General features: G+C 38.7%; 41 protein-coding genes and 5 pseudogenes (2 of these 46 only partly in view). 13 read left to right on the plus strand and 33 right to left on the minus strand.

Features of this window, described 5'->3' with window-relative positions; all coding sequences use genetic code 11:
* The 18 genes from E4O01_RS09985 to eno form a co-directional block, all read right to left on the minus strand.
* On the minus strand, positions 1-2,812 hold the 5' portion of the coding sequence (locus E4O01_RS09985) for a toxin TcdB middle/N-terminal domain-containing protein (protein WP_253719256.1). It extends 1,616 nt beyond the left edge of the window; the window shows 2,812 of its 4,428 coding nt (coding positions 1-2,812); it begins with the start codon at positions 2,810-2,812; its stop codon lies beyond the left edge, outside the window.
* Positions 2,813-2,910: 98 nt separating this feature from the next.
* Positions 2,911-3,480 (minus strand): hypothetical protein, encoded by a 570-nt coding sequence (locus tag E4O01_RS09990; protein WP_253687448.1) that lies wholly within the window; start codon positions 3,478-3,480, stop codon positions 2,911-2,913.
* Positions 3,461-5,416 (minus strand): RHS repeat-associated core domain-containing protein, encoded by a 1,956-nt coding sequence (locus tag E4O01_RS09995; protein ID WP_253719258.1) that lies wholly within the window; start codon positions 5,414-5,416, stop codon positions 3,461-3,463. The genes E4O01_RS09990 and E4O01_RS09995 overlap by 20 nt, the downstream gene beginning before the upstream one ends.
* Positions 5,417-5,492: 76 nt before the next feature.
* Positions 5,493-5,837, minus strand: coding sequence for a hypothetical protein (locus tag E4O01_RS10000; protein WP_253719259.1), 345 nt, complete (start codon positions 5,835-5,837; stop codon positions 5,493-5,495).
* 137 nt (positions 5,838-5,974) lie between these two features.
* Entirely contained in the window at positions 5,975-7,852 is a 1,878-nt protein-coding gene (locus tag E4O01_RS10005; RefSeq protein WP_253730147.1) for an RHS repeat domain-containing protein, read from the minus strand.
* A gap of 313 nt (positions 7,853-8,165) precedes the next feature.
* Positions 8,166-8,753: a hypothetical protein gene (locus tag E4O01_RS10010; protein WP_253719260.1), complete on the minus strand. Its 588-nt coding sequence runs from the start codon at positions 8,751-8,753 to the stop codon at positions 8,166-8,168.
* Positions 8,753-13,705, minus strand: a complete 4,953-nt coding sequence (locus E4O01_RS10015) for a toxin TcdB middle/N-terminal domain-containing protein (RefSeq protein ID WP_253730148.1) — start codon at positions 13,703-13,705, stop codon at positions 8,753-8,755. Before E4O01_RS10015 ends, E4O01_RS10010 begins: the two co-directional genes overlap by 1 nt.
* Before the next feature lie 34 nt (positions 13,706-13,739).
* Entirely contained in the window at positions 13,740-14,474 is a 735-nt protein-coding gene (locus E4O01_RS10020; RefSeq protein WP_253730149.1) for a hypothetical protein, read from the minus strand.
* Positions 14,475-14,489: 15 nt separating this feature from the next.
* Entirely contained in the window at positions 14,490-15,383 is an 894-nt protein-coding gene (locus tag E4O01_RS10025) for a hypothetical protein (RefSeq protein WP_253730150.1), read from the minus strand.
* Between the two features lie 402 nt (positions 15,384-15,785).
* Complete coding sequence (locus E4O01_RS10030; protein ID WP_253730151.1) at positions 15,786-16,487, minus strand: hypothetical protein; 702 nt, start codon at positions 16,485-16,487, stop codon at positions 15,786-15,788.
* 1,009 nt (positions 16,488-17,496) lie between these two features.
* Positions 17,497-18,495, minus strand: a complete 999-nt coding sequence (locus tag E4O01_RS10035) for a SpvB/TcaC N-terminal domain-containing protein (RefSeq protein ID WP_253730152.1) — start codon at positions 18,493-18,495, stop codon at positions 17,497-17,499.
* A gap of 113 nt (positions 18,496-18,608) precedes the next feature.
* Positions 18,609-19,244: a hypothetical protein gene (locus E4O01_RS10040; protein ID WP_253730153.1), complete on the minus strand. Its 636-nt coding sequence runs from the start codon at positions 19,242-19,244 to the stop codon at positions 18,609-18,611.
* Entirely contained in the window at positions 19,241-20,443 is a 1,203-nt protein-coding gene (locus E4O01_RS10045; RefSeq protein ID WP_253730154.1) for a type II secretion system protein GspD, read from the minus strand. Before E4O01_RS10045 ends, E4O01_RS10040 begins: the two co-directional genes overlap by 4 nt.
* 10 nt (positions 20,444-20,453) lie before the next feature.
* Positions 20,454-21,212 (minus strand): hypothetical protein, encoded by a 759-nt coding sequence (locus tag E4O01_RS10050; RefSeq protein ID WP_253719262.1) that lies wholly within the window; start codon positions 21,210-21,212, stop codon positions 20,454-20,456.
* 310 nt (positions 21,213-21,522) lie between these two features.
* The gene (locus tag E4O01_RS10055; RefSeq protein ID WP_253730155.1) at positions 21,523-22,221 is read right to left on the minus strand and encodes a hypothetical protein; all 699 of its coding nucleotides are present in this window, start codon (positions 22,219-22,221) and stop codon (positions 21,523-21,525) included.
* A complete protein-coding gene (locus E4O01_RS10060; RefSeq protein WP_253730156.1) occupies positions 22,208-22,732 on the minus strand; it encodes a hypothetical protein in 525 nt (174 codons plus the stop codon). Before E4O01_RS10060 ends, E4O01_RS10055 begins: the two co-directional genes overlap by 14 nt.
* Before the next feature lie 155 nt (positions 22,733-22,887).
* Positions 22,888-23,478, minus strand: a complete 591-nt coding sequence (locus E4O01_RS10065; RefSeq protein ID WP_253692064.1) for a tetratricopeptide repeat protein — start codon at positions 23,476-23,478, stop codon at positions 22,888-22,890.
* Between the two features lie 322 nt (positions 23,479-23,800).
* Positions 23,801-25,102 (minus strand): phosphopyruvate hydratase, encoded by a 1,302-nt coding sequence (gene eno / locus E4O01_RS10070; RefSeq protein WP_253692065.1) that lies wholly within the window; start codon positions 25,100-25,102, stop codon positions 23,801-23,803.
* A 144-nt stretch (positions 25,103-25,246) separates the two neighbouring features.
* On the opposite strand from eno, the gene E4O01_RS10075 reads away from it, so the two are divergent.
* From E4O01_RS10075 to fusA, 3 genes are all read left to right on the plus strand, one after another.
* The gene (locus E4O01_RS10075; protein ID WP_253692066.1) at positions 25,247-26,551 is read left to right on the plus strand and encodes a Na+/H+ antiporter NhaC family protein; all 1,305 of its coding nucleotides are present in this window, start codon (positions 25,247-25,249) and stop codon (positions 26,549-26,551) included.
* Between the two features lie 114 nt (positions 26,552-26,665).
* Positions 26,666-27,547 carry an Rpn family recombination-promoting nuclease/putative transposase gene (locus E4O01_RS10080; protein WP_253692067.1) on the plus strand — a complete coding sequence of 294 codons (882 nt, stop codon included), beginning with the start codon at positions 26,666-26,668 and terminating at the stop codon, positions 27,545-27,547.
* 243 nt (positions 27,548-27,790) lie between these two features.
* Positions 27,791-29,869 (plus strand): elongation factor G, encoded by a 2,079-nt coding sequence (gene fusA / locus E4O01_RS10085; protein WP_253692068.1) that lies wholly within the window; start codon positions 27,791-27,793, stop codon positions 29,867-29,869.
* 218 nt (positions 29,870-30,087) lie between these two features.
* On the opposite strand, the gene E4O01_RS10090 is transcribed toward fusA, so the two are convergent.
* The 7 genes and pseudogenes from E4O01_RS10090 to E4O01_RS10125 all read right to left on the minus strand — a co-directional run bounded on the left by E4O01_RS10090 (position 30,088) and on the right by E4O01_RS10125 (position 37,669).
* Positions 30,088-31,074, minus strand: coding sequence for an RNA-directed DNA polymerase (locus E4O01_RS10090; protein ID WP_253692069.1), 987 nt, complete (start codon positions 31,072-31,074; stop codon positions 30,088-30,090).
* A pseudogene (locus E4O01_RS10100) lies at positions 31,037-31,512 on the minus strand (HRDC domain-containing protein). Before E4O01_RS10100 ends, E4O01_RS10090 begins: the two are co-directional and overlap by 38 nt.
* A 239-nt stretch (positions 31,513-31,751) precedes the next feature.
* Positions 31,752-31,871 (minus strand): hypothetical protein, encoded by a 120-nt coding sequence (locus tag E4O01_RS14875; RefSeq protein ID WP_371819564.1) that lies wholly within the window; start codon positions 31,869-31,871, stop codon positions 31,752-31,754.
* A gap of 213 nt (positions 31,872-32,084) precedes the next feature.
* Entirely contained in the window at positions 32,085-33,218 is a 1,134-nt protein-coding gene (locus E4O01_RS10105) for a formylglycine-generating enzyme family protein (protein WP_253692072.1), read from the minus strand.
* Between the two features lie 254 nt (positions 33,219-33,472).
* Positions 33,473-34,429, minus strand: a pseudogene (locus E4O01_RS14880) (formylglycine-generating enzyme family protein).
* Between the two features lie 325 nt (positions 34,430-34,754).
* Positions 34,755-35,462 (minus strand): annotated as a pseudogene (locus E4O01_RS10120) (DNA-binding domain-containing protein).
* 479 nt (positions 35,463-35,941) lie between these two features.
* Complete coding sequence (locus E4O01_RS10125) at positions 35,942-37,669, minus strand: AMP-dependent synthetase/ligase (protein WP_253692074.1); 1,728 nt, start codon at positions 37,667-37,669, stop codon at positions 35,942-35,944.
* A gap of 79 nt (positions 37,670-37,748) precedes the next feature.
* Here E4O01_RS10125 and E4O01_RS10130 point away from each other — a divergent pair, with 79 nt between their 5' ends.
* Complete coding sequence (locus tag E4O01_RS10130; protein WP_253692075.1) at positions 37,749-38,222, plus strand: C40 family peptidase; 474 nt, start codon at positions 37,749-37,751, stop codon at positions 38,220-38,222.
* Here E4O01_RS10130 and E4O01_RS10135 read toward each other — a convergent pair.
* Together E4O01_RS10135 and E4O01_RS10140 are read right to left on the minus strand one after the other, a co-directional pair.
* Entirely contained in the window at positions 38,219-38,629 is a 411-nt protein-coding gene (locus tag E4O01_RS10135) for a hypothetical protein (protein WP_253692076.1), read from the minus strand. The genes E4O01_RS10130 and E4O01_RS10135 overlap by 4 nt on opposite strands.
* 1 nt (position 38,630) lies before the next feature.
* A complete protein-coding gene (locus tag E4O01_RS10140; RefSeq protein ID WP_253692077.1) occupies positions 38,631-39,560 on the minus strand; it encodes a TraB/GumN family protein in 930 nt (309 codons plus the stop codon).
* A 79-nt stretch (positions 39,561-39,639) separates the two neighbouring features.
* Here E4O01_RS10140 and E4O01_RS10145 point away from each other — a divergent pair, with 79 nt between their 5' ends.
* On the plus strand, positions 39,640-40,830 hold the full coding sequence (locus E4O01_RS10145) for a THUMP domain-containing class I SAM-dependent RNA methyltransferase (RefSeq protein WP_253692078.1): 1,191 nt from the start codon (positions 39,640-39,642) through the stop codon (positions 40,828-40,830).
* A 90-nt stretch (positions 40,831-40,920) separates the two neighbouring features.
* On the opposite strand, the gene E4O01_RS10150 is transcribed toward E4O01_RS10145, so the two are convergent.
* Positions 40,921-41,781, minus strand: coding sequence for a sigma-70 family RNA polymerase sigma factor (locus E4O01_RS10150; protein ID WP_253692079.1), 861 nt, complete (start codon positions 41,779-41,781; stop codon positions 40,921-40,923).
* Positions 41,782-42,121: 340 nt separating this feature from the next.
* Here E4O01_RS10150 and E4O01_RS10155 point away from each other — a divergent pair, with 340 nt between their 5' ends.
* Positions 42,122-42,388, plus strand: a complete 267-nt coding sequence (locus E4O01_RS10155) for a co-chaperone GroES (protein ID WP_253692080.1) — start codon at positions 42,122-42,124, stop codon at positions 42,386-42,388.
* Positions 42,389-42,482: 94 nt separating this feature from the next.
* Here E4O01_RS10155 and E4O01_RS10160 read toward each other — a convergent pair whose 3' ends face one another.
* Genes E4O01_RS10160 through E4O01_RS10175 form a run of 4 tightly spaced genes read right to left on the minus strand, consistent with a single transcriptional unit; the run spans position 42,483 to position 46,729 of the window.
* Complete coding sequence (locus E4O01_RS10160) at positions 42,483-43,100, minus strand: hypothetical protein (RefSeq protein WP_253692081.1); 618 nt, start codon at positions 43,098-43,100, stop codon at positions 42,483-42,485.
* Complete coding sequence (locus tag E4O01_RS10165) at positions 43,087-43,701, minus strand: hypothetical protein (protein ID WP_253692082.1); 615 nt, start codon at positions 43,699-43,701, stop codon at positions 43,087-43,089. The genes E4O01_RS10160 and E4O01_RS10165 overlap by 14 nt, the downstream gene beginning before the upstream one ends.
* 29 nt (positions 43,702-43,730) lie before the next feature.
* The gene (locus E4O01_RS10170) at positions 43,731-45,476 is read right to left on the minus strand and encodes a S1C family serine protease (protein WP_253692083.1); all 1,746 of its coding nucleotides are present in this window, start codon (positions 45,474-45,476) and stop codon (positions 43,731-43,733) included.
* 59 nt (positions 45,477-45,535) lie between these two features.
* Positions 45,536-46,729: an acetate/propionate family kinase gene (locus E4O01_RS10175; protein WP_253692084.1), complete on the minus strand. Its 1,194-nt coding sequence runs from the start codon at positions 46,727-46,729 to the stop codon at positions 45,536-45,538.
* A 127-nt stretch (positions 46,730-46,856) separates the two neighbouring features.
* Between E4O01_RS10175 and E4O01_RS10180 the strand changes: the two genes are divergently transcribed.
* The 5 genes and pseudogenes from E4O01_RS10180 to E4O01_RS10205 form a co-directional block, all read left to right on the plus strand.
* Positions 46,857-49,667 carry a CHASE2 domain-containing protein gene (locus E4O01_RS10180; protein WP_253692085.1) on the plus strand — a complete coding sequence of 937 codons (2,811 nt, stop codon included), beginning with the start codon at positions 46,857-46,859 and terminating at the stop codon, positions 49,665-49,667.
* Between the two features lie 28 nt (positions 49,668-49,695).
* Complete coding sequence (locus E4O01_RS10185) at positions 49,696-51,042, plus strand: MATE family efflux transporter (RefSeq protein WP_253692086.1); 1,347 nt, start codon at positions 49,696-49,698, stop codon at positions 51,040-51,042.
* 76 nt (positions 51,043-51,118) lie between these two features.
* A complete protein-coding gene (locus E4O01_RS10190) occupies positions 51,119-51,964 on the plus strand; it encodes a YitT family protein (RefSeq protein ID WP_253692087.1) in 846 nt (281 codons plus the stop codon).
* 63 nt (positions 51,965-52,027) lie between these two features.
* Positions 52,028-53,085 (plus strand): annotated as a pseudogene (locus E4O01_RS14885) (hypothetical protein).
* Positions 53,085-53,321: pseudogene (locus E4O01_RS10205) on the plus strand (hypothetical protein); the annotation flags it as partial. The pseudogenes E4O01_RS14885 and E4O01_RS10205, both read left to right, overlap by 1 nt.
* A gap of 186 nt (positions 53,322-53,507) precedes the next feature.
* On the opposite strand, the gene E4O01_RS10210 reads toward E4O01_RS10205, so the two are convergent.
* Positions 53,508-55,469, minus strand: coding sequence for a leucine-rich repeat protein (locus E4O01_RS10210; protein ID WP_253692089.1), 1,962 nt, complete (start codon positions 55,467-55,469; stop codon positions 53,508-53,510).
* Between the two features lie 917 nt (positions 55,470-56,386).
* On the opposite strand from E4O01_RS10210, the gene E4O01_RS10215 reads away from it, so the two are divergent.
* Positions 56,387-57,169 carry a hypothetical protein gene (locus E4O01_RS10215; protein ID WP_253692090.1) on the plus strand — a complete coding sequence of 261 codons (783 nt, stop codon included), beginning with the start codon at positions 56,387-56,389 and terminating at the stop codon, positions 57,167-57,169.
* A 152-nt stretch (positions 57,170-57,321) separates the two neighbouring features.
* On the plus strand, positions 57,322-57,671 hold the beginning of the coding sequence (gene argF, locus E4O01_RS10220) for an ornithine carbamoyltransferase (RefSeq protein WP_253686958.1). Its footprint extends 667 nt past the window's final position; only the first 350 of its 1,017 coding nucleotides appear in the window; it begins with the start codon at positions 57,322-57,324; its stop codon lies off the right edge, out of view.

A 57,671-nucleotide genomic window follows, 5' to 3' on the forward strand; every position in this document is an offset into this window, starting at 1 on the left:
TTCCTTCTACGCTTATAAGCTGGTAAAGATTATCGTAAGAGTATGTTTGTTTTGTTTCATAAGTACTTGCATCATTATTATAGCCTAGGACGTTTCCGACAGGGTCGAATGAGTACTTTATTTTTTGAAAGACGTCTTGAGTTTGGTTATTCTTTGTTTCTATCGAGTCAAGCCATCTTCTTTTCTCGTCATATTTGTATCTTGTTTCTACGCCGTTTCCGTACTTTATATACACTCTTTGTGCGTGTTCATCATAAATGATTTTATCTACGTAAGAGTATTCGGCCGTTCCTTTTGACGAGGTCTTTACTCCGCTAACTCCCCTTAGCTGTCCGCCTTTGTCATAGGTGTAAGTTATTGTTTCTCCGTCGGGGTACTTCATGCTTTGCATTCTGCCGAGGTAATCGGAGCGGTATTCAAAGCTTGCAGTTTCAGGATTAGTTCCCGCTCCGTAGCGGTTTATGGTTCTTGTTTCGCTTACTACCTCGTTTAAGTTTCCGTAACTATAATGTGTTTCTCCCGTTTCATCTTTTTTGTAGACTATTTGCCCGGCTCCATTTTGTTCCGGCGCTCCGTATTTATATTCTATGTCATGGCTAAAAGGATAGTCTGTTTTTAGTATGCGGTCAAAGCCGTCATACTCGTATCTTATTTCGGCAGCCTTGTTTTTTAATACCGAATCCGTTTCTGCTTGCAGCCTTCCTTTCTCATCGTAAATCCATTCTTTTTTGCCGGTGTCTTTGCTTTCTAATGCGGTTCTTCTTCCAAGCAAGTCATAACTTACCGATAAAAGATTATTCTTTGCGTCATATGCTCTAAGCATTTCTCCGAGGACGGAGTATTCGTATCGTGCTTTGGTTAATATAGTATTGTTTTTATCTAAGCGTTCTACTTCCCGTATGTTTCCTCTTGCATCTTTTTTACTTATGCTTACGTTTTCCAATGGGTCGGTTGTTTTTGTTATTTGTAAAGAGCTTTCTATCGAATACTCCGTTTTTTGTTTGTGTCCGTCAGGAAGTGTAGTTAAGATGTTCCTGTCTATATCGTCATACTCGTATTTTGTGCCGTTTCTTATCTTTGTAAAATCGTTTAGTTCATAAAACTGTTCTACACCTTGATATGATGAGATGGTTTTTAAATTGTTTTCTAAATCCCCTCCGTAAAAGAAGGGCATTCCTTCTTCTATCTTTCGTCCTGCTTCATCATAGTTTATTGCACTTGAAATATTCCAGCCTGTTTGGGTTGTGTTCTCTGTTCCGTCGACGTACACTTCTCCTTCTTTTGCTGTGTAGCTTATTCTTCCTAAGCCGTCGTGAAGGACTATTGTTTTCATGACATTGCTATCTTCTGCTTCGGTGCTTATTTTGTTTTCGGTTACGGTGTACCAATAGGAATCTTTTGGAGTAATGTATGTGTATTTTGCATAAGGAGTTTTTCCTGGTCCGATGATTTTTTCGGTGTCTTTGTCTCTTTCAAAGTCGTAGGGGCTTCTCACCTCTGTTACCCGTCCAAAGTTGTCGTACTTATAGCTCATTGTATTGTTTGCAGCATCCGTTTCTTTTAGTTTTACTCCTAAAATACGATCCCATTCTATTTTACTTGTGTAAGATTTATCTCCTTTAGAACTTATCTCTTTTATTTCGATAGGATATATGCCGTCAAGGTATTTGTATTCGGCTCTTTTACCTGTCGGGCTTGTTACTGCTTTTATGTTCCCTTCATCAGTCCATTCTATGCGGTTTACAAGATATGCTCCATGCGACGTGTATTGTTTTAATTCCGTTAAGGCGCCTGTTTTACTGTCGTATGCACCCTCCCGTTTACGTAAAAGAGTTCCCGTCTTTCCGTGTAAGACCTGTATTTTTTCGGGGTGTGCTTTAAAGTACGCTTCTTCTCTTCCCCCTTTCCAATATGTTATTTCTGCTATGATGTCATCGTTTGTGTTTGTGACGTCTCCCTTATCGTAAAGTTTTGTAACGTTTCCGTATTTGTCGTACTCGTATTCGCTTTCGGTTTTTATTTCGTTGTAGTTTTCTCGTATTGTGTTAGTTTCTTTTTTTATTCTCGCATGGGGTGCTGTGTCTATCTCGTATTCTTTTATTGAGTATACTATGTTTCCATTTTTTACCATCTCGCGTTTTACCATGCCTTTGCGGTAGTAAGAGTCGATATAATATTCCGTTTCGGTTACCGTGCCTACGGCGTTTTTACTTCTTACCGTTTTAAAGCCGTAGAATTCTTTTTCTATTCTGTTATAATAGCCGTCGTGGTAACTATAATAGGTTGTATACTCTTGTTCTTTTGAAAATATGCGGGCATCTCCTGCGTCGCACGGCAAAAAAGTGTCCTCGACGTATACCCGATACGCCTGCGGTACTTTTTTGCCTGACTCCTTGTATCTGCTCCGCCTATTTCCAAAAGTCCTGTCAGTGGGATTATTTAACAAATCTAAAAGCTTAGCCTCCGATGTTTTGCCGAATGGCAAAACTCGCCGCTCAAAGGGGCGTAAGCACCTTTGAGCGGCGGACTGCCTGCACTTGTGTACTATCATAATTATGTAAAAGTACACAAGTGCAGGCATCGCGCTTTTCGCTCCAATCTTTTTGCTGCTCTTGTCTTCACGGACAAGGCTCTTCCCTCCGGTCAGAGCTTGCTTTTTGCTTAAACAAACCGCAAAAAGGATTTCCGCTTCAATCGCTGTCCGAGAGATAAAATGGCCAAGTTGTAGATACAAATAAAAAGGGGCTTTCATCATTTTCTTTTCTTTTACATCCAAGTCTTCTATTTTTTTCTTCTGTCTGTGATGCAACATATTACTTTAATTGTCTACATTTTTTTATGACATGATCATAAACCTTCATTTTTTCATCCAAATTTTCCTATTTTATAATAATATTTGTTATTCCAATTCTAATTTAAAAAAATATTATACTCTTTTTTAACATATTCATAACTATTGGGTAAATATAATGTTATTGTTGTAGAATACCCGTGTTCAATTAAAATTAAAAAGTCATAATTGTATTGGGCAGCAAAAAATATAGGAGATAAAAATTCATCTTTAGGTGTAAATATATCATAATTTTTATAAGATATACTATAGCTGTTATCATCATTTTTTATTAAATATTTATTAATAAAATCATCAAGGCTCATATTTTTATCGGCTATATCTGTAGATAACTTGTTGATATTTTTATCAACTTTATAATCAAAAAAATATCTTTTAGTATCTATTACCTCATATTTCATCTTTGTTTCATATAAAAAATAATAACCATCATAACAATAAACAATAATAACAGGAATAGTTGCATTATCTTTTTTTGAAATATTTTCCAAAAAATAGTTTTCAATTGTTATTCTATCAATGTTCTTTTCAAGACGTTTTTCAGTATTTTCTTCTGCAAAACAAAAAATAGATAATAAAAATAAACAATTTAGCATAAATATTTTATTATTAATGTGTAAGCCTTTCATTATACTTCAATTGCCTCCTTAATGCATTTTCTGTTATTGGATCATTAGAAAATTCTCCAACACCTATCGTTCTAGCTTCTTCTCGCGGATATTTATCATGGAATAAACCACCCTTAAATACGACCTCTCCAGACTTATATTTACCATCTTGAAATCCTGAAGTAATAAATGTATAGTCATCGGTGCTATTATCTCCAGTTCCATCCGCATAATGTAATCCATGAATAAGTTCATGTCCAAGTACAATTTCTGCTGGAGTATGTTTAGCTTTTTCTATATTTCCATTTTCGTCTCTTATAAAATAATCATTACTCAATTTTACATTAATTGAAAAATAAACAATTGAATCTGAACCTATACCTGGAGTCTCAGCTTTTTTTCTAGATTTTGGCGCTGTACCTATTGAACTATCATTCATTATTGTGACTGTATTTTTACTGACCTGCAAATTTCGTATCAATTTTGCTCCAGCAGAATTATTAGTACTGCTAGTCGTTACTATTCCTGTTCTCATATTTATCTTTACATTAGGATCAAGCTTTTTTAATACACTTATCACTTGATTTTTATAACTGTTCCTTCCAGCAATTCTTAATATTTTTCCATCCGGATCGGTATACTTAACCGGATTATTCCCTGCATAGTGATAAACATGTAAATTTATCGTATTGTAGACGCCGCCCATACCGGCAAGCTTACTAGGTTCTGTTCCGGGAGAAGGTATATACTCACCTAATGCAGGATCCCCACTCAACCACCTCGAATATTTCGGGTCAAGGTACCGCGCTCCGTAATAATACAACCCCGTCTCCTCATCAAGCTCTTTTCCCGTAAACCTGAACGGCAGTTTGTCTAATCCTGCGGCAACTTCCTCGATCCAGAGTTCGCCATACGGTGTGTATTCAATGTGTTCGTACTGTCTGCCTTTCCAGTCCGTAACAAACTGTGCGCTTCCTAAGTGGTCACTGTGATAATAGTAACGCTTTGCTCTTTGTTCATCGTTATCTCCGTGGTTGTCTGTGTGGGTCATTGCGGTTACAAGTCGTGAGTTTCCTACGAATATATGCTTATGCACTCTTAAGCCTTGCGGGTTGTTTTGGTCTTGCGTCGGGATATGTATCGTAAAGAAATTATTAAAGTAAAGCGTTTCACTTCTTCCTTCGTCTGTGTATTTAAGTGCTCTTTGTCCGTCTTCACCATAGCGGTAGTGGACGGTAAAGTTTCGGTCGCTTGATTTTGTTAAGAGGTTCCGCTCGTTCCAAGTGTAGTTACGCCTGTAGGCAAATAGGTCTTGAGGGTTTGTTTGCTCGGTTTCTTTAGGTGCGTCAAGACCGAAGCCGTAGTCTGTGCCGTATACGTCCGTTTCAGGGTCATAGCTGTAGGTAAATGTAAACTCTTCTTCGTCGGTAAAAGGTCCGTCTTTTTCCGCCGTTATGTTGCCGTTGGCGTCATAGCGGTAGTATCTAGTTCCGGCTCTTATTAAACGGTGTGCATAAGCCGGATCATATTCGTAATCTAAGCTATAATCAAGCTCAGCTTTGGGATAGGAGTTCCCTTGTGCACCGGGTATGTTTGTGGTGCTTAGCTTATTGGTCATGTTGCCTTCTTTTGAAAATATGCGGGCATCTCCTGCGTCGCTACGCAAAAATAAATGCTCGACGTATACCCGATACGCCTCCGCTTTATTTTTACTAGGCTCCTTGTATCTGCTCCACCTATTTTCAAAAGCAATTGTTTTTCCGCTTCCTATCGTAAGCGGAAAAACCTCTAGTAAGCTGTTTTTGTTTAATAATAACTTTATTTTGGCGGCCTGTTGACAGTTGTGTACTATTATAACTATGTAAAAGTACACAACTGTCAACACCGCGCTTTTCAGGGCTATGCTGTCCCTTTCAATCGCTATCCGAAAGAGGTAAAAAGTGGATAAATTTTTCATTTAATCTCTCCTTTTAATCTTAAAAAAATATTCATAACAAAATCATGAGCGATAGTTCGGGGGTATACCACATTGTCTAGAAAAAAGTTTTATTTCTACATACATACACTGTTTCTTTTTCCTTTATTTTATTATATACCAATAATTTATTATCTTTGAGCCTTATTACATAAAATTTATTTTCTATATTTCCTTGTTCATTTAGCTCATAAGAGTATTCTCCAAACAGTCCGCTTAAACTATGATCAAATATATATTCATTTATTGTTTCTAAATATGATGCAGTCCACATAGTTTCAATCACAAGAAATTTAGAATCGGAAAGAAAGATAAATTCCTCATTAAACTCAATATACGATTCGGAATAATCCAAATTCGGAAAAGGATTTTCTTTTATCCAATAACTTATAGCTAAAGACATAATATTATCAAATTTAAAATTTCTATCAGCGTATTTATATTTATTTATGGGAAAGCTGGATGAAACTGTTGATTCATTATCTGAAAATACAGATGTTAAGAGAAACAACATAAATAATAAACAAATATATCTTTTTATCATAATTCATTATCCTCTAAAGTTTTATTTAGATACTCATTTGCGACACTGTCCGCATGTTTCATGGCTTCAATATCTGATAAGCCTTCCGAAATGCATTCTTGGTATTTATTATTGTATAGATTCAAAGCCGTATTTAATATCTTATCTACAAGTCCATTTTTATAAGTACCATCAGTATATTTTTGCTTTCTAAGTTCTTGAAGTTTTGAATATAATTTTGTTTCTTGTTTTACATAATTATTATATTCTTCAGAATTCTTTTCATATCCCATCTGCTCTGCATTTATTCCGGCTGTAGTAAGAATATAATCGTAAGCTTGTTCTTTATCAAATACGATGGCATCTTCCAAAGCTGTGTTTTTGGGTATATCATATATTTGCTGATAAAGTTGACTGGCTCTATTTATTGTATCTAATTTTTTTTGATATTTCTCAATAAAAAAATTAAAAGCATCATTGAATTTAGTGTTTGCAAAATAAGATGCAATAAAATTCCCATCCGGATCGGTATACTTCACCGGATTATTGCCCGCGTAGTGGTACAGGTGCAAGTTTACAACATTAAACACGCCTCCCATTCCAGGTAAGTTCTCGTTGTGTTTTTTAGCTTCGTCATTTATCGGAGCTTTGGGTATGTAATCACCCAATGCCGGATCGCCTGACAGCCACCTACTGTATTTAGGGTCTAAGTACCTCGCCCCGTAATAATACAGCCCGGTCTCTTCGTCAAGCTCCTTACCCGTAAAGCGGAAAGGTAACTTGTCCAACCCCGCAGCGACTTCTTCAATCCAGAGTTTGCCATACGGCGTGTACTCTATGTGTTCATATTGTTTACCTCGCCAGTCGGTTACGAATTGTGCGCTTCCCAAATGGTCACTGTGGTAGTAATACCGCTTTGCTTTTTGCTCTTCGTTGTCACCACTGTTATCTGTATGTGTCATCGCGGTTACTAATCTTGAATTTCCCACAAAGATGTGTTTGTGTACACGTAAGCCTTGCGGGTTATTCTGGTCTTGTGTGGGAATATGTATCGTGAAAAAGTTATTAAAGTATAAGGTTTCACTTCGCCCCTCGTCGGTGTATTTAAGTGCTCTTTGCCCATCGTCTCCGTAGCGGTAGTGGACTGTGTAGTTTTTGTCGCTCGATTTGGTTAAGAGGTTGCGCTCGTTCCAAGTGTAGTTACGCCTGTAGGCAAATAGGTCTTGCGGGTTTGATTGTTCCGTTTCTTTAGGTGCGTCAAGACCAAATCCGTAGTCGGCACCGTATACGTCTTCATTTTCAAAGTATGAGTATGTAAATACAAACTCTTCTTCGTCAGTAAAAGGTCCGTCTTTTTCTGCTGTGATATTGCCGTTTGCGTCATAGCGGTAATAACGGTTACCTGCTCTTATTAGGCGGTGTGCATAGGCAGGGTCATACTCGTAATCTAAGCTATAATCAAGTTCAGCCTTGGGATAGGAGTTTCCTTGTGCACCGGGTATGTTTGTGGTGCTTAATTTTTCTTTCATGTTTCCTATGCCATCAAAGGCAAAGGTTTGTCTGTATTTTGCAATGCTTACAGGTGTTGTTCCAGAGCTTTTTTTAGCCTTGTATTGGTTACTTGTACCCTCTACGCTTATAAGCTGGTAAAGATTATCGTAAGAGTATGTTTGTTTTGTTTCATAAGTACTTGCATCATTATTATAGCCTAGGACGTTTCCTACAGGGTCGAATGAGTACTTTATTTTTTGAAAGACGTCTTGAGTTTGGTTATTTTTAGTTTCTATTGTATCGATTTTATAAATTTTTCTTTCCCCTTTTTGTATTCCTATCGGCTGCATAAGGAAAGAAACAAAAGTATCATAACAGGTTGTTGTTGAAATAATTTTTTTCATTATGACATAACCGTATTTTTTGCAATTCAAAACTTCCATTTCTTTCACTTACATTGTCAATGATAATTATAGCATATATAAAAAAAGCTTTTTCTTCTTCTATTTCTATTAATTTCAATTTAGCTCTCATATCATCAACATAAATATTTAAAGCAATATTATCAGTATAAATTTTTTACTCTATAGTTTGATGTATTTTTGTGTAACAAGAAACTAATAAAAAAGATAATAGTATACAGAATAACAATTTATGAATTTTATTTATCAACATCGATCTCCTTTTCTTTATTTATTGTGTTGTATACCTTTTATACTATCCAACCATTCCAAAATAATACCAATTTTCATATGATGTTTTCTCTATAATTCCAAATCCAAAAAAATAAAGCTCATCTTCGGTCAAAACACTTAAATCCAAATCTCTACAATATACAAGTCCACGTGAAAACATCGTATATCCTAAAAATAAAACATCTGCACATTCGAAAAAACGGATCAAGGTTATTTTTTTTTCAACTACATTAAAACGATTTAAAATCAAGCCCTCCCCCCGAAACTGTCTAAAAGAACCTTCAGAAAATACATTTTTTTGCTTTAACTTTTCTAAATCATTGTAGTGTAAATTAAATTCATCTTTTCTAATTCGAAAAATATGTTTATTATTTATAAAAAAAAGTTTATAATATTCAAAAGATATTACATATTCATTAGTTTCGGCATAATAGTCTATTTCAAAATTTTCATCACGCTCTACTTCAATGATTTTATCATTATTTAAAATTCTATTTTTGACATCGGTAAGTTGCTCTATGTTTTCAGAGTTTAATACTAAAGAGCCATTTAAAACACATGAACTTATAGACGTTAGGACTATGCAATAACATAAAATTTTTCGAATCATTATTTCCTCCTTTTTAGTTTATTTTCAAATATAAAAGCTGTAAATGTAAACATTCTAAACGATGTAAAACAAAATGATAAATAAAAATGATCTCCGATAGTTCTTGTTATCTTATTGCCTAAAGAACCATCATACGCATATATACCTCGCAATATATTTTGGGTATCTCTAGGATCATCAAAGTTAGTAAGCCAAAACCCAGCCATTGCAGTACCAGCTTTCACCTGTGCAATGCCTGGTGCTTCAATAAGCAATAGCGTTGAAAATCCTCCTGCAGCTCCCACATAGCCATAATGCAAATTTCCAAATTCTTCTGCTGTAACCAGTTTACCATTAAACCAATACCAGCCTCTCTTTCCATCTTCTTCTTTAAAGTTTTTAAAATCCCAGTCACCATGTGATTTAACTTTTTTATAAAAATAGCTTATGTTCAAAGCATGCTTTTTCATCTCTTTTGCATTCTCTTCTAGCAGTTCACGGTCAGATGCGGGAGTATGGATTTCATTCCTAGAACTAGATTCTATTTTTTCTATATTCCCATCATCATCTTTATAAATAATATCTCTCCCATCCGGATCAATATACTTCACCGGATTATTGCCCGCATAATGGTACACATGCAAATTAACGGTATTAAACACCCCGCCCATGCCAGGCAGGTTTTCATTATGCTTTTTTGCCTCATCATCTATCGGAGCCTTTGGTATATAATCATTAAGTGCCGGATCTCCTGATAACCACCTACTGTATTTAGGATCTAAATACCTCGCTCCGTAGTAGTATAAACCAGTCTCTTCATCCAGCTCTTTGCCTGTAAATCTGAACGGTAACTTATCCAATCCAGCAGCAACTTCCTCGACCCAGAGTTCGCCATACGGTGTGTATTCAATATGCTCGTATTGCCTGCCTTTCCAGTCGGTTACAAATTGTGCACTGCCTAAGTGATCACTGTGGTAATAGTAACGCTTTGCCTTTTGTTCATCGTTATCGCCTTGGTTATCCGTATGTGTCATGGCGGTTACAAGCCGTGAGTTTCCTACGAATATGTGTTTGTGTACGCGTAGTCCTTGAGGGTTGTTCTGGTCTTGTGTGGGTATGTGTATCGTAAAGAAGTTATTAAAGTATAAGGTTTCGCTTCGCCCCTCATCTGTGTATTTAAGAGCTCTCTGTCCGTCTTCTCCGTAGCGGTAGTGCACGGTAAAGTTGCGGTCACTTGATTTTGTTAAGAGGTTACGCTCGTTCCAAGTGTAGTTACGCCTGTAGGCAAATAGGTCTTGCGGGTTTGATTGTTCCGTTTCTTTTGGAGCGTCAAGCCCGAAGCCGTAGTCGGCACCGTATACATCTTGTTCTTCAAAGTATGAGTATGTAAATACAAACTCTTCTTCGTCTGTGAATGGACCGTCTTTTTCGGCTGTTATGTTGCCGTTTGCGTCATAGCGGTAATAACGGTTGCCTGCCCTTATTAGGCGGTGTGCATAGGCAGGGTCATACTCGTAATCTAAGCTATAATCAAGTTCAGCCTTGGGATAGGAGTTTCCTTGTGCACCGGGTATGTTTGTGGTGCTTAATTTTTCTTTCATGTTTCCTATGCCATCAAAGGCAAAAGTTTGTCTGTATTTTGCAATGCTTACAGGTGTTGTTCCAGAGCTTTTTTTAGCCTTGTATTGGTTACTTGTACCCTCTACGCTTATAAGCTGGTAAAGATTATCGTAAGAGTATGTTTGTTTTGTTTCATAAGTACTTGCATCATTATTATAGCCTAGGACGTTTCCTACAGGGTCGAATGAGTACTTTATTTTTTGAAAGATGTCTTGAGTTTGGTTATTCTTTGTTTCTATTGTATCTAACCAACGCCGCTTCTCATCGTATTTGTATCTTGTTTCTACTCCGTTTCCGTAGCGTATGTAAACTCTTTGTGCGTGTTCGTCATAAATGATTTTATCTACGTAAGAGTATTCAGCCGTTCCCTTTGACGAGGTTTTTACGCCGCTCACTCCCTTTAACTGTCCGCCTTTATCATAGGTGTAGGTTATGGTTTCTCCGTCAGGGTATTTCATACTCTGCATTCGCCCAAGATAGTCCGAGCGGTATTCAAAGCTTGCAGTTTCAGGACTGCTTCCTGCTCCGTAGCGGTTGATGGTTCTTGTTTCGCTTACTACCTCATTGAGATAGCCGTACCTGTATCTTGTTTCTCCTGTTTCGTCTTTTTTGTAAATTACCCGGCCTGCACCTTTTTGTCCGGGCTCTCCATATTTGTATTCTATATCAATGCTAAAAGGATAGTCGGTCTTTACTATACGGTCAAAGCCGTCGTATTCGTATCTTATTTCGGCTGCCTTGTTTTTTAATACCGAATCGGTTTCCGCCTGTAATCTTCCTTTCTCATCGTAAATCCATTCTTTTTTGCCGGTGTCCTTGCTTTCAAGCGCCGTTCTTCTTCCAAGTAGGTCATACGTTACCGATAAAAGATTATTCTTTGCGTCATATGCTCTAAGCATTTCTCCGAGGACAGAGTATTCGTATCGTGCTTTGGTTAATACGGTGTTGTTTTTATCTTGCCGTTCTACTTCCCTTATGTTTCCTCTTGCATCTTTTTTGCTTATGCTTACGTTTTCTTTAGGGTCTGTTGTTTTTGTTATTTGTAAAGAGCTTTCTATCGAATACTCCGTTTTTTGTTTGTGTCCATCGGGCAGTATTGTTAAGATGTTCCTGTCTATATCGTCATATTCGTATTTTGTGCCGTTTCTTATCTTTGTAAAATCGTTTAGTTCATAAAACTGTTCTATTGCTTGATAAGAGTTTTTACTTGATAGTTCTTGTTCTAAATCCCCTCCGTAAAAGAATGGCATTCCTTCTTCTATCTTTCGTCCTGCTTCATCATAGTTTATTGCACTTGAAATATTCCAGCCCGTTTGTGTTTGCTCATCGGTTCCGTCTACGTACACTTCTCCTTCTTTTGCTGTATAGCTTATTCTTCCCAGACCGTCATGGAGTACTATTGTTTTCATAACCGCCGTATCGTCGGCTTCGGTGCTTATTTTGTTTTCGGTTACGGTGTACCAAAAGGAATCGGCTGGCGTGTGATATTCGTATCGTGCATAAGGCGTTTCTCCGGCTTTGATTATTTTTCCGTTGTTTTTATCTCTTTCATAATCGTAGGGACTTCTCACCTCGGTTACTCGCCCAAAGTTGTCATATTTATAACTCATGGTGTTGTTTGCGGCATCTGTTTCTTTTAGCTTTAAGCCTAAGACGCTGTCCCATTCTATAGTGCTTGTGTAAGGCGCTTCCCCTTTTGCGCTTATCTCTTTTATTTCAATCGGGTATATACCGTCAAGGTATTTGTATTCACTTCGCTTTCCGGTCGGGCCTGTTAGCGCTTTTATGTTTCCCTCAGCCGTCCATTCTATGCGGTGTAATAGATACGCCGACTGCGTTGTGTATTGTTTTAGTTCGGTTAAGGCGCCGGTTCTTGCATCATAGCTTCCTTCTCTTTTTCGTAAGAGCGTTCCGGTCTTTCCGTGCAAGACTTGTATTTTTTCAGGGTGTGCTTTAAAGTATTTCTCTTCACTCGCCCCCTTCCAATATGTTATTTCCGCTATGATATCATCATTTGTGTTTGTTAGGTCTCCCTTATCGTAAAGTTTTGTTACGTTCCCGTATTTATCATACTCGTATTCGCTTTCCGTTTTTATTTCACTGTACCCTTCCCGTACGGTGTTTACTTCTTTTTTTATTCTCGCATGGGGAGCTGTGTCTACCTCGTATTCTTTTATTGAGTATATTCTGTTTCCGTTTCTTACCGTCTCGCGCTTTACCATGCCTTTGCGGTAGTAAGAGTCAATATAATATTCGGTTTCCGTTTCCGTGCCTACAGCGTTTTTACTTCTTACCGTTTTAAAGCCGTAGAATTCTTTTTCTATTCTGTTATAATAACCGTCCTCGTAAGTGTAATAGGTGGTGTATGCTTGTTCATTGCCTGTTTTAGTTTTTAGGCCCGACCTTGCCGTTACCTCGCTTAATACGTATTTACATTGGGGAAGCTCTACGGTGTTGCCTGCCCGCTCATATTTTAATTCATAGCTTCCGCCTTGGGGTAGTTTTATTTTTTTAAGTAAGCCTACCTTTCCTAGAAGGTTGCGTTGGACGTACACGGCTCCGTTACTTCCCGGTATTCTCAATACTCGGTCAGCTAAACCGTCACCGTCTATGTCAAGCATTGAAACGTTTACACCTGAAACTCTTCCTGATGCATTAAGACCGGCACCTGCCGAAAAGGATAGGTTAAGACTATAACCTGTAAGAGGTATCAATACATTACCTGAAACTCCTCCGTTTGTTGCAGCTGCAAAATTTACGGTTGAAGACATGTTTAAACAATTAATTTTTTTTATAAGAAATGCAGACAATGGGTTTATAGCCAATCCGTCACTTAAAACAGCCGAATCAAAACCGCTGTTTAGATATTTTCCCAATCCCGGGATATTTCTTAAAAATGCAACACCCAAATTAGCGTCAGTTACAAAAAACAATTTCGCCTTATCTCCGGATGATAAATTCCATTCAGGAAGTTTCACTTCCATCTCTTTTTCTATTTTTCCGCCGGTATTTACAGTAATTACAGCCGTATTTTTTTTATTACCCAACCTAATCATATAGGGTAAATAACCGCATAAATTTACAAACTGTCTTTTCGTATTAGTAAAACTTCCCGAATATGAAAGTGAGCCCGATAAATTACCCGATACCGTATCGGTTTTTACTCCTTCATTGGCATAAGTATTGCTCAATGATGTTGAAAGATTTAAAGTTCCTGATACGGTATGTGTTTCAGTCTCGCCAAGGTTTATTTTTAAAATATTATTCCCTGCAAAACATACCTTATTCCCGCAGTTTAAATAAGAACCTTTTTTTGTCACGCTATCAGGTAAACCGTCTCCATTTATATCCATAAAGGAAATTTCATCTACTCCGGACCCTTTAGATTTACTTAAATTGGCCCCTGTACTTATAGGATTTATGGTCGTAGAATAAAGCAGTTTTCCTTTGAGTTGTATGCTTTTTATTTACTCCTCCTCCGCTTACTCCTCCTCCGGTTGATGTTATAGTATCGGAGTTTTCTATAATTTCATTCAAACCTTGAATATAATATTCTTTTTCAAAACCTTTTCCGCTTCCCAAAGAAACTTTTATACTTTCCCCTTCTTTTTGTATTACATCCGCTTTTCCGTCTCCGTTTACATCACTCAATAAAATATCGACATAGGACCATCCTCGACTTTCACTACGGCTGATATCGGCATTGATAGACAGCCCATCCAGTTTCTCCATTTCATCGGCAATTCCATTCATTAATTTTTCTATATCTTGAACCTTAATTGAATCAAAAAACTTGGTATAATTAAGAGAAGGAGAAAAAGAGTTTTCTTTGCTTTTATTTATTGAACGTCTAATTGATATACCCGACAAATTAGAAGGTTTTATGCCGGGAATAGTATAATATATAGCGCCCCCGCTTCTATTTATAAATATAAGATCCTCTTTAATATACGGACAATATCTTTGTAAACTATCTCCGTTTTCAGATAAAGATTCCGAAATATTTCCTATATAGGATTTTTCATCTATATCCGTTTTAGACTCTGCTTCCTTTTTTATAGGTGTTATTTTTTGCCCGTCTGAAAGTATAATCTCCTCATTCTTTCTGATAGGATAGTACAAAGGATTCTTTTCCTTTTAGATTTTTGAAGCATCGCCTTTGTTGGATTTCATATCATTGATATCTTTATCTATCGTATCAGAAGTTTCATATGCTATTTTTTTTAATTTTTTCTCACTAAATGTATTTTCTTCATAGTTTTGATCTTTTATCCATACACCGTAATACCATTGTTTATTTCCCCCTGATAAAAATTCTTTTACTCCGCATTTATTATCAATGGTTATTACTTTTTTTACTTCTACTTCCTTTGTAATGCTTTTTCCGTCCTCTTCTACTTCTTTTAACTCTTTATATGTATATTCTTTTTCTTCACTGTATTTTATAACTTCTTGCGACAATTGGTTGTTTGAAAAATCTTTTGCACTATCCCAAGTTTCTATAAATATATTTTTTAATTTCAAAATTCCATTTTCAAACAAAGGAAGTTTTATATACGGATTTTCTCCTTTGTAATCCATAACAGGGTACTTATTATTCTTATCATATTCAAGATAAGTCTTTATTACATCATATCGGCCTAACCCTATATTTTTTTCATCCGTTTTAAGCTTATTGTACTTTAATAAAGCTTCTGTGTAATCACTGCCGCTTAAAGCATCTAACTGTTCTTTTGTTAAAAGTTTTAAAGCTTCTTCATCTTTTAAATTATATCTTTCTCTTTTATCATCATATTCATACTTATGTTTCTTAATAAATACCGATAATCCATATTCAAGAAGTATTTTATTTACTTTTTCTTTTTCTTCTTCACTTATATCCTTTTTTATCCTATAATAAACATCTCCTTCGGCAATTTTATAAACACTACCTATAAATAATTTTCCTTCTTCTCCATACATCTTTTCTGCTATTTTTTCTATTTTCAAATAAAGTTCTTTATCTATCGCTTTCCATTTTTCATTATCCAATAAATATGAATTATATTCTTTATGCTCTTTCCACAGTTTTACAATTCTTTATACAGATTAAATGCTTTAGGCTGATAATTATCTAATTCATAGGTTGAATTTAGATTTTTTGCTTTGTAGGTTCTTATTGTTCTATAATATTTTTAGTTATTATCTTGCAATATTTTGAAATCCTTTGATTTATTTATCTAATCATATCTCCTTTTCCGCTTATACTTTAATAAATCACTTTTCTAACCCTTTACTTATGGAGTCTCCTTCGGCAATTTTATAAACACTACCTTAAATATCTTTCTTCCGTTTCTATTTTAATGTTGGTATCTATAGGTCTTCTTCCTGCCAACTTTCAACATTATATGACAACACATCCTTATCATGTAAAACATATTTTCACTTGTAATTTCATATGTATACATGCTCATAAGCAATTTCTTTAGTTCTTTTGGTTGTTTTCGCTTTCATACCCTTAGCCTGTAAAATTAACTCTATATCTTCTTTATATATATTTTTTGGTACAAAATAACCGTTCCTTATTAAGTAATATGCCGCTTTTGATTTTTCTGCATCATATTTGTTTATCCCTTCATTTAATATTCTCTGCCAATCATCTTTGACTACATAAGACCAGCCTCCATGAAGATGATATTCTTTTCTTTTCAGTATTTCTAATTCAGGTTCCTTTAAAATACTTTCTTTATCTACTCTCCATAATACCACATTCTCCTTATCGGCAAACGGTTCTATGCTCTTATACCTTACCTTTATATTCCATCTTATTCTCTGACCGCTTCTTTTACATTCTCCATATGGTACAAAATATAAACTCTCATTATTTTTTATAACCTCTTCATTGACACTATTAATATGTCTATTCACTTCATTAATTGTCTTATTTGATATTTTTTCATTTCCTTTATATATTCGGAACCTTATCTCGTCGTAATTATTTTCATCATCATCAAATCTTCCTTCACTTTCTATTTCTATATTTCCATTGTAGCGTCCTACCCAACTTCGAAACGGATTTTGTTGATAAAACCTATCATTGTATTCTTTAACTTCTGATTTATCGAGTTTCAGTTCGACTATCTTTAATCTATCCATATTTTCGATTCACTGCGAATAAAGTTTTGCCGGTATTCTGTAAATAATATCCGGCTCCTTCTATTACTATGTCTATAAAACCGTCTCCGTTTATATCGCTAAATGAAGTTTTTAAGTTTGTTATCGTATCTTGTTTCGCATGTGAATATGTTAATCCAACTGACGGTATCCCCTCAGGAAGACCTAAACCGCCATATACATTTAGACTTGTTCCTGTAGTATCACTGACTTCTTTTCTATTCCTTCAATATCCGCATCCCATTTTTCGGCAGGCCGAATCCTCCCCCCGTATTAAGACTTACTAAAAACCCGCCCTTACATTGTGAAACAGCATCCGCTAGGCCGTCTCCATTTATATCTAAATACAGCTGCTCACTTACACTGCTTCCGCGGCTTTTACTTCCGCCCCCTCCTATCGTAATTCTTCCGTCAGTCCTTCCTGTCTGATCACCAACTCCTATGCCTCCTGATCCCGAAATATTGGCACCTTTCGAATTACCGCTTGTTACACGTATACCGCCTATATTTTTATCAAGAGTTCCGCCGCCCTTATACCATCTTTCACTTTCTCCAAACGCCTTTATGCTTCCATCTCTTTCTTTTTCCGCTTGTTCATATTCAAAATTATATGCGTACCGCCCTTCTTCTTTGCCTTGACCCTTTACCTCTATGCTCTCTAATAAGCTTTCTAAAAAGGTATTCGCTTTATATTTAAACTCATATCTTTTTACTTCCTTCCCTCTAACTTCACTTTTTATTTCTCTTATTCTTTTACTTTCTTTCTTTAAATATCTTCCCTTCCCTCTACTCTTACATCCTCTCTTCCCTCATACTCTATCTTTATTCGCCTCTCTCTTTCTTTCCCATACACTATTTCCTTTAATACTACCTCTTCCCCTTCTACGCTTTTTCCATTTTCATATTTATATTCTATTACGTTTCCAAACTATCCCTTATCTCATCCAAGTAATATATATATTTTTACCTTCACTTATTCCGCTCCAATTCCTTAACCCATATATTTTAACACTTCCGTCTTTTCTCTTATCTCAAAATAGTTTTCGCTTCCTCTTCCTTCTGCCCACTCATTTTTTATTGCTGCATACCTTTGTTTTCTCTCTTCCTTCCATCCTCCTCCCTCATATCTTACTCTTATCCCGTTTATTATATACGTGTCTTTGCCGTCATATTCAGGTAAGCCCAATCTTGTATCTATACTTATGCTTTCTATTCCGCTTAAACTAAAGCCTTTGCCCAATACTCCATACCCGCTTCCGCTTGAATAGCTTACCGCCAACTCAGGGCTTAAACCCCGAACTCCTGAAGGCACCTGCAGTTTCATGTTAAACGAGGCACTTCCTTCACTTGCCCCCTTTAATCCTTCTATGCTTTCTATCCCTCCTACCGCATCGGCAGCTTTCAGTTCTTTTATGCTGTTTAAGTTTATGTTTACAGGACCGGGCGATTCAGGTAAGCTTAACGTCCCATTTATCATATCCGTAAAATGATTTGTGTAAGACTCTATTACCTTTTTTTCTACATCTACGCCCTTCCTTTTTAACGCTTCCCATGCTTTCTTTCTTTTATTATAATAATACGTATATATCTCTTGCGCATATTCTTCTTCTATACGCTCATCATATGCCATTTTTATCAAGCATTCTTTTTTAAATTTTATACCTGCAGGTTCAAACCTGTACCCGCCCAGTCCTGCCGTTACGTTTTTTACTTCCCCTTCTTCTACTCTTATTAACCTGCTTATCTTTATTTCAACTTCCTTTTCCAAGGCTCCTATTGGCACTTCAAACCTTACTCCTTCCCCTTCAATTACTCCCCCTTCTTTGCCTATTACCTTGCTTGCCAATAAAATACTGTTCTTTATTTTTATCTGTCCTTCTCCTGCTCCTGCCGCATACAGGTTTACAGGCAATACTCCTACACTCATGTATACTATAAATAATACTATCGAAATGCCTTTTTCTTTTATTGCTTTTATTATCTTTTTCATTTACTTTTATCTCCACTCTTTTTATAAGACTTTATTTAAAATCCTTTACTTTACCTTGTATTCTATCCAAACAAAATCATCAGGAAACTTATCCTTTGCCGAAACTACTCCTATTAACCCGGCTTCCCTTCTCCAAGTAAATATTCACTTGAATCGTTTATCGTATATGACGGATTTCCTGAATACTTTTCATCGTTAAAATATATTTCTATTTTTTTTCCTTCTTTCTTTACGCTTATTATGTTTTCTACTCCATAGCCTTTATTTAACTTTTCACTTTGTTTTTTCCACTCTATGTGTTTGTATAAGCCGTTTACTACGTATCCTATAGAATACTTCCCGTCTACATGTATTAAAATCACGAGCATTCTATATTTTTTCTGCCCTGCCTCCGTCTTTGTGCTGTAGCATACTAATCCGTATCCTGCTTCGCTTGCTCCTTCTTTTTTTACTACTTTTATACTCGGCTCTTTTTTATTTATTTCTTTTCCTAAAAATTTCCATAGCGTATAACCGCGTACTCCCCAGTATTTTAAGTTGTTTGTTTTTAATATTATTTTTTCTCCTTCTTTTATAAACAGTTTATCTTCAAACGGATTTGTCCCTCCCTGTTCTTCTTCATTTCCTTCAAGCTCACTGCCTTCTTCAAAAGCTCCGCTTTCTCCATCCCTTATCCGGTTATAAGGATTAACGCAGCCTGTTATCACAAATATTATAATTAAGATTATCACCTTCTTTATTTTTTTCATTCTTTATCTTCTCCTTCTATGTATTTTTTATAGAGCCTTATAAGCCTTTCTCCGCGTCTTTCTTTCTGCCCTTTTTCTCGGTGTAAATACGGCACTATGTAGATGACCATTTCAGTTACAGTTTCAGAGCCGTTTATATCTTTAAAAGCTAAGCCTGCTATCGGTATGTCTCCTAAACCGGGAATCTTTTTTTCGCTTGAGTTTTGTTCAACCTGTAATAAGCCGCCTATGATAATCGGTTTACCGGAAGGAGTACGCACTTTTGTTTTTACTATTTTTTCCGATGTGGGAGGTAAAACTCCGCTTGTCACTCCTCCTGAACCCTGTTTTGACACTTGTGCATTTACTTCCATGGTTATCATTTCGTCTCCGGATACATTACCTTTTATGTTAAGTAATAAACCCGACGTTATCTCTCTCATCGAACCGTACACAGGCTTACCGTTTGAATCAAGGGTTTTATCTATATATCTGAATGTATTGGTATTTTGGAATCTTACTTCTTCTCCCGTTATTCCGTTTAATGTCGTATCCGCTAAAACCCTTGCCTTGTTTTCAGCCAGTTCAAAATTAAGTTTTGCTATAAATTGATAGCCGAATTTACTGACTATATCAAAGTTTATATTAAATATATTACTCATTACGCCTGAAAACTCGTTAATAGGCTTTCCCTTAGCTTTTTTGACTTCAAGACTTTTTGCCCAATTTATGTTTTCACTTTTTTCGTATTGTACTACCAAAAGCTGATATCTTATCTGTGCTTTAGGCCTATCTATAAGTTCCAATTCCTTTAAAAACTTTTCCTTTTTTATATCGTTTCCTCTAAAAAATATAAGATTAGGATTTCCGGTCAAGACTATACTTTCTTTACTTACCGCAGGCGGAAGATGCTTTAATAATTCTTCCGAAGATATATACTTTAATAATACTTCTTTTTCTTTTCTTTCCGTATCCAATATTTTGATATATTCATTTACTATTTTTTGATCTTCTTTGTTTCCTTTTATTACAAATCCGTTTATATCCGGCAATATATTTATCTTATTTTTTTTCAGTTCTTCAGGCAATGCATCTATAAATCTTTTTACTTCAATATACTTTAATTCATATTTTTCACTTTTTGTATCTTTAACTCCTTCTTGCCCATATAGCATACATACCGAGAAAAATAATATAAATAAAACTGCCTTCTTTTTCATTATTTCTTTCCTATTCTATTGATAAAAGCCTTAACGTATACGGATAGCATTCTCCACCTGCACTACCGCTTACCACTATATTTCTATCCAGCGATATTTTAAAGCTTAATTCTTTTTCTCCATCCGTATCATTTTTTATTATGATAACCGCATTAGTTGCAGGCTTTTCACTGCTGCCGTTATACGGTTTTGTTATTATAAAAGGTAAATTAGCTGCATCGTATACTATTGCTATCTTGGCCTGTCTTTTTGCAGGGATTCTTACCTTGTACCAATCCTCATCCTCTAAAACGGTTCCTTCATGCGATCTATAATAGTATACATTTCCTTGTTTATCGTTTTGCAATAATACGGCCTTTTCTTTTCTGTCGTTGGGTTCATATACATCTTTTACCTGTTTACTGTATATACCCATGTAATGCACTTTCCCTGAAAATCTTTTTTTTCCTCTAATCTTATCAAGCCTATAGATATATCTTGTATCTTCCTTTAGTACCCTATCTTCATATTCTTTATCTTCTCCATTGTATACTTCTTTAAACTTTAATACGCTTTTATCTTCACTTCTCATCAAGACATATTTATCACACCTTTCATCTTCTTCCCAAACGCATCTTATTACATTCTCTTCACTAAAAGAATCTACATTTACATAAAAATTATCAGGGTCTCTTTGATCCCGCGATACTATCTCATATACGCCTGTACCGCATGCACCATTAAAAATTACAATAATTATTATAAGAGATTTTAATATTTTACCTCTCATCTTCTTTTATACTCCTTTTTAAAAACTTCCACTTCAACACCTATCTTGCCTATATACTTACTCATGACTTTTTATAGAATACAAACTCAAATTGTTTGCAAACATTATTTTTATCTTATCATTTACCGAGTACTTATAACCAATTCCCGTAATTATCCCAACGGCTCCCGATGTATTAACTTTACCGTCCGAATATTTGTCTTGATATGACACTATATCCAGCCTGTATAGAACCCCGGCCTTGCCGTAATTCTATGAATATCATAAAAGTTCATATATATGTTGGTATACCCTATGGCATTAAGATTATTTAAATAACTTTTAACGCTTCTTTACGGTTTACTCCTAATCTATAATCCAATGATAGCCCTACGGAAAAATAAACCGGATATGTTTTTATAAAAAACACGCTGTCATCAGGTATTATTTCAAAACTGCCTCCTATCCCGATAGTCCCGCTCATGTACTTTACCCATGCCTTATTCATAAATGTCCAATACCCGATATATGCCTCTACATTTATTTTGCTGTATTTTTCTACTTCCTCCTGCTGCGGAATATAAAAAATTTCATGTAAACTGTCCAAAACTTTTTTACTTATGTTTTTTATAAATCTTTCATAATTCTGTATCCCGTCTTTTTCATACACGGTAAATATATTTTTCCTTCCCTCGCCGTCAAAAATTCTTAATTCACCTTCGTATGTGTATTCGGTTTTCTTTATCCAGCCGTATATCAAATATGTTATTTTTTCTTCTTTACATAACTTTAACGCATCATAGGAAGATCTTATCTGTTTTACTTTTTTTGAAGTTTTTATTATTTCTACACCTAAAAATTCTTTTTGTTCTTCTATGCTTTCATGTATATCATCACGGAATTTATCATCTGTTTCATAACTTTCTTCTCCCTCTTCAACGCTCAATAAAGGCGCTATATATACTTGTTCAGCTTCCAATCTTATAAAAATTATTATTATAGCTAATATTAAACTCTTACATTTGTTCATTGTTTATCGCCTTTTCTCTTTTTATAAAATTTTCAATTATTTTAAATGCATCTTCTTCCATTCCTTTTTCTCTCAAAAAACTTATTTCTTTTAATATATAGTCATAATTCTCTTTATTCATTTCATTAGAATAAAATAATGAATAAACACCGTAATATCTTGCACTCAATCTTTCAGGATCGCTTTCTTTTATTTCGTTGTATATCTTATATGCTGCTGCATATTTTCTTTCTTTTAATAAATTATACGCTTCCGCTTCTTTTTTTTCCAATACACCGTCTGCATATATCAATCTCATTTCGTTTTTTCTGTCACTTTCATTTATTCTTTTTTGACGTAATAATATATTTTTTAGTTTTACTTGTATTTCACTATCTTGAACTGTTAATAGTTTTTTAACTTCTTTTATTTCTTTTAATATGCTTTCAGTGTTTATATCGATTTTTGTATTTAGTTCGTCCCGATTATGTTCTATCTGATCGATTATATTTTTTTCCGTATGTTCAAGCAATGTAATGATATGTTTTAATTTTTCTTCTTGTTCTTTCTTTATTTGAAAACTACATAAAGATTAAAACAAAAACACTATAATTATAGCAGATATAACAGAAAATTTTATAATCGTTTTTGATAAGCTTTTACAGTTTTCTTTTCCATGTATTAAACTTATCCTTCTGACTTTAATTTTCTTAAAAATTCTTTTACGCTTTTATCATCTTTTTCTTTTATTTTTTCCAATAACTCGCCTGCTTCTTTTTTCTTACCTTCTTTATATCTAATCACTGCTTTTAAAAAAAGGCTTCCATCCCGAAGATCTTCTATATTTATAGATCTTTCAAGCAATTCTTCTGCTCTCAAATAATCTTTTTCATCTAAGGCTGTTTCAGCTTTTTTTATTATCTCTTCTCCGCTTTCCATCTTTATATGCAATAGGCTCATCGGTTCATAATAAAATACTTCCTCCAATTTCTCATAACCTTCTTTTTCAAATTCTATTTTTTGTTCTTTTTTATCCTGTATGTCTGCATATAAAAATTTCAAGATAAACCGCCCCTGCCCGTCTGAAACAGCCTTTAACCGCCCGTTCACTTTTACACTTACTCCTGAAACCCCTTCTTCATTCTCATCATATATCATTCCGTACATTACGCCCGCATCGTCTTTGTACTTTTTGCTCCACACACTTGAACAGCCGCTTGCAAGTACCAAAGTTAAGAGAAACAAACAGAATAGAGGTCTATATTTTTTATCTTTCATCAAAACAATTTTCCTAAAAATAAAAGTATTAACCGTTATGCTGCAGGGGAAAAATGATATGTACACAAAAACGGCTGATTTGTAAACTTTATCATACATATATTAATTTGTCAAGACTTAAATTCTTAAAAAATTATTTTTTTCACTTTTTTGAGATATTAGGTAAATATTATAAACTTGAGTACACCATAAGCTTAATTTCAATTTTCTAGAATTTATTTATAGATTAAGGAATTGATTTTCCTTTCCCCATATAGCAAAAATCCGGCAAGCCTCAGTGGACCTGCCGGTAAGTCCTAATAAATTTTTGATGGTAAAAAGTTTATTTTTTTATCAGGTTTGCAAATGTTGCCATGCCTGCATAGCGGGCGTTATAGCCCAGCTCATCTTCGATCCTCATTAGCTGATTGTATTTTGCTATGCGGTCGCTTCGGCTCATTGAACCGGTTTTAATCTGTCCGGTTTCGAGGGCTACGGCCAGGTCGGCAATAAAGGCATCCTCGGTCTCGCCTGAGCGGTGCGAAATTACGGCAGTGTAGCCGGCCTTTTGAGCCATTCTTACCGCATCGATTGTTTCGGTAACCGTTCCGATTTGGTTGAGCTTTATCAAAATAGAATTGCAAGCTCCTTCTTCAATACCGCGGGCAAGCCTCTTTGTGTTTGTTACAAAAAAGTCGTCTCCTACAATCTGAATTTGGTTTCCCAATTCCTTTGTCATCTTCGCATAGCCTTCCCAATCGTTTTGATCGAGAGGGTCTTCAATAGAAACAATCGGATACTTACTTATCCAATCCTTAAACAAATCGATCATTTGCTCTGCATTTAAAATTTTGGAAGGCTCAGACTTCCAAAACTTGTAGCCCTTTCTGTCGCCTGCATCAAAGAGCTCCGAAGAAGCGCAGTCCAAAGCTATAACTATATCCTTACCGGGCTTGTAACCGGCCTTTTCGATAGCCTTCATTATGTAGTCCAGAGCTTGAACATTTTCGATGTTGGGAGCAAAACCGCCCTCATCGCCTACAGCCGTAACATGTCCGTCTTTTTTTAGAATATCTTTTAAAGCATGGAAAACCTCAGCAGTCATCCTTATGCCTTCACGGATTGATGGAGCTCCCACAGGCATAATCATATACTCCTGAAAATCTATCTTGTTGTCGGAGTGGCGTCCTCCGTTTATTATATTTGCCATGGGAACAGGCATCTGCATTGCATGAACGCCTCCCAAATAGCGGTAAAGCGGCAGGCCTAAGCTGTCGGCAGCGGCGCGTGCTACGGCCATCGAAACACCGAGCATAGCATTTGCGCCGAGCTTGGATTTATTTTCGGTGCCGTCAAGATTGAGAAGCATATTGTCTATCTCGGCCTGATCCAAGGCATCAGCCCCGTCAAGCTCCTCGGCAATAACCGTATTAACTTGGTCAACAGCTTTCAAAACACCCTTTCCCATGTAGCGGCTCTTATCGCCGTCCCTCATTTCCAAAGCCTCATATTCTCCGGTAGAAGCCCCTGAAGGAACACAGGCCCGTCCGTAGCTAAAATCGCTTAACTGAACCTCAACTTCTACAGTAGGATTTCCCCGCGAATCCAAAATCTCGCGGCCTTCAATATAAATAATATCAGACATATTAACCTCCTTAAGATAAAGCCGATATTTAATTTTACCCTTATTCCAAAATAAAATCAAGCCGAAAAGAAAATCGCATGGCAGAAAATAAACAGTTTCAATCTCCAATTGTAAATTCACACAAATATTGATATAATGTCGACTATGGCAGGTATAATAGCCTTATCGGCTTTTGCAGTATTTTTAATTTTTTGCCTTATATTCAACATCCAAATCCTGTATTCTCTTTTGGCAGGGTATTTTATATTTTTAACTTACGGAATCTATGAGGGGCATTCGATTCCTAAGCTGCTTAAAATGTCTGCTAAAGGAATCTTAAAGATTAAAAACATAGTTATGGTTTTTATGCTCCTAGGAATAATCACCGCAATCTGGAGAGCAGCCGGCACAATTCCTGCAATCATTGTAATAGGGTCAAAGCTGATTGTTCCTCAAATCTTTTTACTTTTAAGTTTTTTACTTTGCAGTTTTTTGTCGGTGATGATAGGCTCTGCCTTCGGAACAGCCGCAACCATGGGCGTAATCTGCATTTCGATAGCAAGGGTTATGGGAATAAACGAGCTCCATGCAGGCGGGGCTATTTTAAGCGGCATTTTTTTTGGAGACAGATGTTCCCCCATGTCCACAAGTGCAATCCTCGTAAGCGAAATTACCGAAACCGATCTTTTTGAAAACATAAGGGGAATGATTAAAACTTCGATAGTTCCCTTTATTTTAAGCTGTCTTTTTTACTCGGCAATGGGCCTCAGCTCCAAGCCTCAAAATATTGAAATAGATGTAGCGGCCCTCTTTTACCGCCATTATAATCTCAATATTATAACAATAGTTCCCGCAGCCCTCATAATAGTTCTTTCTGCCTTTAAGGTAAGGGTAAAAAAAACAATGATCATAAGCATAATTGCAAGCCTTGCCGTCGCATTCTTTATTCAAAAAGAAAGTATAGCAAACCTTTTACGCTTTGCAGTCCTCGGCTACAAAACTTCAAGTGAAGAATTAAATGCAATGATGAGCGGAGGAGGAGCTACTTCTATGGTAAAGGTTTGTTTTATCGTTGCAATTTCTTCTGCCTACGCAGGCATCTTTGAAGAAACCGAAATCCTAAGCCTCTTAAAAAAGTGTACAAAGGTAATAGCCGAAAAAATCAGCAGCTTCGGAGCAGTACTGGTTACTTCAATTGTCGCAGGCGCCGTTACCTGTAACCAAACACTAGGCTCAATCTTAACCTATCAGCTTTGCCGAGACCTGATGCCTAAAGAAAAAATGGCCATCAGCCTCGAAAATTCATCCATAATCATAGTTGCCCTTATACCATGGACTATTGCAATGAGCGTTCCTCTCGAAATACTGAGCATACCCGCCAAATCCGGCCTTTTTGCATTCTACCTTTATTCAATTCCTATATGGAATTTAATCAGCTCGTTTAAATCTAATATATCTGCACAGAATTAATAATATCCGCACCGAAAAATATCGGTATCTATATCTTTTAAAGTCCTATAATATATGATATTATATATAAAACCACCGGCATCCTTGCCGGAATATAAAAGTAAGGGGGTAGTCATGAGTGCTTCAAACAGAAAATACAAGGACTCGGTCTTTGTCGATTTATTCAGTGAAGACGAAAAAGCAAAAGAGAATTTTTTGTCTCTTTATAATGCATTGCATGGTACTTCTCTTACAGCTACAGAAAATTTGAAGAACATCCGCTTGAATCAAGTCTTGTACATGACTTTTTATAATGACGTGTCTTATCTTGTTGAGAATAAAATCATAGTACTAGTGGAGCATCAATCAACAATTAACCCCAACATGCCTTTGCGATGTCTTGAATATGTAAGCCGTCTTTACGAAACTCTCTTTGAATCAACAAGAGAAAAATATAGCCGTAAACTTCTTAATATTCCGACACCCGAGTTTTATGTTTTTTATAATGGCGAGGAAGCCCACCCTTCAAACAGAACACTAAAACTCTCAGAAGCTTTTATAGAAAACAAAAAAGAACCCAACCTTGAATTGACTGTTAAGGTAATAAATATAAACCAACAAAAGCATCACCCGGTACTGGAAAACTGCAAAACGATGTATGAATACACCTTATTTGTGGAAACGGTACGCAGATGGAAAAAAACTGATTCTCAAAATGCTTTTCAAAAAGCCATTGAAGAATGTATATCAAACAATATTTTACGTGAATATCTAAAACGTAAAACTAAGGAGGTAATAGATATGTTATTAGCTGAATATGATTATGAAACAGATATAGCCGTACAACGCGCAGAAGAGCGTGAAATAGCCTTCGCAGAAGGAATCGAACAAGGCTTTTCTGACGGGACATACCACAACAAACTTGAAACAGCAAAGCTGATGAAAGGAATGAATTATCCGATTAGTGATATTTGCACAATATCAGGTCTTTCCAAAGAAGAAATAGAGGCTTTATAAAATCGATCAGGTTTAAGCATTGAAAGTCTTTCTATCAAGGTAGGCAAGTTCAAAGTGTAAATTCTAAAAAGCTCCGATTTTCTACATTCTTAACCTTGCAATTTTTGAAAATATATTGTATCCTTATTTAGTGCAGTCACTGCACTTGTCTTTTGTGTATCTTTTTTTTAAGAGCTGAGGCGATTGTAGATGGACTTGCAAGACCAAAATTAAGCTTTTAAGCTTTATATAAAAGGAGTTTTTATGGGATTTACAACGGATAAAATCAGAACCATCGCCGTTGCCGGACACGGTCAATCGGGCAAAACCAGTCTTGTGGAACACTTGCTCTATGTTTCGGGCCTTATCGATAAGGCAGAATCGGTAGACTCGGGAAAAACCGTGACGGACTACAGTCAGGAAGAAATCGATCGAAAAATATCTATTTACTCAACCTTAGTTAACTTACAAAAAGACGATAAGCTCATAAACATTTGGGATACTCCCGGAGCTTCTGATTTTATCGGTGAAGTAATCGCAGCCTTCCGCTCATCCGAAGCAGCTCTCATAGTTTTAGACGGAAGATCGGGCGTACAAATAGAAACAATTAAGTACTGGCGCGACCTTGACAGAAGAAACAAGCCCCGCTTGGTTTTTGCAAATAAGATGGATGAAGGCAGGGCCGACTTCGATAACTGTATAGCCGACGTTAAAAAACAGTTTCAGGTAGACGTTTTCCCGGTAAGCTTTCCCATGGGCTTAGGCGGCGATTTTAAGGGCGTTGTAGACGTTCTTCACGGAAAGGCCTATAAAATCGAAGGCGGAAAAGAAGTAGAAACGGACATTCCTGCAGAATATCAGGATAAGTACAAGGAAGCCCTGGAAGTTTTAGCCGGAGCTGCTGCCGAAGGTGATGAGGAATTACTTGTAAAATTTATAGACGAAGGGGAGCTTTCACCTGAAGAAATCAGCCGAGGTCTTACCCTTGCTATGGCAGATAATAGGATTGTTCCTCTTTTTGCAGGTTCAGCCCTCAATAATTCGGGTCTTACCTCTCTTTTACGCTTTATAAGCGAAATTCTCCCCTCACCGGAAGGATCCTTGGAAAGAGGAGCTACAAAAGAAGGAGAAGAAATCTCAATCAAACTTGATCCTTCTGCCCCCCTTTCGGCAATCGTAGTAAAAACCTCGAATGACCAGTTCTCAGGCAGACTTTCCTATGTAAAGGTTATTACGGGAACCCTCTCAGCCGATTCCGAGGTCTACAATCTTAGAGAAGAAAAAAAAGAAAGGGTCGGCAAAATCTATAGGATAATGGGTAAAAAACTTACCGAAATAAAAGAGCTTCAAGCCGGTGATATAGGCGTTTTGGTAAAACTTACGAGCACAAAGACGAATGATACATTGGCGGCCCTATCAGATGCCGTTCCTTTTGTAAGGCTCAGAACTCCCGAACCCATATATTCCTTGGCGGTTTCCGCAATCGACAAAAAGAATGACGATAAGGTCAGCGAGCAGCTGTTTAAGGCCTGCGAAGAAGACATGACCCTCTCCTTTGCTTTTAATGCCGAAACAAAGCAAAACGTTCTATCCGGCATGGGAGATTTACATACAAGCATAGTTTTGGATAAGGTTAAAAATCAGTCCAAGATAGAAATTCAAACATCCATTCCCCGAATTGCCTATAGAGAAACAATTCAGCGCAAATCCCAAGCCGAATACACGCATAAAAAGCAGTCGGGCGGCCACGGACAATTCGGCAGGGTTGTTTTGGCAATCGAGCCCCTCCCCAGAGGCGAAAAATACAAGTTTACAAATGCCGTCTTCGGAGGAGCTATCTCCAAGGGCTACATACCCGGTGTCGAAAAAGGCGTTATTGAGGCTATGGAAAAAGGGGTTTCTGCAGGCTACCCTGTAGTGGATGTTGCCGTAACCGTTCTCGATGGAAAGGAACACCCCGTAGACTCATCCGAAATGGCTTTTAAGATTGCGGCTCGAAATGCCTTTAAGGATGCAATGCGCAATGCAGGCCCCATCCTCCTTGAGCCCATTATGAACCTGACCGTCTTTGTTGAGACCTCATATCTCGGAGATATAATGAGCGATCTTTCTTCACGCCGAGGAAGAATCCTAGGCCAGTCCTCCCCCGCAAGCGGCATTGAAGAAATCAGGGCACAGGTTCCCCACAAGGAACTTTTGCGCTATGCAATCGACCTCCGCTCGATGACAAGCGGTACAGGTTCTTTTGAAATGTCCTTTGATCACTATGATCCGATATCCGGTAAGATTGCCGATGAGATAATAGCCGAAGCCAAGGCCTTCATGGAAGAACAAGAAGAATAGGCTAAAGCCTAAACAAAAAAACACCCTATCGGGAACGATGGGGTGTTTTTTTTATTTTAGATGCGGCGTTTTAACTTGCCGCATACCGCAAGCGAAGAGCGGAAACCTGTTTACATGATAGTGATCACAATCAAATCAACAACTCCAATGCTCTGCCTCGAAGTTGCTGATTTGAAAAACTTGATACTGTTTAAAGCATTGACATTCGGCCGACAGCATTACCGGCATAAAATCCTATTACAATACGTTCTGCACCGGCTTACGGCAACATGGGCAAATACCGGCGTTATATGTAGGGCGTATTCTGCTTCGTCCCATACGCCGCTTTCAAGCTTGTAGCGATATTGTTTAATACGCTTTTTTAACCGCTTTTTCTTCTTTTGCGAAAGATATATCCCCTTCGGTTTGAGTAAAAACCCTAAAAACGGAACGCCGCTCGCGGTTTTACCGATTGTTTCTTCCTTTAAGGTTAAAAGCAATTCCTCTTCCAAAAAACACTTGGCTGTGTGCAGCATATCTTTTATTTCCTGCATGGTATCAGCAAACAGTAGTACATCATCCATATACCGGACATAGCCTTTTACCTTCATCCGCTCCTTTGCATAGTGATCAAAAATTCCGAGATAAAAATTTGCAAAGTATTGACTGGTCAAATTACCGATCGGCAATCCCCGTCCTTCCGTTACAGTATAAGAAGCAAGCAGCTGATCAAATAACTGCAGCAGAGCTTTGTCTTTGAATTTACCGGCTAGCAAAGAAGCAAGTTTGCTGTGCGGGATAGAATCAAAATATTTTTTCATATCCAGTTTGAGAAAATACCGATACCGTTTAGTAAAATACAATGCGCGTACTAAGGCAGCGTTTGCCCCCTTCCCTTTCCGGCAAGCGTAACTATCATATATTTGCAGCCGCTCAAACACCGGTCCTGCAATATTGATAATAGCATGGTGTACGACCCGTTCAGTAAAAGGAGCTGCACAGATCAGCCGTTCTTTAGGGTCGTATATTTTAAAAAACCGGTAATTTCCAAGCGAGACAGTTTTGTCAATAAGATGAGCTTGTAAGGTTTTTAGATTTTCGTAAAGATTTTTTTCATATAAAAGTATATCCGGCTTTAACCGTTTACCGCGCGATGCGTTATAAAAAGCGCAGAGCAGATTATCCCATTCAGCTATGCGCAGGTACAGCTTGCCGCTTCTTTTCATATTCTTGTACCGCACGTAAAAACGCTTCGCCGAATTTTTCGCATTTTCCCTGTCCGATCCCTTCAATTTGACCCAATGCGCTTATTGTCTGCGGTTTTTTTCGGCTATTTGTGCAAGCTGTGCATTTGTTACCACTGCATAAACGGGAATTCCCGCTTGATCGGCGAGTTTTTTACGCTCATCCCGTAGATAGGAGAAAAGAGCAAACTCTTCAGGCTTTAAGATGTCTTTATAATCGACCGATGATTTTCCCTTATCAGCTGCAGGCACAAAAGAAGTCTCTATGTATTCGGCAATTATCGAATAAAAACTGTTTTCTCCCGTTGCAACAAATTCTTTGGTAACGGCGATTATTTTATGTGCACGTAAAAATGCGTTCATCTCCGCAACCGCTTGTTCGTAGTTGGAAACCGGTATAACAAATAATTTAAATTGCATCGTTTTACCCTCATTAACTCCGGTTAAAAACCCGGATTAATTTTTTAAGACTTCCATTCTTTAAAAAAAGCTCTCCTTAAGCTTTCCTAATTTCGATATTTCAGATACGGTACTTACATAAGGAGAGCACTCTTTATTTGTACAGCTCTTATCATTACTGCATACGAAAACGGCTATCCTAAGTCCGTACGCAGGCTTACTGTACACGATAGGGACGGTTCACACCGTTTGTGTGAGCTCTAGGGGCGACAAGCCAGCCGAAAGCCAAGATTGTCGTTGCTGTTGTCGGGGTTGTTGTTGTTCCGTTTACCGACGACGCAGTTCTTCGCGTTATTGTTCCAGCTACCGCCGCGTTTCACGCGGTTAACGCCAGCCGCGCCACCTTATAAAGTCCATACCGTTTTTTAGTCAAAAAATTTTCGAGCCGCTAAAGCGGCTACTCGGCACCGCTTTGACTTATTTTCAAAACTATACTGCACCTCACGACACATTTTGCCGGTTCGGTTTCGCCGCAACGGGCGGCTTACGCAACGCCCGTTGCTGCTCAACCTCACAGGCAAAATGTGTGAACCCTAGGGGCGACAAGCCAGCCGAAAGCCAAGAAAGCCGGCGCTGTCGTCGGGGTCGCTGCCGCTCCGCCGCCCGACGACGCAGCCCTCCGCGTTATTGCCCCAGCTACCGCCGCGTAAGACGCGGTCAACGCCAGCCGCGCCACCCTGCGGGTCAACTACAAATCCGCCGGATGTATAAGCAGCATCATTTGCTCCAGGATCATCATCACGCCTATCAAAACACCATTCCCAGACATTCCCGCTCATGTCATATAATCCAATATCATTCGCCCTCTTTTTTCCTACAGGATGAGTTTTGCTTCCTGAATTATTATAATACCACGCAACCTCTCCTGTTTCAGCCGTATCCCATTTATCTTTGGCTCCGCTTGCACTGTTTAATTTGGTCAGCCATACATCGCCGTATTGTGCCGCATTTGTTTTATCGCTTCCCTGCCAACGGGCCGCATATTCCCATTCCGCTTCGGTAGGAAGTCTAAAGCCTTTTTTACTCATATCGGCAGATGCATTATCGCGGGCATCTCCGTCCGTTGCGTCTTTTAATACGACGGTATGATCGTCCTTTTTGCGGTAGACGCATTCCCCCTCCCCTTTGATTTTCTGGGTATACGCATTGCACCATACAATACAGTCTCGCCAGTTTATAGTTGTTACAGGCTCTTTTTTTCCTTCTTCTGTAGGAGCGGCTCCTTCGGTTCCATGACTGCCTTCTTTTCCCTTATTAGCAAAGGTGTAGCCATTACTTTCTGCCCATGTCAGTACCTCGTGCCATAACTCATACGTTACCTCTGTCTTGCCGAGCTTGTATGGGCTTAATTTTACCTTCCGGCCGTCAATAAATACGCCTTTCCAATAAGCCTCAGTTCCGGGTAAGGTGTAGTCAGGGTCAACGCCTACAATGCCTTTTGCAGGAGGGGTTATTTTTATAAAGCCGTCGCCTGTGTCTTCAAAAGAACCTACATCGGGCGGTGCGGGCGGCGTGGCACTGCCCGAACCGCTTCCGCCCGCATTATTCGGGCAGCCTGTAAAGACCAGTGCCAATATTGCGGCTGTGATGAGCGCCGCGGCTCTTTTCAGTGCACAGAGCCTTCCGCTTGAACCGGCTGAGCTCTTGTTCAAATTTAATTTTATCATATATTTTCTCCTAAAAAATGATATGCTGTTTCAAGTCCGTCAGAACTGATATCGACCATACCCTTCAAATTTTCATCATAACTAAATGATCTAGTCATTTTTTCTCCTTCCGCATTATGCGAAGTGTACACGGAGGTACAACTGCTCAACAGCCTTCCCGCTGCCGGCGCATTTTTTCGACACAAGGCTGCTTGCGGGCGGCTTACGCTGCGCCCGCTTCACCGCCTTGCTTACGAAAAAATGCTGCGTAAACTCTAGGGACGCGAGACCAGCCGCAAGCCAAGATTGCCGCCGTAGCGGTAGTCGGGGTTGCCGCTGCTCCGAGACGCACGAGCAGCGCCATCCGCAACACTATTCCAGCCGCCGCCGCGTAAGACGCGGCTATCACCGGACGCAGCACCTTCATAATCAGGCGGCAGCGGATAGGAAAAGTTACCGTACCGGTCCCAGCACCATTCCCATACATTCCCACTCATGTCGTATAAGCCGTAGCCGTTCGCCGATTTCAACTTTACTTGGTGCGTCTTGTTACCGCTGTTTGCATCATACCACGCATAGTTTACGAGCTGTGCTTGCTCATTCGTTCCTGCCCATTTATAGTCTTTTCCGCCCTTGGCAGCCCATTCCCATTCCGTCTCCGTCGGCAGCCGGAAGCCGTTTTTACTCCGGTCTCATACGGCATTATTCCAGTTTGTATTATTCGATGTCGGTATATCGCTAAAGTTCAGTGCATCGAAGTTTATGCCGGTAACCGTGTAACACGGATCAAGATTGCACAACTTACTCAACTTATTGCAAAATGCTATACACTGATACCAGTTTACATTCTCTACCGGTCGCTTCTCCTGCACTTCGCCGCTTTCAGGCGGGTTGGAACTTCCCTGAAAATAGCTCGGATTAGTGCCCATCACCTTTTCCCACAGCTCCTGCGTTACTTCGGTTTCTCCTATCCGGTAGGCCAAAAGGCTTACCGTGTGCGGTGCATTGTTGCCGGCGTTATCAGTGTGCCCTACGGTTCCGTTCGTTACGGCGGCGATGCCTTTCATTGTAAAGTTTACGCCGTCTACCGCATAGGTTTTGTTTTCCGGCGGCGGTGTTGTTCCGCCGCCCGAACCGCCCGCGCTATTAGGACAGCCGGTAAACAGCAGTACCAGTGTTAAAGTTGCGGCTGTGATGAGCGCCGCGGCTCTTTTTTTGTGTAAGTGTGTCATATAAGACCTCCTTAATTAAGGGGAGAGAGCACCCCGTTCCCTTACGGGCTTTTCAAGTCAGAGCAGGGTTCTCTCTCCCGCGCTGCTTAGGGCTCTGCCCTAAGAACCCGTCGAATTCAAGGCTTCGGGGTATTCTGTATTTTTGGATTGAATTAGTCCCAATCCAGTAGGACATTCCGAAGCACAGTAACGGACGCTCCGTCATTAGTTTAACGGTCAGACCGTTATTATGCTGACGGCTAGTCCGTCATTATGCTGATGTACATTCCGTTATCAGCTTAACGGTCTTCCCGTCATTATGCTGACGATAGGAGCGTACATTTTACTAGACTACCGCTTTTAAGGTTTTACGGTAGTATCCTTTTTTGAGTGTCTTCGATTTTTTGCTGCCGTCGCTCGATAACTTTGTCCGCACTTCCAGCGTAAAGTCGCCTGCGGGGACGCTTGCATCCAAAAGAACGATGATGCGGGCAGGTTTGTTTTCGACTACCGAGGCACAGCGGACGGTTTTGGTGCCCGATACGGCGAATACGCCTTGTTCATCGTCTTTAGGGTCAAATTTTAACCGTCTGCCGATTATTTCCATTACAGAGCCGATTTTGACTTCGTCAGACGAGCCGTTCAGTTTGTCTAAAACGCTTGTGATGTACGGGTCGGTGCTTGCCGTTTCGGTCTTTACGGTTTTTACCTTGCCGACTGCGGTTTTAAGTGCCGTTCCCGCATTGATGTTCAGGTTGACCGTGTGCCGTTTTTTATCAAAAGCGTCGTCTGCTCCGTCAAAAACGCCCGATATGCTCATCGAGGTGTTGATGAGGGGCGTGTTAACGTCCGAGCCATCTTTGATAATGGCACTTACTACCTCTCCATAGACTTGCAGCGTTGCCGCCACATCCGCACGCGTGAGCGTGGTACCTTTTTCCATCATTAGGTCGATAATCTAGTCAAGAGTGTACGAGCGCACATCAGCTGCCTGCGCCATGTAGTCATCAGGCGCAGGTGTGAGTAAGTTTTCTCGTAAAGAGTATTTAAGCATTTCTTTGCCTCCTTATATTTTTTAATTTAACCGCGGAGCACGCCAAGGACGCAAGGTGTTTTAAGAGAGGCTTTGTAAGACATTCTTTTATAATCCTTTGCGAACTTGAGCAAAGCTCAACGCTTTGCGTTCCTTGCGGTGTAATATAAAAAACGCATAAAAGCGTACTACGGCCCTTATGCGGTACTTTATGTGAGTAAATTTGTTTGTGTTTGATTGTAAATTTATCTGAGCACAGGCACCTATCAGCTGTGAAGCTTGCCCTATGCGGTACTTTATGTCAAGAGCTTTTTCAAAACTTTTTGTAATTTTTTGGTGAGAATGTTTGCAACTGCTGTCCGGGCGTTTCCATATCATTGGTGTTTAGTATACATGGTTTTGCTGCATATTGCAAGGCCCATTTCAAACATCTTTCCATCTTAAAAGATATGGGAACCTCTAAAAAACTGAAGCTCTTAGAGGTTCCTTTTTATAACTACCTACTTCTTAAAGCGCTTTACTTTTTTGGTTGTGGTCATTTCAAGCGGCTCAGCAAGATAGGTTGTCTTTGTAATGCGCTGATAGGGTAAAAGCTTCTTATTTACGGTTTCGATAATGGCATCGATTTCTTTTTGAACGGCAACATCGCCTTCACCGGTACCGCGTGTTACATTAAGTTTTTTATAAAGTTCATCCGAAGGATAAACAAGGGCTTCAACTTCCTCGCCTTCTTCTGCCTGATAGCCCGCAGCTGTAATCTGTTCAATCTCATTATAATAAAGCTGGAACATATTTTCTATTTCTTCAGGGAATACGTTTTTTCCTCCGGCAGTAACTATGAGGTTCTTAGCCCGTCCGCATAGGTAGAGGTATCCCTCATCATCCAGCCGGCCGAGGTCTCCTGTCCTAAACCAGCCGTCCGGCGAAAGCACTTCGGCTGTTTCTTCGGGCATGTTGTAGTAGCCCTGCATAACCATCGGCCCCTTTACGGCAACCTCGCCTATTCCATTTTCGTCCGGATCGAGGATTTTCATTTCCATATAAGAAATAAAATACTGCCCGACACTGGCTATCTTAAAGTGTTCTTTCGGATTAAGGGCAATGATAGGAGAAGTCTCGGTTAAACCGTAGCCTTGAATAAAGTCTATACCGAATTCGTTATAAGCTCTAAAAACTTTGGGAGCAAGAGGGCCTCCTCCGCAGATGGCGATACGCACATTTCCCAAACTGGCCTTATCCAAAATTCCGTGAAATAGCTTACTTCCTATATTGGCCTTAAAGACCTTTTTAACAAAGTATGAAAAGCCCATCAAGCCCCTGATTATACCGAAAACTAAAATACCCTTTGCCTTAATTCCCTTAAAGATACCGGCAAGGAGCTTATTGAACAAGAGCGGAACGCCCAAAAGCATCGTAATCTTTCCGGCTTTAAGCTCGGCAAGCATCTTTGATACTGCAAGAGTTTTTCCAAAAACCAATTCGGCACCGACTGAAAGGGCTTCGATAAAAACAGCAAGCATAGTATACGAGTGATGAAGCGGAAGAAGTGCATAAAATACGTCCGTATGGTAGATATTCAAATTGGACTGAGCGATGTAACAGTCCGAAACAAGGTTTTTATGGGTAAGCATAACACCCTTGGGGTTTCCTGTCGTTCCTGAAGTAAAAAGAATGGCAGCCATGTCGTTTTCTTCAGCCTTTGCAAGTTCAGGGGTACCTTTGGGTTTTAAATTATAAGCATAAATTTCGGGATGTTTATTGCTCAAAGAATAAAGAGAACCCATATAGTTCTCAGTCTTAGCTTTTTCTTCAAAAAAGGCAAATTTTTCCTCATCCACAAAAAACATTTTAGGCTTTGCAGTTTTTAATAAGGTTTCCACCTCTTCATTATGAAGACCGTAATCTATAGGGATTGTAACAGCGCCTGCAAAAAGGGTTGCCAAGTATACGGCAGCCCATTCGGGAGAGTTTTTTCCCGAAACTGCAACGTGGGTTCCCTTTGTAACCCCGTTTTCAGTCATCCAATAGGCAAGGTCCTTAATTGCCTTTAAACTTTCTGAATAAGAAAGGGTAATGCGGTCGGGTTCAAATACCGTAAAACAATTTCTGTCAGGATACCTTTCTACGGTAATTTCAAACATTTCGGGGAGGGTCGGCCATTCGCCTTTAAATTTTTTTCCTCTCCACTCGTCCAAAAAAGCCCAAGGCTTTTTATTAAGATTTGCCATAAGATCTTCCTTTTATAAATAAATTTAGCTAAATTCTCTTATAGTTAGACCCGATAAGAGATAAGAGGTTGCAGAATTTATGAAAAAAATATTTATTTTTGTTGTTTTAAGCTTTTTTTTAAACGGATGTATGATCTTTGGAGCCCAACCGCCGGAATCTCCTCGGCTTGATTTTATAAATGCATCGTACAAATACTTGAAGACACCATACAAGTATGCAGGCACAACAAAGGCGGGAATGGACTGTTCAGGTTTTGTGTATCGGGCAGCTCTTGACGGGCTTGAAATGAATATACCGAGGAGCACAAGAGGACTTGCAGATTTTGCCAAACGGATTTCAAACGAAGACATTCAGCCCGGCGATCTTTTGTTTTTCTACACTGTGGGAAATAAATTATCCCATGTAGGAATCTACATAGGCAACGGCGAATTTATTCATGCGGCTTCACAGGGTAAACATACCGGCGTCATAATTTCATCTCTTGACGAAAAATATTGGAAAAACGCCTATCGATTTGCAGGCCGATTTTTAGAAGCCGAAGATATTTTTTAGATATCAAAAATATCCAAGATTATTATCAACTGCATCCCTTTATGAGGCTCAAGATTAATATCGAATTCCTGTATAACCGATTTAGGTTTTGTTTTAAGCTTTTTTATTATTGAAAACTCTTCCTTTGCCAATAGCTTTCCCTTGGGTCTTTTGTAATCCGAAAAATCATAAACAATCTTTGTTATAATCCGTCCTTCAATGACTTTGACTACAACCTTACCGTCTTCATTTGTGATATATTTTTCCTCAGTACCGTCCGAAAAAAATACCGTACATGGAAGATTTTTAAAAGATATCTGAGCCTTGTCCGTCAGCTGTATATAAGCTCCTTGGGGCCGAATTTGTTTTGTCTTACATGCCGAAAAGCAAAGCAACAAAACTGCAAAAAAAACAATTATCTTTTTCATTTTACTCTAAAATTCCTTTTATTCTCATTTGTTCAAATACACTGTCCTCTCCCAAAAAATGAGCAAGACCTGCAAAAACAAAGGTTGTTCCGCCTTTTTCAAGATACTCTTCAAATTTTTCTGCCCAAACAATGTTTCGATCTTTTAAAAGTGCATCTTCGGATATACCTTCACTCATATCTAAAAGAGAACCTATAAAAGATTTTAATTCATCGCTATTATTTTCCAAATAAAGTTTTTTTAACTTGGTCAATAAGTCAATGATTTTATCGGCATTTTGTAAATCATCTATAGTTTTTTTAAGAGCCTTGACTTGTTCTTCAAAACTACCTGAGGATAATAAGTTCAACTGTTCATCAATACTTTCAAGAGCAGCAATCTTTCTTTTTCCGGCACGGTCCATAAGATGCATATCCAGCCCGCTTTGAGAATCCAACCCGGCTTTTGTATAAAGAATTTGATTTAAACTCATTGTAAGAATCCAAGGATCAAATTTTAAAAGAGACATGGCTATAGTGTCTCCAAGTTCCTGCCTGATGATGCTGATCTCGTCTTCCGATAAAAAATTACTCAAATCTTTTTCGGGTTTCAAATTAATACTTTGTATCATCTTAGTTTGAAATTTCTCTTGAACTTCAGCCATCTCGGTCACACCGCCTATTTCACTGACTAAAACATCAGCCTTATCAAAGGCTTCCAGTATCTTATCTTCCAATGGATAAAAATCCTTATCTGCAAAGTGAATTGTTCCCAAAATATAGATAGATGAATCTTCTTTTTTTATTTCCCAAAACATTCTTTCAGGATGTTTTATTAAAACGGCCTTTGTATCTCCTGCTAGTTCCGAATCTTTTGTTTTACAAGAAATTACAAAAGAAAAAATGAACAAAAAAGTCAAAACCGCAGCTAAAATTTTTTTTATCTTCTTCATATGTTCTCCGAATTTAGTTTATTATTTTACGGCAAGAGTATATAAAAAATTTTAAAAAAATGCTATACTTCAAAACGATATGAATGATTTTATTGCTCTATGCGCCGTAGGCGCAGAACCCGTCCTCACAAAGGAATTGAAAATCTTAGGCTTCAAACCTTACAACCGCCTTCCCGGAAGGGTTTTTTTTACATCAACTGAAACAGAACCTCTTTTAGCTTTCTTTAAGGCAAATTATTTTTTAAGTACAGCCGACAGGGTCTTTCTGCTTATAAATACTTCAAAGGCAGAAAACTTTGACGACCTCTTCGATTTAGTTTTTTCAATCGATTGGCATAATTATTTTCCGCGGGATGCCCGAATCATCATCGATAAGGTAAGAACCTATAAATCAAAACTTTCATCGGAACATGCAGTTCAATCTATCGTGCATAAGGCTGTCTGCGACAAGCTATGCAAAAAATGGAATATGCATTCTCTTCCCGAAACGGGAACCCGTTTTATGATACGCATTTATATAGAAAATAACAACGTCTATGTCTGTCTGGACTTATCCGGAGACCCTCTATACAGACGCGGTTACCGCCTAAGCGGGGGAGCTGCCCCAATGAGGGAAACTTTGGCTGCGGTTTTAATCCGGCTCATGCAATGGAAAAGAAAAATTCCCCTCCACGATGCGTTTTGCGGCTCAGGAACCATTCCCATCGAGGCGGCTTGGTATGCCTATAATATTCCGCCCGGAATTGCCCGTCACTTTGCCTTCGAAAACTTCATCTGTTTTGAAAAAGAAAATATGGAAAAAATTTTAACTGAAGAAAAAGGAAAGGCGGCTGCAGCCGTAAGAACCGACTGTCTTGCAAGGATAACCGGCTCGGATATTTCGGAAGAAGCCGTTTCTCTTTCAAAAGCCAATGCCGAAAGGGCCTGTATAATAGCAGGCAGAGAACTTCATGCGGCAGGCATTACCCATCACATAGAACGCCCCGATTTTATCCAATCGGATTTTTCCGAATTGGAAGCCCCATATGAAAGCGGCATCCTTTTGTCAAACCCGCCCTACGGTGAAAGGCTCGGAAGCGAAGAAGAAGCCTTTGAGCTTTATAAAAGAATGGCCGAAATTCCTCAACACTTTCCTGACTGGAAGCTTGGCTTTATCACAAGCAAAAAAGAATTCGAAAAAATATTTTGTAAACAAAATAAGGATAGCGTTTTAAAAAAACACAGTCTCCGCGGCGGCAACATGGAAACCGTTTTGTATATTATGGAATAAAACCTACCCCTAACTTATCAGGCTTAACCGACAAAAAAGGGCCGCCTTCCGGCAGCCCTCATTATAAACGGTTTACGCGACGTAAACTGTTTACGCAACGTAAACGGCGAGTTTTTGTTTTTCGGCAGGCTTTTTAAGCTGCTGCAAAGCCTTCTTTTCGATCTGTCGTATTCTTTCTTTTGTAAGATTAAAGATGAGCCCTACTTCTTTTAAAGAAAGAGGAGCATAACCGTCAAGTCCAAAGCGGTAACGGATAATTTCGGCCTCCCTGTCATCAAGATTTTTAAGAAGTTCGTTTACTTCATCTCGAAGGCTCATATCCATTGCATAGTCTTCAGGCATTTGATGAGTTTCATCCTGCAAAAAATCGTTTATACTGGAGCTTCCGGGTTCATCAAAAACGGGAGCATCAATCGAAATAGGATCTCTGGCCGCATTCATAATGGTATGAACCATAGTGTTATTCATATTTAAGATACCGGCAATTTCGTTCAATTCCTGACTTTCATTTCCGGCAAAGTCGATTTCTTTTTTTGCCTTTTCGATTTGAACAAGCTCATTTGCTCTATTTAAGGGAAGGCGTATCATTCTCGATTTTTCGCAAATAGCCTTTAAGATAGACTGCTTAATCCACCAAACTGCATAAGAGATAAATTTATATCCTTTTGAAACATCAAATCTTTCGGCAGCATTCATCAATCCTATATTGCCTTCACTGATAAGGTCCATGAGGGGAAGCCCCTGATTTTGATATTTTTTTGCAACATTCACAACAAAGCGCAAGTTGGAATTTACCAGCATATTTTTAGCATATTCATCGCCCTTTTCTGCAAGTTTAGCATATTTTATTTCTTCTTCCGCAGTTAAAAGCGGAATCTGATTAATTTCTTTTAAATAAGTAGCCAACGAGTTCATTTCTGCGTCATAATTGTTCTTTGTTCTGTTATACATATTCAACTCCTTGTGTAAAACTGGAAAGCTTTTAGCCTCCCGTATATACAAGCAAAAATCATGCTAAAACAGAAACAAACAAAAAAATATTTTAAAACTAAAAACGATAAACCCAATGAATGGCGTAAGTATATACCCAATATAGAATTAAGAAATTAAATACTTAATGCTTAAAATAATCAAAACCTATTGCCTTTTTGGCTTTTTTTTCTTATATTTTATGGTATTCGGGACAGATGTATTGAAATGACACACCCCGAAATAAAACACAAAAAAAAGTGCCAAAAAGGCACAAATAAAGTTTTTTTGTGTTTTTTTAATTTTTTCAGGAGGTCTTTTGATGAAAGTTAAACCCTTAGGAGACAGAGTTTTAGTAAAGCCGGATGCAGTAGAAACAAAAACGGCGGGCGGAATCATCATTCCCGACACAGCTCAAGAAAAAACCCAAAGAGGTGTAGTTGTAGCTGTCGGAGATGATAAAGAAAAGATCAAGGTTTCCGTCGGACAAAAAGTTATCCACGACAAGTATGCCGGAACTCAAATTCAAATCGACGGCGTAGATCATTTGATTTTAAAAGCAAATGATTTGGTTGCTGTTGTAGAATAAGGTTTAGCGTTTTTATCTTACAGATAAAAGCTTATTAAAAAACGGCGGGACTTTAACAAGACCCGCCGTTTTTTTGTTTTTAGCCGGAAAAGATTTATTTTTTTTCCAGCGGAATTAATGGAAGCCTTTCAAGTTCGGCATCTTCACCATAAACAGATTTTACGGCCTTGGCCGCTGCATCAAAATTATCAACTCGTTTTATATCGGTTATATCATAAAAGGGAATAGAACACTTACAAATAAAGTCACCAATGTAGACATATTTTACACCCTCAGGAACCTCAATTTTGGAATTTAAGGGTATGCTTATACATATAGCTTCTGAACCTGCAAAATGATATCTTAATCTTTCAATATTGATATATCTTTTTCCATAAGCAAAAGGAAATTTTACCATAGCAAGATCAATCAGCTTAGCATCTTCTTCAAAAACAACCGTAAGCGGCATTCTGCGGTTTGAACCGCTTAAAGTTATTTTATCTGTCGTGCTGTGATAATGCCCTATTTCCATCTTTGAAAACACCATATGTGAATAATTTGCAAAAAAATCGGTATCAGGTGACGGCTGCACTTTTAACGAAAAAACGATTACAACCTCATTCTTTGAGGGAGGATTAGGCTTTTTTTTATCGGCAGCAAATATATTGGTATTTATAACCGTTATATTAAAAATAATAATAAGCAATAGTGCAGTATATTTATTTCTTTTCATTTTCAATCTCCTTTATTCTATCATCTATTAAGTTTTCCCATTTTGTCTTTCTAAACTTATTTTTCATTTTACGCAAAACTTCCAATTCATACTTAGTTTGCTCGCCGCGAGGATATGGAGCAAGAGTTGCAGAAGATCCGTTAATTATAAAATCATAAGCTCCTATAAATTGCAGACCTTTTTTATTTGTAGTAAAGGCTATGTTACCTTTTTTGCCCAACCCCGGCGTATAATGTGTAATAACCTTTGTAAACCAGTTATCATAGCGCAATTGTATAAGTTGAAAGCTCAATTCCCTGTCTATAGGCGGAAAGCAAAAAGAACCGCCTCCCATCAATAGGGGGGTGGTATATATTGCATCCTTTGTATGATCCATTTGAACATACATATGCACACCGCTTACATTTAGGTAACCAAAGGCAAGACAGTCCTTATCTGAAGAGGACATCTCTTTTATGCCGACTTTTTTGCCGTTTATGCTGGCTTCTCCCTCTTCAGAGGCCATTCTAAGATTACTGAATAAAATACATGAATTCAGCAACACCGCTAAACCGATGAAACATGTCAAACATGCTCCTTTTTTGATGATTTTCATTTTCATAAATGCTTAATCTCCTAATATTTTGTTAATTATATACGCACAGAAATACTTGCGCGAATTCCCATATTTGTTTCCTTAACTTCTTTTAAATATGACCTAATAATAAAATCAACTCCAAACGATATAGATGAAAAGCTTACAGGTACAATTTCCATACCTCCTCCATATTGGACAAAATAGTCAACAGGAGGGATAAAAATACCGGCCCCTACAAAGGCTTGCGGAGCAATATATACAGAATTATTTATATTAAGGGGTATCTGCAATCTAAATTCGGGAGTTAAACCGAAACAAATCTTAAGAGGCTTTCTAAAAGAAAAACTAGGTAACTGACGAGGTTTATTAATAATTGCCGATATACCAACCTCAGCATATTTAAAATTATGAAAATAACCGAAAGAAAAACCTGACAACCACTCTTTATTTTGTTTTAAACCTATATAGGAAGCATGTATTCTCGTTTTTGTCGGAATTTCTTCTATAAATACGAAAGATGAGTTATTGCTTTGCTTTGCTTTTTTCGGTTTTCCCGAAGGTTTTTCATCAGGAGGGGTATTCAAATTTGAAGCAGTAATTTGCCAAGCAGTCTGATGATTATTCCAAACGGTAAAAAACTTGGATTTTCCGGCCTCATAGTAAAGCACAAATTCATAATTTTTACCGGCATTTTTTAAATCGGCAAATTCGGCTTTCTTTTCAGGAATGTACGAGTTCTCTTCAGGTTTTATGGAATTATATATTTCGTAAGCAATAGCTGTTCTAATTCCATTTATCGGATTGCCAAGAAACGAAGCCGATAAAATTTCGGATCTAAACAACCGCGGAGCCTTCCTTAAAGCTGTCAGATAAGCATCCAAACCTTCATTTACGGCGTAGTCTTCGGAAATACATATCGTAATTTTTCGAAGCCGTTTTAAAATCTCTTCATTTTTTTCATCTTCCTTGTCAATTTTAAAGTTTTTACATACTTCCGCAAATTCATCTAAGGCAATTTTTAAATTATTTTCGGATTTTTCCTTTCCTCCAAAAACTCGTGAATCGATAAAATTCTTAATCGAGACGGCAGGAATTGCAAAATTAGTGGATTGCCTAAAAACAGCCTTGACCGAATTTATTCCTATAACATCATAGCCTTCAGGAGAATTCTGAGATTTTATCAAAAGCGGGCCTCCTGAATTTCCTGAATCTATAGGAGCCGAATGTTGAATAAAAAAAGATTTTTTAGGATCTACAATATTGCTAAGTCTTGTTTTTGAATTGGTAACTGTTCCTTTTCCAAGCTGCCAAAGGGGTTTTCCTCCAAGCCCCGGATAACCGGCTGACCAAACATCGACCCCATCGGAAGGAAGTTTAGTTGCTAAATTTAAAAAAGATTTAACTCTTTTATCGTTGACCTCTGCTATTGCAATGTCCAATTCTTCATCTATAGCTACTACAGGGCAATTTTCAATTTTAACTTTCTCGCCTTCAATATTTTCAAGTTCCAGAGAAAGAGAAGAAGCATAAGCCGCAACGTGATAATTTGTTAATACGTAAGTTTTTTTATTATGCCCGCGAATAAAAAATCCTGATCCGAAAACTCCTTCTTTGGCATTTTCAAAAAGCTCAGCTATGTCGATATATCCGGCTTTTGAAATTTTGCCGGCAGCGGCATCCATAAATTGTAAAGTTTTTTCTTCATAATTGGGCCGCACAATACATACTGCATCCCTTATATCTGCAAAAATAGTTAAACCAAATAAAAAAAAGGCGATACATATAATTTTATTTTTCATGTGTCCTCCAATATAAAATAGGCTATAAGATAACACATATAGCCTATTTTACTTAATCTTTATTTTACCAATGCCATCGTGTCCTTAGCAATCATAAGCTCTTCGTTTGTGGGGATTATAAGAACCTTAACCTTTGATGAGGTCTTGCTTGCATCGGTGAGTTTTCCCCTTACCTTGTTCTTTTCAGGATCAAGTTCAACTCCGAGGAATTCTAAACCGTGACAGATTTTTTCTCGAAGTTCGATAGAGTTTTCTCCGATACCGGCTGTAAATACTAAGGCATCCGCTCCGCCGAGCTGGGCAGCATAGGAAGCTATGTATTTTCTAACCCTGTTGCAGAAGACATCCAAGGCGAGCTGAGCTCTCTTGTTTCCTTCTTTTGCCGCTGTTTCAATATCCCTAAAGTCGCTGCTTACACCGGAAATACCTAAAACGCCGGACTTTTTGTTTAAAACGTTGCTCATGTCATCGGCTGAAAGTTTTTCCTTATTCATAATAAAGGGAAGAATTGCAGGGTCGAGGTCGCCTGAGCGGGTTCCCATAACAAGACCTTCGAGGGGAGTAAGCCCCATGGAGGTATCTACACATTTTCCGCCCTTGATAGCAGCCAAGCTGGAACCGTTTCCTAAGTGGCAGGTAATTATCTTAAAATCAGCCGAATTGTTTTTAAGGGTTTCGGCAGCCTTTTCGGAAACAAAACGGTGAGAGGTTCCGTGGAAGCCGTAGCGGCGTATCTTGTATTTTTCGTAATACTCGTAGGGAAGAGCATAGATATAGTTTTCGGCAGGCATTGTCTGATGGAAGGCAGTATCAAAAACTGCAGCCATCGGTGTTTTCGGCATAAGAGCCTTACAAGCTTCAATTCCCATAATATTTGCAGGGTTGTGCAAAGGAGCAAGGTCGATACATTCTTTGATACCGGCCATTACCCTGTCGTCTAAAAGAACGGACTTATTGAATTCTTCTCCGCCGTGAACAACTCTGTGACCTACAGCCGTAATCTCCTCCATAGATTTTACAACACCGTGATTTTTGTCGATGAGAGCTTCCAAAACAAGCTGAATAGCCTTTTTGTGGTCATTCATTTTTTCTTCAATTAAAACGGCATCCATTCCTTTTTTTTCGTGCTTAATACGTGAACCTTCAATTCCGATTCTTTCGACAAGGCCTTTTACCAAAACATCTTCGTTAGTCATATCGATGAGCTGATACTTTAAAGAAGAGCTTCCGCAGTTGATAACCAATATCTTCATTATATATCTCCTTAAAATGTGAAGTAATCTTATTTGGTATAATACCCCAAAATATAATAAAAGTCTATCTATATAATAGCTTGTTTTTTAATAATTTTTCCACTATAATGGGATTTAGGAGAAAGTTATGGTCGAAAAAGAAAAAAGTAAATCGGGTTTTATTGCTTTTTTACAAAAAAATCTTAATTTTATAATAGCAATAATTGTGTTTTTAATTTTTACGGCTTTTAGTTTTATCAAACTAGGACGAAACATAGAAAACCAAGTATATGACACTATGCTCAAAATAAAACCTGAAGTCAATGAGCGAGGTGAAATTCTCCTTTTAAACGTAGACGATTTTTCTATTGAACAGATAGGCTCTTGGCCTTGGTCGCGGGATATTTTGGCAGACGTTTTAATCAGACTAAAAGAAGCAGGCGGCAAGGCTGCGGTTTTCGATATTGAGTACCTGTCCGCAGGAAGGACGGGTGCAAACAATACCTATGTAGAACATGAATTACCGAAACAATATGCAGCCGTCCGTCAGGAATTCGGAGAATATATAAAAGATTTTTCGGATGCAGTAGCAACCAAAAACATACCTCTTTCAGAAGTAAAAACAATAGGCAAGGATATGTCCGAATATTTTGAATCAAGGATTGATGAGCTTTCCGATTCAATTAAACACAATGTGTTTCGAGATAATGATGCCTATATGGGAGAAGCGGCGGGCTTTTTTGAAAATGCTTTTTTAACCATCAATGCAGTAAATATAAATATAGGAGGAGAAACAAAGGAATTAAAAGACTTTGCCTATAATAATTTCTTGTTTACCAATATCGAAGATGAAGCAGGTCTTTTAAAAAAAGAAACATTGGCAAACCGCAGGGCAGCAAATGAAGAGTACGGAATGGCTCCGGCCATTATGCCGATACTCAAACATGCAAGAGGAGCCGGATTTCCGAACGTGGTTATAGACGAAGACGGTGTACGCCGCCGCATTTCGCTTTTAACGGAATATGAAGGCAAGTACATAGGCCAGCTGGTTTTCACACCTATACTTCACATCCTTGAACCGGAAAAAATTATCCGGTCGGGCAGGAAACTCATTTTAAAAAATGCAAAAGACCCGTCGGATTTGGAAAAAAGAAAGGATCTTATAATCCCTCTTGATGAGGATGGAAACCTTTTAATCAACTGGCTAAAAAAACGCTTTGCCGATACCGACAACCCCGAAAACGGCAGTTTTAAAAGTCTATCGGTTTATGCCCTTACCTATGCCGACATAATGGAAAAGAATTTAGTTTCACTTTTGGAAGCCATAAAAAATTTGCAAATCAGAACATCGGAGGGCTATCTTTCTTATCACAGTGCGGTTAGTTCTATGGAAGATGAATATGCAAGGCTTGGGGAGTGGAAAAAAGAGCTTCTCAATAAATCCAAACAAAATTTTAAAGAATACTTCGCAGCGCGTAATTCCTTTTTTGATCACTACAGCAAATTTTTAAGCGGAGACTTCGATAAAGAAATACACGGTCTTTTTGCAAAAATAAAAGAACAGAGCGGATCAAAGCAATATGACGATATAGATGCCTATGTTGCAGAGCTCTTTAAAAATGCAAAAGAAGAATATAAAAACTATTCGGAACACATAAACTATATAAACGGCTTTTGCAACAATGCCTTTGCAATTATAGGTTACAGCGGTGTAGGAACCTCCGATTTAGGTGTTAACCCCTTTTGGAAGTCCTATCCCAATGTAGGTACCCATGCCAATATTTATAATACTATTATGAATGAGGATTTTATAACTCCGATTCCGAAATGGATTTCAATAATTCTTGCATTTGTAATCTCACTTTTTACAGCCTTTATGTTAAAAAAAATAGAACGGGGCTTTTTAAAAGTTATATTCGGAATTATCTTATTAAGTCTTACTCTTTCTTTAGGAATTCTATTATTTGTTTTCGGGCAAATATATTTACAACTTTTTCTTCCGGTTATAACGGTAGTTGTAAGCTTTATAGTCATTCTATTACTTAACTTTATTTTTAGCGAAAAAGAAAAGGGGTTTTTAAGAAAGGCTTTCGGTGTTTATCTTTCGGACGATGTTGTAAACGAAATTATTTCCGACCCCGACAAACTCACTCTTGGCGGAGAACAAAAAAGAATTACGGCTCTGTTCACCGACATAAAATCCTTCTCTACCCTTTCGGAAAAAATTACGCCTGAGCATTTAGTTTCGGTTTTAAACGTTTACCTCACACAAATGAGCGATTTAATTCTACATGAAAAAGGCACAATAGATAAATACATTGGAGATGCCATCGTAGCCTTTTTTGGAGCGCCGACAGACTTACCGGATCATGCTTACAGGGCTTGCCTTGCCGCAATCAGGATGAAGCAGGCAGAAAAAGAACTCAATAAGCAGCTTTATGACGCAGGAGACATTCCCATGCCCATCTTTACGCGCATAGGAATAAACACCGGAGAAATGGTTGTAGGAAACATGGGCACCGAAAAAAAGATGAACTACACGATTATGGGAAATGACGTAAACCTTGCAGCCCGTCTTGAAGGAGTAAACAAAAAATATGGTACATGGATCTTGGCATCCGAATCTACGTGGAACGAAACAAATGATGCCTTCTTGGGCCGCCGGCTCGACCGCGTAAGGGTTGTAGGTATCAATACTCCGGTTCAGCTTTACAATGTTATGGCAGTCAAATCTGAGGCTTCCGCCGAAATGGTAAAACTTGTAGGCATATTCGAAAATGCGATAGATTTTTATCGGCAAAGAGAATATCAAAAAGCCCTTAACCTTTTTAACAAGTGTTTGGAAGTTATCCCCGATGATGAGCCTTCAAAGATGTATGTTGAAAGAATGAATATGCTTCTTACAGATACTGAAACGGCAGCAACACACAGCGATATCGTAAACATGACAAGTAAATAAATCTCTTTATTTTATAAGGATAATAACTATGAAAAATTTAACTCAAGGAAATGAGCTAAAGCAAATAACGCTTTTTTCCTTACCGATGCTTTTAGGCAATATCTTTCAGCAATTATATAATGTGGTTGACAGCATTGTAGTAGGAAAAAACATAGGAGACCATGCCCTTGCCGCCGTAGGAATATCCTTCCCGGTATGGTTTATTTTTATATCCCTTGTCATAGGCTTTACCATGGCCTGCAATATTTTAATAGCTCAATTTGTAGGAGCAAAAAAACATGAAGAAATAGACAGGGTAATTCAAACAAGTATATTGATCTTGTTTTGGGCAGGTCTTATAGTTACGGTCATAGGAATCTTTTTTGCGCCCTATATTTTAAAGATGATGAACACTCCCTCGGATGTCTTTGAAGAAGCCCTTATTTATCTAAGGCTCATCTTTAGCGGAATGATTTTTTTGTTTATATACAATGCCTTCAATTCAATGCTGAGAGGTTTCGGCGACTCGATGACGCCTCTTTATGCACTAATCATTTCCACAATAATAAACATAGGCCTTGACTGTTTATTTGTCATAGCATTTAAATGGGGAATTGCAGGAGCTGCAATAGCAACAGTGATAGCCCAATTTGTTTCATGCCTTTGGCTCATCCTGTATTCGAGAAAAAAATATGAGGCTTTTAGACTCAACTTTTTTAAGTTAAGGTTCGATAAGCTTATCTGTGTACAGTCCGTCAAAATGGGCTTCCCCTCAGGGATTCAGCAAGCCTTGGTCGGAGGCGGCTTTATGGCCCTCCTTTCGATTGTAAACACCTTCGGCACACAGACGGCAGCAGCCTATTCGGCCGCAGGAAAACTTGACGGCTTTATCGTTATGCCTGCCTTAAACATAGGAGTTGCCCTTTCATCATTTACGGGGCAAAACATAGGAGCCGGAAAATTGGACAGGGTAAAAAGGGGCTTACATGCTTCATTACTCTTAGGTCTCGGAATTACGGTTACGGCTACTACTGCAATAGTTATTTTCGGCAAAAGCGTTATGCATCTTTTTGTAAACAATCCCGAAGTAATCGCATTGGGAGCCCGATACCTGATAATAGTCGCCCCTGCATATTTTTTTAATACGATAACCTTTACCTTGAATGGAGTTGTACGCGGAGCGGGAGAAACGGTTTTCCCGATGATTTCGACCCTGATGGCTATGTGGGTGTTTAGGGTACCGGCAGCAGCCCTGCTTTCAAGATACTTAGGCTCGGACGGAATTTGGTTGGCCGTTTCTATCGGTTCGGCTGCAGGCTGTCTTTTAACCTTCATTTACTATTGTTCGGGAAAATGGAAAAAAAAGGCAGCCAAGATTCTTGATGCAAAAAAATAAGCGGATGATTTGACTTGGCGGATTTTTCAATTTTAAATAATAACTATAGATTAATTTTTATTTTAAAGGAAAAAAAATGAAAGAAAAATTATTAAGTTTTTTTTACATTGTTTGCGGAGTTTTGATGATAGCATCAGGAATTCATTTCTTTTTGCTGCCTTCAAAACTGTCTTTGGGCGGAGCAACCGGTATGGCCTTGGTATTGTCAAAATACCTGCCGCTTTCTACAGGGGCACTGCTTGTCGTGGTAAACATTTTTTTGTTTGCCTTGGGCTTTTTAATCATCGGAAACAAATTCGGTCTTAAAACGGTTTGTGCAAGCCTCGGGCTTTCAGGGGCCGTATGGCTTTTGGAAATTTTTGTTCCGCTTCAGACTCCCATTGTAAACGATAAATTTTTACAGTTAATCATAGCCGTTAGTCTTTACGGCGGCGGCGTAGGTATAGTTTTAAACCAATATGCTTCAACCGGAGGAAGCGATATTTTTGCAATGATCTTTCAAAAATATTTCGGCCTTGACTTGGGAAAGGGATGTTTACTTACAGACTTCACTATCACCGTTTTTGCAGGTTTTGCTTACGGAACGGAAATAGCCTTGTTCTCTTTAGTGGGCGTAATCATAAACGGCCTCGTAATCGACTCCACAATCGACGGTCTTAACATGAGTAAATACTGTGTAATAAATACCGACAAACCCGATGATCTTTGCCGCTTTATGGTAGAGCTCGGCCGCTCGGCAAATGTCTACAAAGCAACCGGAGCCTACACAAAGGCCGAACGCTCGGTTATCCAAACCGTCATGAGCCGCCGCGACTTTGTAAAACTAAAAAGCTATCTTGCCCAAAACGATCCTAAGGCCTTTATGGTCGTAACAAACGCCCACTCCGTATTCGGCTGGCATTGGAGAAGAATAGGCGAATAAGAAAAGCTGCGGTTTGCTAAACGGCATTTTTGTGATATAATTATATACAAGGAGGCACAGGAAATGACTAAGCACAAACGCAGCTATAAAGACTCTGTCTTTGTCGACCTTTTCAGCGAAGATGAAAAGGCAAAAGAAAACTTTTTATCGCTTTATAACGCCTTGCATGGTACGAATCTACCGCTGTCCTGTCCTGTAGAAAATATAAGGCTTGATAACGTAATGTACATGAACATAATCAATGATGTATCCTGCCTTGTAGACGGTAAAATCATTGTGTTGGCTGAACACCAATCGACAATAAACGAGAATATGCCCGGTCAAAGAATGTACTTCCATGTACATTCTTTGACTTCGAGTTTTGAGTATAACTCAAAACATCGTAAGCTAAAACCGCCGCCATCCATGGCGGTTTTTGAATCAGCCTTTTTGAAAATAGGCGGAGCAGATTCAAGGCACGTGCAAAAAATACCCGCAAGCGTATCGGGTATACGCTGAGGACTATTTTTTGCTAAGTAACGCAGAAGATGCCCGTATATTTTCGAAAAAACCGGAGTTTTATGTTTTCTATAAACGGCACAGATGACTATCCTGAAACTACAATGCTAAAACTCTCCGATGCTTTTATAACAAAACCCGAACCCATACCTTTGGAGTTGACGGTACAGGTTTTAAACATCAATACCGATAAGGCAAACAAAATCCTGGCGGCGTGTAAACCGCTTGAAGAATACAGCCTTTTTGTAGAAGAGGTAAGAAAACAAACACAACAAGACAGGGAAAACGGCTTTACCAATGCAGTAAAGATATGCATAGATAAAGGCATCTTAAAAGACTATTTAATGAGAAAATCACGGGAGGTAATAAATATGTTGGTAGCAGAATATGACTATGATACGGACATAGCCGTACAAAGAGAAGAAGCCCGTAGAATAGCTTTCTCCGAAGGCATCGAAAGAGGTATTGAACAAGGTATGCAACAAGGCATGGCGCGAGGCATGGAACAAGGCTCTTACCAAAAAGCATTTGAAACGGCAAAAAATTTGCTTGCAATGAATTTTCCTATCGAAAATATTGCTCAAGCTACCGGTTTAAGTATTGAAGAAGTAAAAGCCTTATAAGAATCAACATGTTAGTTGCAGAATATGACTATGATACGGACATAGCCGTACAAAGACAAGAAAGCCTGATGATTGGTATACAGCAAGGTATCGAACAAGGTATACAACAAGGCATGGAACAAGGCTCTTATCAAAAAGCATTTGAAACGGCAACAGCATTTAAACGGCTTGGTATTGATATTGAAAAAATAGCTGAAGGAACCGGCCTTTCTGTCGAAGAAATCGAAAAGCTTTAGCCCCCTCATTCGCAGTCCCGGCACGGATGCCGGAACAGCCGTAGATACCGCGAGTTTCCCTTGAGCAAACCGTTTGCCCAAGACAAACTCGTTGCATACAATCGGACACGATGTCCGATTGTATGCCATGTACGGAAAAGCTTTATATCGGCATAAAAACGGGACAGGATGTCCCGTTTTTAAAACCTAAAACGTGCTGAACTTTGCTTTTTTAGCCGCCTCGTCATCGCCGGGAACCGCCATATCATCAAGAGCTGCCGGGGCGGTGTAAGCGGCAAGTTGGGCATTTTTTACCTTTATGCCGCCTGCTTCCAAAGCGGTGCAGTTTTTAAAAAGCCCTTTAAAGGCTTTTTCACTGCCGATATCTGCCGGATTATAATTGCAGTGAAGTTTTACCCTTTTAAGAGCGGTGCAGCCTGCAAAGCAGTAGCGCATACTGGTAACGCCGGAAGGAATGTCGGGAGCTTCAGTTAAACTTGTGCAGCCGTTAAAACAGTATGCCATATACGTAGCGCTTGCAAGAATAACGGGAGCTTCAGTTAAACTTGTACAGCCGGAAAAACAGTAATACATATTCGTAACTTTTGCAGGAATGTCGGGAGCTTTAGTTAAACTTGTGCAGCCGTCAAAACAGTTTCCCATATTCGTAACGCTTGCAGGAATGGCGGGAGCTTTAGTTAAACTTGTGCAGCCGTAAAAACAATATGCCATATTCGTAACTTTTGCAGGAATAACGGGAGCTTGAGTTAAACGTGTGCAGCCGGCAAAACAGCCTGCCATATTCGTAACTTTTGCAGGAATGGCGGGAGCTTCAGTTAAACGTGTGCAGCCGGCAAAACAGTATCTCATATCCGTAACGCTTTCAGGAATAACGGGAGCTTGCGTTAAACTTGTGCAGTTGTCAAAACAGTAGAGCATATTCTCAACGCTTGAAGGGATATTAGCAAGCGACACAAGATTGGTACAGCCGGAAAAGCTCGCTGACATACTTTTAAGACCTTCAACTTCGCCGGGCAGTTTAAGGGCAACTTTTTTGGCAGGGTGAGCCTGTATCTTTTTGCCCAGTTCTCCCGCTTCAGTATTGGTGCCTACGACTTTGCCCGCAAGGTCTTCTTTAGATACGCCCGTAACCTCGATGAAGTTTACCTTATCGGCAAAGGCGGTGTTTGTAAGGTAGGCGTCAAGCTCGGCGTAGGCTACCTTTACGTATTCGATAGGGAGTTCTCCTCCTATGGTTGCAAACTTCGCCGCTTGTTCCGCAGGAGTGCCGCCGGGAACTGCCATTACATCAAGGGCTTCGTCGGCGGTGTAGTTATTGTAGAATGCGGCGGGTACTTTTACCCCGCCTTCTTCCAAAGCGGTGCAGTTTTTAAAGACTCCCTTAAACCTGTTCCCCGTACCGTTATAATTACAGAGAAGCTTTACCCCTTTTAAAGCGGTACAGCCGTAAAAACAGTTTTTCATACCTATAACACTTGAAGGAATGTCGGGAGCTTGCGTTAAACTTGTGCAGTTTCTAAAACAGTATGTCATATTCGTAACTTTTCCGGGAATGGCGGGAGCTTTGGTTAAACTTGTGCAGCCGTAAAAACAGCTTTGCATATCCTTAACGCTTGTGGGGATAACCGGGCCTTGAGTTAAACTTGTGCAGTCCTTAAAACAGCCTGCCATATTCGTAACGCCCTCGGGTATGTTTGCAAGCGACACAAGATTGGTACAGCCGTAAAAGCACCAGCTCATATCGTCAAGATCTGCAACTTCGCCGGGCAGTTTAAGGGCAACCTTTTTAGGAACGGCAGCCAGTATCTTTTTGCTCAGTTCTCCCGCTTCAGTATTGGTGCCTACGACTTTGTACGCAAGGTCGTCTTTAGATACGCCCGTTACCTCGATGTAGTTTACCTTATCGGCAGACGCGGTGTTTGCAAGGTAGGTTTCAAGCTCGCTATAGGCTACCTGTACATAGACGGAGCCGCTTCCGCCGTCAGACGAACCGCCTCCCGTGTTCCCGCCGGAACTTGTTCCGCCGCCTCCTGCGGCGTTGGGGCAGGCGGTTAAAAGCCCCATAATCACTAACGATGCGGCAAGTGCAAGTACTGCCGCCCAACTTGTAAAGCGCTTTTGGCTTTTGTTTGTGTTTGAGTTTTTCATATCAAACCTCCTCTATTAGGGGGAGAGAGCACTTGCTTAAAAGCATACGTCCTGTATGCTTTTAAGCTCGAGTTTTTTGCAAGCAAAAAACTCGCCGAACTTACGCGGGCGGACATCCTGTCCGCAGTTCCTCTCTCCCCTCATTCGCAGTCCCGAACAGGATGTTCGGGAAAGCTTTATATCCCCGACGTTTTAGACGGTGTACACACCGCCTAAAACTCGAAGCATAAAATCGCACACGGATGTGCGATTTTATGCCTCCCGGCACGGATGCCGGAACAGTTCCATATAAACAAGTTTGCCTCAAGGCAAACTTGAAGCATAAAAACTCACAGGACGTGAGTTTTTATGCACCGCACTGCCAAAGGGCTCTGCCCTTTGGAAACCCGTTTAAATTGTTGGGTGTATTTTTAAATTGAAGCTGTCATGTGCTATCTGCACTGTGGACTTCAATATCCAATTTATCAGTTGACAATAGGTGTTTATACTTTGTCCTTTGTCATTTGATTCCGTTATCAATTTATGATTAGCAGGGCAGAGAAAATCCGCCTTGGGTGCTTGAGCTTTGAGAAGATTGTGCTGTGTGTGCGGTTTATTTAAAAGAGTGTCGAGTGTCGAGTGTCGAGTGTCGAGTGTCGAGTGTCGAGTGTCGAGTGTCGAGTGTCGAGTGTCGAGTGTCGAGTGTCGAGTGTCGAGAAATTATGGGGGCCGGATCGGCTTTGTCAAGTAGTTTGACGGTTTTTTGAGAACTTTTATCTTTTACATTACATTGATACTTTGTTTTCATAATTACATTATAGTGCAAGTTTTTGCAAATAACAACTTTTTGGGAAAGTTTTTTTAATTTTTTATCGAATAAAATTAATATATTTGTAACCTTTTTTTTTATTTTGCAGTTATATTTGTTGAGGTTAGATATGAGAAACAAATTTATTTTTTTTGTTGCCATTTTAATGGCTGTAATTTTTGCCGCAGGATGTGCATCGGGCAAAAATATGAAAGACGGAATGATGCACAATGATATGATGGATGATAACATGATGATGGCTGACTATGTCCTTGAGTCCGGAACAGTTATGTCAGGCGATGCCATGGGCTCACAGCTTTTGATTAAAAGCAATGCAATGGGCAAGGAAAGCGATGTTATTTTGACAATCCAAGAAACAACACCGGCAATCGATGCTGTTTCGGGAGCTTCGACAAAAAAATCGGACATCAAAAAAGGCGTTAAAATCCATGCATGGGTTTCTTCAGCATATGCTGCAAGCATGCCGCCCAAAACGGCAGCCAAAGTAATCCTTGTCAACGCAAAAGACATGACATCAGTTCCTGTTTTAATTGAAGTTGCCGGTATTTCTTCTGTAAAAGACGGAATGACAATCACTGCTAAAGACGGTTCAATGTGGATGTTTGAAAAAAACGCCATGATCGAAATGTATGCCGCCAAGGAAAAGATCAATGCATCCGCTCTTAAAAAAGGAGCCAAAGTACTCGTTTGGAAAGACGGCATGATGATGAAAGATGACATGAAGTCCGATATGATGATGAAGGACGATATGAAATCCGACAAAATGATGAAAGACAACATGAAAAAAGACGAAATGAAGTCTGACATGATGAAGAAGGATGATATGAAGTCCGACAAAATGATGATGAAAGGCCCTCACAAGGTAAAGAAAATCTTAATCATCGAAAAATAAGCCGATTGATTAATCTTGCTTAACAATAACAGGGACAATGCCGAATATTCCGGATGTCCCTGTTTTTTTTTCTTATAAAGGTACTGGATTATTTTTGTAAAAGCTGATATATTGGTTCTAATTCACCAATAACGTATTAAGGAGTTAAAACTATGCTTAAAGAAATTCGCGGAAAGAGCGCAAAGAACTTGCGCGGAAGAAGCTTTCTAAAACTGTTGGATTTTACTACAGACGAAATCCGCTATTTACTCAACCTCTCAAAAAATTTTAAAGACATGAAAAGGGCAGGAATTCCTCACAGATATCTTGAAGGAAAAAACATTGTTCTTCTTTTTGAAAAGACCTCTACAAGAACACGCTGCTCTTTTGAAGTTGCAGGTTATGACTTAGGGATGGGCGTTACCTACCTTGATCCCAATTCTTCACAGATGGGACACAAAGAATCTATCGAAGACACAGCCCGCGTTTTGGGAAGAATGTATGACGGTATCGAGTACAGAGG

It is taken from the genome of Treponema sp. OMZ 790 (assembly GCF_024181285.1).
In the GTDB taxonomy this organism is placed as follows: domain Bacteria; phylum Spirochaetota; class Spirochaetia; order Treponematales; family Treponemataceae; genus Treponema_B.

Coding starts and splice junctions, on each gene's coding strand:
- E4O01_RS10090 (WP_253692069.1), bottom strand. CDS start 31,074: ATGAAAAGAAGCGGCAAGCTGTACCTGCGCATAGCTGAATGGGATAAT.
- E4O01_RS10010 (WP_253719260.1), bottom strand. CDS start 8,753: ATGATTCGAAAAATTTTATGTTATTGCATAGTCCTAACGTCTATAAGT.
- E4O01_RS10135 (WP_253692076.1), bottom strand. CDS start 38,629: ATGAAAAAGATAATTGTTTTTTTTGCAGTTTTGTTGCTTTGCTTTTCG.
- E4O01_RS10170 (WP_253692083.1), bottom strand. CDS start 45,476: ATGAAAAATAAAATTATATGTATCGCCTTTTTTTTATTTGGTTTAACT.
- E4O01_RS10080 (WP_253692067.1), top strand. CDS start 26,666: ATGAGTGCTTCAAACAGAAAATACAAGGACTCGGTCTTTGTCGATTTA.
- E4O01_RS10055 (WP_253730155.1), bottom strand. CDS start 22,221: ATGAACAAATGTAAGAGTTTAATATTAGCTATAATAATAATTTTTATA.
- E4O01_RS10175 (WP_253692084.1), bottom strand. CDS start 46,729: ATGAAGATATTGGTTATCAACTGCGGAAGCTCTTCTTTAAAGTATCAG.
- fusA (WP_253692068.1), top strand. CDS start 27,791: ATGGGATTTACAACGGATAAAATCAGAACCATCGCCGTTGCCGGACAC.
- E4O01_RS10050 (WP_253719262.1), bottom strand. CDS start 21,212: ATGAGAGGTAAAATATTAAAATCTCTTATAATAATTATTGTAATTTTT.
- E4O01_RS10210 (WP_253692089.1), bottom strand. CDS start 55,469: ATGAAAAACTCAAACACAAACAAAAGCCAAAAGCGCTTTACAAGTTGG.
- E4O01_RS10190 (WP_253692087.1), top strand. CDS start 51,119: ATGAAAGAAAAATTATTAAGTTTTTTTTACATTGTTTGCGGAGTTTTG.
- E4O01_RS10155 (WP_253692080.1), top strand. CDS start 42,122: ATGAAAGTTAAACCCTTAGGAGACAGAGTTTTAGTAAAGCCGGATGCA.
- E4O01_RS10065 (WP_253692064.1), bottom strand. CDS start 23,478: ATGAAAGATAAAAAATATAGACCTCTATTCTGTTTGTTTCTCTTAACT.
- E4O01_RS10045 (WP_253730154.1), bottom strand. CDS start 20,443: ATGAAAAAGAAGGCAGTTTTATTTATATTATTTTTCTCGGTATGTATG.
- E4O01_RS10185 (WP_253692086.1), top strand. CDS start 49,696: ATGAAAAATTTAACTCAAGGAAATGAGCTAAAGCAAATAACGCTTTTT.
- eno (WP_253692065.1), bottom strand. CDS start 25,102: ATGTCTGATATTATTTATATTGAAGGCCGCGAGATTTTGGATTCGCGG.
- E4O01_RS10030 (WP_253730151.1), bottom strand. CDS start 16,487: ATGGATAGATTAAAGATAGTCGAACTGAAACTCGATAAATCAGAAGTT.
- E4O01_RS10165 (WP_253692082.1), bottom strand. CDS start 43,701: ATGAAAATGAAAATCATCAAAAAAGGAGCATGTTTGACATGTTTCATC.
- E4O01_RS10130 (WP_253692075.1), top strand. CDS start 37,749: ATGAAAAAAATATTTATTTTTGTTGTTTTAAGCTTTTTTTTAAACGGA.
- E4O01_RS10005 (WP_253730147.1), bottom strand. CDS start 7,852: ATGAAAAAAATTATTTCAACAACAACCTGTTATGATACTTTTGTTTCT.
- E4O01_RS10215 (WP_253692090.1), top strand. CDS start 56,387: ATGAGAAACAAATTTATTTTTTTTGTTGCCATTTTAATGGCTGTAATT.
- E4O01_RS10105 (WP_253692072.1), bottom strand. CDS start 33,218: ATGATAAAATTAAATTTGAACAAGAGCTCAGCCGGTTCAAGCGGAAGG.
- E4O01_RS10035 (WP_253730152.1), bottom strand. CDS start 18,495: ATGAAAAAGATAATAAAAGCAATAAAAGAAAAAGGCATTTCGATAGTA.
- E4O01_RS10015 (WP_253730148.1), bottom strand. CDS start 13,705: ATGGATATAAATGGAGACGGTTTACCTGATAGCGTGACAAAAAAAGGT.
- E4O01_RS10150 (WP_253692079.1), bottom strand. CDS start 41,781: ATGTATAACAGAACAAAGAACAATTATGACGCAGAAATGAACTCGTTG.
- E4O01_RS10000 (WP_253719259.1), bottom strand. CDS start 5,837: ATGTCTTTAGCTATAAGTTATTGGATAAAAGAAAATCCTTTTCCGAAT.
- E4O01_RS10075 (WP_253692066.1), top strand. CDS start 25,247: ATGGCAGGTATAATAGCCTTATCGGCTTTTGCAGTATTTTTAATTTTT.
- E4O01_RS09995 (WP_253719258.1), bottom strand. CDS start 5,416: ATGAAAAATTTATCCACTTTTTACCTCTTTCGGATAGCGATTGAAAGG.
- E4O01_RS10140 (WP_253692077.1), bottom strand. CDS start 39,560: ATGAAGAAGATAAAAAAAATTTTAGCTGCGGTTTTGACTTTTTTGTTC.
- E4O01_RS09990 (WP_253687448.1), bottom strand. CDS start 3,480: ATGAAAGGCTTACACATTAATAATAAAATATTTATGCTAAATTGTTTA.
- E4O01_RS10145 (WP_253692078.1), top strand. CDS start 39,640: ATGAATGATTTTATTGCTCTATGCGCCGTAGGCGCAGAACCCGTCCTC.
- E4O01_RS10125 (WP_253692074.1), bottom strand. CDS start 37,669: ATGGCAAATCTTAATAAAAAGCCTTGGGCTTTTTTGGACGAGTGGAGA.
- E4O01_RS10040 (WP_253730153.1), bottom strand. CDS start 19,244: ATGAAAAAAATAAAGAAGGTGATAATCTTAATTATAATATTTGTGATA.
- E4O01_RS10180 (WP_253692085.1), top strand. CDS start 46,857: ATGGTCGAAAAAGAAAAAAGTAAATCGGGTTTTATTGCTTTTTTACAA.
- E4O01_RS10160 (WP_253692081.1), bottom strand. CDS start 43,100: ATGAAAAGAAATAAATATACTGCACTATTGCTTATTATTATTTTTAAT.